Genomic DNA, 57,671 nt, shown 5'->3' on the forward strand with positions numbered 1-57,671 from the left:
TGAGCATTTCGACGCCCTTGGGCGTGCCATTGTCGAGCTTGTCGTAGTCGCCGCACAGCATGGCGTACAGGCCACGAATGGTCTGGTGGCTGTGCAACACGTAGTCAGGTGTGTTCATTCCGCGCTCGGCCCAGGCGCTGAGGCGCGGCATGAGGTTTTCCTGATAACTGCTTTTCAAGGCCTGGCGATTGGTTTCCAGGTAGGCGCCGGGAATGCCTTCCAGGGCGATGATCAGGACGTTGCGCGCGCGGCCCGGCGCGGCGAGCAGCTTTTTCCCTTCGAGATCCAGTCGGGTCAGCCCTTCCATGGGGGGAAGCGGTTCCTCGGTATCCCCGGCGACCCACTCTTGAATGTGCACCTGGCCGGCGGCGAGGCCTGCCGTCATGAGCTGGTGGGGCAGGTTGAACAGGTTCCACTGGTCCGCTTCGCTGGGCCGCCAGGTTTGCACCGTGCCGTGAACCAGCAAAAGCGCCGCCGGTAGCGCCCAGGCATGGCGCGGCAAGCCGGGCGCCCGGCGGCTCCGATTGATCCAGTGGACCGCCAGCCAGAGCGCCAAGGCGACCAGCTGGAAGGCGGCGAGCCAGGGATGAGCGAAGCCGCCGCTGGTGGAGTTCTCGACGAATTGCGGGTCGGTCAGATACTGGATGTCCGACGGCGTTGGCATCCGTCCGACCGCACTGACCAGTTCGCTGCTGGCCAACATCAGCGTGGTCCAGGCCAGCAATACCGGTAACGCCAGCCACCCGGGGCGTCGATGCAGCAACACGATCAATAAGCTGCCGATGGCGAAGTCGGACAGATAGCCCAGCAGGTCGGACCAGCCAAGAACCAGGCGCAGCCCCATCGGGACGAAGAGCACGCATCCGGCCAGCGCGAGAAGGCTCGCGAGTGGATGAGTCAGCGCTCGATAAAAAACATTCACGGAAACGGGCCTTTTGTTCAAACCAATCCAGCAAACACACAACCCTGTAGGATTCTGCATTTGGTCATTAAACAGTCACAAGACTGTGCAGGATGGTACCAAGCGCAGCAGCCATTTTTGGTCCACAACCTCGCGGCTGGCTGCGGTTCGCGGGTCAATCCCTCTACAATGGCGACACGGCGTGGCTTTCAGACGTGTTTAATCTTGTTTCAAGATTTCTCATCGGAGGATGGATGGACAGGTTCCAGGAGATGCAGGTGTTTGTCGCCGTGGCCCAGGATTCTGGATTTTCGGCCGCCGCGCGACGCTTGGGCCTGTCGGCCGCCAGCGTGACGCGGGCAGTGGCGGCGCTGGAACAACGCATCGGTACGCCGCTGCTGGTGCGGACCACGCGCAACGTCTACCTGAGCGAAGCCGGCCAACGCTTTCTCGATGACTGTCGGCGGATCCTCGGCGATCTGCAGGAAGCCGAGGACTCGGCGGCCGGCAGTCACGCCCAGCCTCGGGGACAACTGACCATCACCGCGCCGGTGCTGTTCGGGCAATTGTTCGTCACGCCAGTACTGGTGGATTACCTGGGGCGTTTTTCCGAGGTTTGCGTCAACGCCTTGCTGCTGGATCGCACCGTCAGCATGGTGGAAGAGGGCATCGACGTTGCCGTGCGCATCGGTGAGTTGCCCGATAGCAGCCTGCACGCCGTCCGTGTCGGCGAGGTGCGGCGGGTGGTGTGTGGCTCCCCCGGGTTCTTCGCCCGCCATGGCCGGCCTGAACACCCGCAGGACCTGGAGCGGATGCCCGTGGTGTCGTCCTCGGCCATTGGCCAGGTCAGGAACTGGACCTTTGTCGAGGCGGGCCAGCCGCTCTCGGTCCGGCCTGCGCCTCGGCTGGTGGTGACGGCCAACCAGGCTGCCATCGGCGCGGCGTGCCAGGGGTTGGGGATGACGCGGGTCCTGTCCTATCAGGTGGCGAGCTGCATTGCCGCCGGCGAGTTGGAAATCGTCCTGGCCGACTTCGAGCTGCCGCCCCTGCCGATCCATGTGGTGTACCAGGGCGGGCGCAATGCGCCGGCGCGGGTTCGCAGTTTTGTGGACTTCATGGTGAATGCGCTGCGGGAACACCCGGCCCTGTAGCGCTGAGGCATTGTTTCGCTGATAGAAATAAAGGATTGCGTTTGCAGGTGATTCTATAGCTCCAGGCATGAGCAGAAGATGACCCCATCGACGCCGCATAACGAGGGCGTCATTTCCCAGCGGAGTCGACCATGAACCCAATCAAGCTCTATCACTTCCCACTGTCCGGCCACGCACACCGTGTCCAATTGATGCTTTCGTTGCTCGAACTGCCGGTCGAGATTATTTTCGTCGACTTGGCCAAGGGGGCGCACAAACAGCCGGAATTCCTCGCGATCAACTCGTTCGGCCAGGTGCCGGTCCTGGACGATAACGGCGTGGTGCTGGCGGATTCCAACGCCATCCTGGTGTACCTGGCAAGCAAATACGGCCACGGTCACTGGCTGCCGACGGACCCGGTCGGCGCCGCTCGCGTCCAGCGCTGGTTGTCGGTCGCCGCCGGTCCTTTGCATGCCGGTCCGGCCACGGCGCGCTTGATCACGGTATTCGGTGCGTCGCACAACGCCGAGGATGTGATTGCCCGGTCCCATACTCTGCTCAAAGTCATCGACCAGGAATTGAGCAACAGCACCTATCTGGCGGGTGACGCGCCGACCATTGCCGACATCTCGGGCTACACCTATATCGCCCATGCGCCCGAGGGCAATGTTTCGCTGCAGGACTACGCCAACGTACGTGCATGGCTGGCGCGAATCGAGGCCTTGCCAGGGTTCGTGGGCATGCCACGTACCGCGGTGGGCTTGCAGAAAGACGCTTGAGCATCGGCCCGGTTGCGGCGAGGGTGCAATCGTCCTCGCCGCTGGTTTCTGTAAGACCACGGAAGCGTTAATCTGCCAGCCTTTCCCGGGGTGGCTACGATTCATGACTTTTATCCACAGGCTCTCGCTGGCGCTGGCCGCGTTGTTTTTGAGCGGCTGTGACCAGCCCGCGCCAACCGTCCTCGATCAACAACTCTATGTCTGGCAACGCCAATGGACACCGGCCCATGAAGACGCGTTGCGGCAGAGCCGTGGCGATTTTTCCAGCTTGCGGGTGCTGGCGTTGCAGGCGTTTCCCGGCGCCGGCTGGAGTCGCGCGCGTATCGATGCGGCGCTGCTCAAGGCTGACGGTCGACCGCTCATTGCGGTGATTCGCCTGGACGGCCAGCTCAAATCCCTCGGCCAGGACGATGTGATCGCGCAGATCCAGCAATTGTTGGGCGATTGGCAAGCCCAGGGCCTGGCGCCGGTGGGGATTGAAATCGACCACGACGCCGGCAACGCACGGCTGCCAGCCTATCGGACCTTCCTCGCCCGACTCCGGCAAACCTTGCCGGCAACCTTGCAATTGAGCATCACGGCGTTGCCGGCCTGGCTCAGCAGCCCCGAACTGCCCGAACTGCTGAAAACCGTGGACAGCAGCGTCCTGCAGGTGCATGCGGTCAGCGACCCGCGCCAAGGCTTGTTCGACGCTGAACAGGCCAGGCGCTGGGCTGAGCGCTGGGGCGAGGTCACTGCGCGGCCGTTCTACCTGGCGCTGCCAGCCTACGGTGTGGCGCTGCTGACCCAGGAAAGCGGTGCGCCGATGGTGGAGAGTGAAGTGCCCATCGACCGGGGCGGCGAGCGTCGGGAGTTGCTGGCCGATCCGCAGCAAGTGGCCGGGCTTGTGATGAAGCTTCGCGCCGAACCGCCCAGGCATTTGAGCGGGTTGATCTGGTTTCGCCTGCCGCTGGTGGGGGACCGGCGCGTCTGGAGCCTGAAGACCCTTGGTGCGGTGGCCCGTGGCGAAAGCCTGGAAAGCCGCCTGGTTGTGCAAATGGAAGAGCGGGACGGCCTCAACGATATCCGCCTGGTCAACCAGGGCAACCTCGACCTGCCTTGGCCCCAGCGCCTGACGCTGGCGGTGAGCGCGTGTGACGGGGTCGATGCCCTGGCCGGTTATACGTTGCAACAAACCCCCGGACTGCTTACCTTCACCCGCATTCAGGAAGGCCGCTTGGCTGCCGGTGCCCAGCGGGCGATCGGCTGGGCGCGCTGTACGAAAATTGACCAAGGAGGATTCAATGTCTACCCGTAAGTGGCCTCGTCGCCTGCTGTGCCTGAGCCTCAGTTTGCCGCTGGCTCACGCGTGGGCCTGCGGACCGGATTTCCCATTGCGCCTGCTGGATAACCGCGCCCAATCCCTGGCGGAGTTGCCCGAAGGCAGCTTTCGTTTCGAGATCAGCCGTCTCGGCCAGGCCATTGCCGGGTTGAAGCCGACGACGGAGGCGACGCGCAATCCTGATTACAGCTACGACGACGTTTCCTCCTATGTGGAACAGCGCACCAAGGCTGAACAGCTTGGCCTGACGCCGCCGCAACAAGCCGTGGTGGAGCGTTTGCGAGCGCTGGGCGATGTCGAACAGGTCGCCACCGAAGCGGCGAACCTGCCCGCCGAGCTGCGCTTGTACGCGGTTGGCGCGGCGGCCTTCAACGTCGGCGACCATCAGCGTGCGGTCGAGGCGTTCCAGCAATTGCTGGCATTACCGGCCGACGAGCGTCGCCTGCGCAGCACCTGGGCGGCGTATTCCTTGGGCCGTGCGTTGTTTGCCATGAGTGCCGAGGCCGGCAGCGGTGAACCCGCCGTGTTGCTGGATCAGTCGCGGCAAGCGTTTCGCCAGGTCCGCGAGCTGAGCATTGCCGGCTTCAGCGATCCGCTGGAATTGGGCGTCGCCAGCCTCGGCGAGGAAGCCAGGGTGGCCTATACCGCCGATGACTGGGACAGCGCCATCGGGCTGTACGCGACACAAAATCTGCAAGGCTCGCCGGTGGGCTACAGCTCATTGCTGCAGTTGGCGGGTGGCTTGAGCGTCGAGCCGGAAGAACGCCTGCGCACGTTGCTCAAGGCCAAGGCGGTCCAGCGCCTGGTGACGGCTTATCTGCTCAGTCGCGTTGGCTGGTGGGACGGTGAAGAGCCGTCCGGGGAGAAAACCCTCGTCAAGCTGTTGCAAGCCAGTGCCCAAGGCAACCTGGAGGATGCCGACCGCTTGGCCGCCGTGAGTTATCAACACGGTGACTACACCAGCGCCAAAGCCTTCGTGGACAAGGCCGCCGACACCGGGCTGGCCTGGTGGGTACGGGCCAAGCTGGCGCTGCGCGACGGTGACAAGGCCGGCGCGGCGGCGGCTTATGCCAACGCCGCCCAGGCATTCCCCAAAGACGAATCGTGGGGCGGCCGACGCACGCCGGACTGGGACTACGAGACAGTACAACCCAAGTGCCGGGTCGATGGCGAAAGCGCGATCCTGGCGCTGCAACGGGGCGACTACCTGCAAGCTTTCGATCAGCTCTATCGCGGCCAGTACAATTACTGGTATGACGCGGCGACCGTCGCCGAGCGTGTGCTGACCGTCGATGAGCTCAAGCAATATGTCGATGCCCAGGTCCCCGCACCACCGCCGTTGAGCCAGCAAGATCGAGACAACTATGTACCGTTGTCGGTGGCGGCGAATCTGCGCAACCTCTTGGGTCGTCGTTTGCTGCGCGAAGGTCGCTACGATGAAGCCCCGGACTATTTCGACAATCCCGAGCTGCAGGCCAAGGCCCGCGCCTACGGACAACTGCGTGAGGATGCCGAGTCCAAATGGTTGCCGACCAGCCGAGCCGAGGCGTATTTCAATGCGTCCGTCATCGCGCGCCGGTCCGGCATGCAGCTGCTGGGCTACGAAATGGCGCCGGATTACGCCAGCCTGGAAGGCAACTACAGTTTTGAACCGGTGGAGCTCAAGGTCGGTCCGCTGGTGGCGGAAGGCGAAGTGCAACGGCAACAGGCCAGCGCCGCCCAACCGGACGTGCGCTACCACTACCGTTTCGTCGCCACGGCGCTGGCGAGCCAGGCCGCCGATCACTTGCCGCATACCAGCCAGGCGTTCGCGGCGGTGTTGTGCAGGGCGGTGGGCTATAACTCCAGCCTCGAAGAACAAAGCGCGTTGTACCAGCGTTATGTGAAGGAGGGGCCTTACGTGGAGTGGGCGTGGGATTTCGGCCACCAATGCCCGGAACCGGCGTTCGACCAGGCCAACAAGCGCTACGTGACCCAGGCCCTGGCGCCTGTTCGCTCGGCGTTGCGGCCATTCAAGACCTGGTTGGAAGTGGGCGGCGCGGTGCTGGTGGTCGCCGTTGCGCTGGCACTGATCAGCCGGCGCAAGCGCAAGGCTCGGATGGCGGGGTAACGCCGCTCATTGAAGTAAAAACGCAGGACATGTGGCGAGGGAGCAAGCTGCCTCGCCACGGGATTGTTGCCTGCTAAATCTGCGTCGCCATCCCCTCTACGTTCATCGCCGCCTGGCGCAACGCCTCCGAGCGAGTGGGGTGGGGATGGCAGATCAGCGCGATGTCTTCGGCCGAGGCGCCGAATTCCATGGCCACGCAGTACTCGCCGATCATTTCGCTGACACTCGGGCCGACCAGGTGCACACCGAGAATTTCGTCGGTGTGTTCATCGGCCAGGACCTTGGCGAACCCCTCGGTCTCATGGTTGATCTTCGCCCGGCTGTTGGCCGTGAACGGGAATTTCCCGACCTTGTAGGCTCGGCCTTCGGCCTTGAGCTGCTCTTCGGTCCTGCCGACGCTGGCCAGTTCCGGACGGGTGTAGATGACGCTAGGGATCAGGTCGTAATTGACCTCATCGGCCTTGCCGACGATCTGTTCGAGGCAGGCCATGGCCTCATCCTCGGCCTTGTGGGCCAGCATCGGCCCGGAAGTCACGTCCCCGATGACCCAAACGCCAGGGGCTTCGGTGCGGTGGCGCTGGTTGGCGAGCATGCCGCGTTTATCCGTCGCCAGGCCGACGCTTTCCAGGCCCAGCCCTTGGGTGTAAGGCCGACGACCGATGGCGACCAGCACGTAGTCGGCATCCAGGGTCTGTGCCTCGCCGCCTGACGCCGGTTCGACCTGCAATTGCACGTCCTTTTCGGAAGACTCCGCGCGGGTGACCTTGGTGCTCAACTTGAACGCGATTCCCTGTTTGGCCAAGGCCCGTTGTAGGGTCTTGGCGGTCTCGCCATCCGCCCCCGGGCAGATGCGATCAAGGTACTCCACCACGGTCACTTGGGCCCCCAGGCGTCGCCAGACCGAACCCAGCTCAAGGCCGATGACGCCTGCGCCAATCACCACCAGATGCCGGGGCACCTCGCCCAAGGACAGCGCGCCGGTGGAATCCAGGATGCGCCGGTTATCGATGTCCACGCCGGGCAGGGGCGTCGGTTCCGAGCCGGTGGCGATGATGATGTCCTTGGCGCTCAGTCCAACCTGGGTGCCGTCTTCGCCGGTGACGGTCACTTTGCCGGGCCCATCGATATGGCCCCAGCCCTTTATCCAGTCGACCTTGTTCTTGCGAAACAGAAACTCGATGCCCTTGGTCAGGCCCGCGACGCTTTCGTTCTTCTGCTTCATCATCTGCGCGAGGTCGAGGGTAGGGCTGACGTTGATGCCCAGGTGGGCGAATTCCGAGCCTTTGGCCGCTTCGTAGAGTTCAGACGCGTGAAGCAGCGCCTTGGAGGGCATGCAGCCGACGTTCAGGCAGGTGCCGCCCAGGGTGGCGCGGCCTTCGACGCAGGCGGCTTTCAACCCAAGTTGTCCGGCTCGAATGGCTGCGTTATAGCCGCCGGGTCCACCGCCCAGAATGATCACGTCGTAATTGCTCATCACCGATCTCCCGCATGGCTGAAAAAATTATGCTCATAATATGAGCGCGTCGAACGATCACGGTCAAGGCTCAAGGCCTATCGTGAAGAATTCAAAACAGAAATTTCACAGCAATAGTTATAAGGTAACGACACGTAACGGAACGGCAGTGGCGTAGACCACAAGTCCGGATTTTGATCGCCACGAGCTGGGGTGGTATGCAAGTCGATCTTGAGGTTGAAGACGCACAGGTGGCCGAATGGCCGCGCTTCCAGCAGGCCGCCTTCCAAGGGCGCCGCTTGAAGCGGATGGCGGTTGCGTTGGGCGGTCTGGCGGGTTTCGGACTGGTGCTGGCGTTTTTCATCGGCGTGTTCTCACCACAATCGGTGTGGCCGGCCTTGTTGGTCGGTCAAACCGCCGGCCTATGGGTACTGGTGGCGGGTCTGCAATCGGCGTGGTGGGTGACGCAGTGGCGCCGCACGACGTTGCAGCCGGCTGTGGATATCTCGCCTATATCCCGCGAGCCTGTAGATAACCTGGGCGCTTACGAGCGACTGCTTGAGCGAATCAGCACGCGGTGGAACGGTTTGTTGAAGCAAATCGGGGCGCCTGTCTTATGGCTTGCCGGATGGGCGCTACTGATCTTGCTGAGTCTGGAGCAAGTCTGGAACCTGGCTTTACCGGCGGCTTCCCTCGGTATGGCGGCCAGTATTGGCGCGGTGGTGTCGTTGTCACTGGCGTTTGGCTTGTTGGTGTTTGAACGGCACTTGGCGCAACAACCCGCGATCGAGTGGCCAGAAGCACGGTCGCTGGCGCAACTGACGCGCGTGGCGATCATCGTCCTCGTGCTTGGCGCCTTCTGCCTGCTCTTTGCCGGAGACACGTCGGTCTGGTCGGCGCGCCTTGCGGTGTTGATCGGCGTATTGCCGGGGCTGGTGGCGGTGGAGTTGTTGCTTCGTGCAGTGCTGGCGTTGTTCAGCCCGCGGCGCGAGACGTTGGAGCCAACACTGTTGGGGCGAAGTGTGCTCGCCGACCTGCTGCGCTGGCCACCGCAGCCGCTGTTGGCCCTGCAACATGAGTTACACAATCGCTTTGGCATCGACCTGCGCCAGATCTGGGCGTTCAGCTACATGCGCCGGGCGTTCTGGCCGGTAGTGGCGGTGGTGTCGCTGGTGGGTTGGTTGCTGACGGGCGTGCACGAAGTACCGCTGCAAGCGCGCGGCATTTATGAGCGCTTCGGCGAACCGGCGCAGGTTTTCGGCCCGGGTCTGCACGTCGGATTGCCTTGGCCGTGGGGCAGGGTGCTGAGCGTCGAAAACGGCGTCGTGCATGAGCTGGCAACCAGTGTCGGCGACGCTCGCGTCCCTGCCGAGGCCGAACCGGCGGAAGGACCGGCTCCCGCCATGGCCAATCGGTTATGGGACGCCAGTCACGTCAATGACAAGTCCCAGGTCATTGCCAGCCAGCGCGCCGATCAACAGAGCTTCCAGATCGTCAACATGGACGTGCGTTTCGTCTACCGCATAGGCCTGACGGATGCAGCGGCGTTGGCGGCGACTTACAACAGCACGGATGTGCCTTCGCTGATCCGCAGCACCGCCAGCCGCATCCTGGTCCACGAATTTGCGTCGCGCACATTGGACGGATTGTTGGGTGCCGATCGGGTCAGCCTGGCCGAGGAAATCGGCAAGGCCGTGCAGGCTGACTTGCAGTCACTCGACAGTGGTGTGGAAATCCTGGCAACCGTGGTCGAGGCGATTCATCCCCCGGCCGGCGCGGCCAATGCCTACCACGGGGTACAAGCTGCGCAGATCGGTGCCCAGGCACTGATCGCCCGGGAGCGTGGCGCCGCTGCGGAGCAAACCAACCAGGCGCAACTGCAGGCCAGCAATGCGCACGACCAGGCCGAGGCTTCGGCCCGGGAAATCAACGCCACCGCGCAGGCCGCGAACTTGCGCTTTGAAGCCGAACGCAAAGCCTATGCGACAGCCGGCCACGCCTTTGTGCTGGAACAATACCTCGGGCAACTGAGCCAAGGGCTGGGCAAGGCCAACCTGCTGATCCTCGACCACCGCCTCGGCGATAGCGGCAGCCTACCTACCATTGATCTGCGAACTTTCATCTTGCCGACAGACCCCGTATCGCCACGTAACTCTGTCCAGCCAGGAGCTGCCCATTGAGCCAGTCTTCTTCACACGGCCATCACGACCATACCGATCATGCCCATGCCGGCCATCATCACGGCCACCACCACGGGCATCATCACCCTCATCATGGCGATCCGCAGCCCGCCGGGCCATTTCCTTGGCGGCGGATGGGTTGGGCGGGGCTGCTGGTGGCGTTTGCCATCGCGGCGGCGAGCCTGGTGCAAGTGCGCTCGGGCGAGGCCACGGTCATTACGCGTTTCGGCAACCCGGCGCGGGTGTTGCTGCAACCGGGCCTGGGCTGGCGCTGGCCGGCACCGTTCGAGGCAGCGATCCCGGTGGATTTGCGGCTGCGTACCACCTCCAGCGGCTTGCAGGATGTCGGCACGCGGGACGGTCTTCGGATCATCATCCAGGCCTATGTGACGTGGCAGGTACAGGGCGACCCTGACAATGTGCAGCGTTTCATGCGTGCGGTGCAGAATCAGCCGGATGAAGCCGCGCGGCAGATACGTACGTTTGTCGGCTCGGCCCTGGAAACCACGGCTGCCAGTTTTGATTTGGCGAACCTGGTCAATACCGATGCGGCCAACGTCCGCATAGCCGATTTCGAAACCCAATTGCGCCAGCAGATCGAGCAGCAACTCCTCAAGACCTACGGCGTGCGGGTGTTGCAGGTAGGCATCGAACGCCTGACCTTGCCCTCGGTGACGCTCAACGCGACGGTGGACCGTATGCGCGCCGAGCGTGAGACCATCGCTACGGAGCGCACGGCCATCGGCAAGCGCGAAGCGGCGCAGATTCGCTCGGCGGCTGAACGTGACGCGCGGGTCCTGCAGGCCGATGCCACGGTCAAGGCCGCAGCCATCGAAGCGCAATCGCGAGTGGAAGCTGCCGAAATCTACGGCAAGGCCTACGCGGGTTCTCCGCAGCTATACAACCTGCTGCGCTCATTGGACACCTTGGGCACGATCGTCAGCCCGAGTAGCAAGTTGATCCTGCGCACCGACGCGGCGCCATTCCGCGTCCTGGTGGACGGTCCTCCCACCGAGGAACGTAAAGACGGTAAGCGCCCATGAGTTTGGTTCCACGTGGAACAAATGAATTGTCGAGTCCATGGATTCAGGCGGGGCGCCTGGCTTATCTGGCGCTTTATGCCGTCACGGTGCTGGCCGCGTTGGCCTGGGTCTTTTCGAATGTTCGGCAAATCGACCCGCAGGATCGTGCGGTGGTCCTGCATTTCGGTGCGCTCGATCGAATCCAGAATGCGGGGCTCTTACTGGCCTGGCCGCGTCCCGTGGAACAGGTGATCTTGCTCCCCGCGGCGGATCGAGTCCTGGAACGCAGGGTGGAGAATTTGCTGCGTTCGGATGCGGCGCTGCAAGCGGATCGTGTGGCCAATTTTGCCTCTCCGGTCAGCGATGCCCTGGCAGGTTCCGGTTATTTGTTGACCGGCGACTCGGGCGTGGTGCAACTGGATGTACGGGTGTTCTACAAGGTTGCCGACCCTTACGCCTTCGTTCTGCAAGGCGAGCATGTCTTGCCGACACTCGACCGCCTGGCAACTCGCAGTGCCGTGGCGCTTGCCGCTGCTCGGGACCTGGACACGATCTTGGTGGCTCGCCCCGAGCTGATGGGCAGCGACAGCCAGGCCGCCGAACGTCGTGAACGCTTGCGTGGTGATTTGGTACAAGGCATCAACCGACGGTTGGCTGAACTCGCCGCGACAGGGCAGGGCCTGGGCATCGAAGTGGTACGGGTCGATGTGCAATCGAGCCTGCCGGGGCCGGCGGTCAATGCCTTCAACGCCGTGCTCACCGCCAGTCAGCAGGCCGACAAGGTGGTCGCCAATGCCCGCACCGAAGCCGAGAAGCAAAGCCAGGCAGCCCGCCAAGAGGCCGATCGTGCGGTGCAAGTCGCCCACGCCCAGGCCAGCGAACGGCTCGCCAAGGCGTCGGCCGATACAGCCTCGGTGTCCGGATTGGCGAAGGCCAAAGGCAGCGATCCGCAAATGCTCCTGCGCCTGTACCGTGAACGCATGCCGGGCATTCTTCGTCAGGCCGGTTCAGTAACCACGGTCGATCCAAAGGACGATTCCCGTCTGATCATCCAGGGAGCCGGACAATGACCGCTCAAGCTGCTGCTTCACCCATGTTGTCTTCCGCCGAGCAGCGTTCAGCCGCTCGGCAACTGACCCTGGCGATGCTCGCCCTTGGTTTGCTTGCATTGGGCCTGGCATGGCGTGGCTGGTCGCCGCAGCAGAGCGGCGTCAGTCAGTTGCTGTTGGGAGCCGCCTCGCTGTTGGTGGCAGTGCCGGTGATGCGGTCCGCCTGGTACAGCCTGCGTTATCCGAGCCTGCATGGCATCACCGATCAGTTGATCGCCCTGGCGATGCTCGGTGCCTGGGCCACCGGCGATCTGCTGACGGCTGCGTTGTTGCCGATCATCATGATCTTCGGCCATGTGTTGGAGGAGCGCAGCGTCATCGGCTCCCAGGAAGCGATTCACGCCCTCGGCCAACTGACCCGCAGCCAAGGCCGCAAAGTGCAGGCGGACGGCTCGATCATCGAAGTCGATAACGGCACGTTGCGGCCCGGCGATGTGGTGGAAGTGCGCGCCGGTGATCGAGTGCCTGCGGACGGTCGAGTCTTGTCCGGCCAGGCGAGCCTCGACACTGCGCCCATCACCGGCGAGTCGGTGCCCCTGGAGGCGGGTGTCGGGGTCGAGGTCTTTGGTGGCGCGATCAATCTCGACGGTGTGTTGCGCCTGGAGGTTACTCGCATCGGTGATGAGTCGACGCTGGGCAAGGTCATCGCGCTGATGCAAAACGCGGAACGCTCGAAGCCGCCGATCACTCGCCTGCTGGAGCGCTACGCCGGCAGTTATCTGGTGCTGGTGTTGTTATTGGCGGCGGTGACGTGGTTTGTCACCAACGATGCCCAGGCGATGCTCGCGGTTCTGGTGGCGGCGTGCCCCTGCGCCTTGGTGCTGTCGGCGCCGGCCACGGCGATCGCCGGCATCGCGGTTGCAGCGCGTCATGGAATTCTGATCCGCAGCTCGGCGTTCCTTGAAGAGTTGGCGGACCTGACATCGCTGGTGATTGATAAGACCGGCACGCTGACTTATGGCGCGTTGCGCCTCCAATCGATCGAAGGCACCCAAGATGACCGGGAGGCATGGTTGCCCTTGGCCGCCAGCCTGGGATCGGCCAGCAGCCATCCGGTCAGCCGCGCGCTGGCCGGCCTGGTGGAGCAACATCAATATTTGCCGCTCACCGATATTCATGAACGCCAGGGTCTGGGCGTGGTCGCCATGACCGGGGAGGGCGAAGCTGCGCTCGGCCGTCCTGAGTTGTTCGCCCGACTGGGCATCCAGACCACGGCCGTACCCAACCATGACGGCCCGATTGCTGGCTTGGCCCTCGATGGACAATTCCTCGCTTGGCTGTTGCTGGCCGATAGCGTCAAGCCGGAAGCGCGGCTGGCGATGACTGAATTGCGCACGCTTGGCCTCGGACGCCAATTGCTGTTGACGGGGGATCGCCAGAGCGTGGCCAACGCCTTGGCCCAGGAGGTCGGTATTCATGAGTTGCAGGCGCAGGCCTTGCCGGAAGATAAACTCCAACGGGTCATGGCCGAGATCGACCACGGCTTCCGGCCCATGGTGGTGGGGGACGGCATCAACGACTCACTGGCCCTCAAGGCTGGCGTGGTCGGCGTGGCGATGGGCGCGGGTGGCGCGGATATCGCGCTGGCGTCGGCGGACATCGTGTTGATCGGCAGCGACCTCCGGCGCCTCGGGACTTGCATACGACTGAGCCGGCAGTGCCGGCGCACGCTGCAAGTCAACGTGATCATCGGTCTGGGCTGGACGCTGGCCATCGTCGCGTTCGCCGCATTCGGCTGGCTTGGCGCGGCGGGGGCGATGATCGCGGCATTGCTGCATAACTTGAGTACGCTGTTGGTACTGGGCAATGCCGGAAGACTGCTACGCTTCCAGGAGCCGCTGCCAAAGATCTAGGCCGTCCGTGAACGAACTGTTGAAGGCGCGCGTAGTCAGTTACGAGAGGTAGCACCACTTCAGGCAGTTACTGCTCAAAACAGTAGATTTAGAAGAACGATAGAAAAAGGCTATAAATTCGATAGCCAGCTATTTTTCTACGATGGGCTACCCTCATTTCAGACGTCTGAAACAAGGGGGATTTTTCATGCTCGCTCAACTTCCACCGGCCTTGCAGAATCTGCACCTACCGCTTCGTCTGCGGCTCTGGGATGGCCATGAATTCGCGCTGGGTGACGATCCCAGCGTGACGATTGTGGTCAAGGACCCACAAATGGTTGCGCAATTTACCCATCCCAGCCTGGATGCATTGGGTGCGGCGTTCGTTGAAGGCAAACTCGAACTCGAAGGCTCGATCCATGAAGTCATTCGAGTCTGTGACGAGCTGAGCCAGGCCCTGGTGGACGAAGACGACGATAACCTGCCGGTGCGCACGGTCCACGACAAGGAAACCGACGCCAAGGCGATCTCCTACCATTACGACTTATCCAACGCGTTCTACCAGCTCTGGCTCGACAGCGACATGGCGTACTCATGCGCTTATTTCGAGACCGGCAGCGAAACCCTTGAACAGGCGCAGCAGGCCAAGTTTCGCCATCTCTGTCGCAAGCTGCGCCTGCAACCCGGCGACTACCTGCTGGACGTTGGTTGCGGGTGGGGTGGGTTGGCGCGTTACGCGGCGCGAGAGTTCGGTGCGAAAGTGTTCGGCATTACCCTGAGCCAGGCTCAGCTGGACCTGGCTCGCGAGCGAGTCAAGGCTGAAGGCCTGGAAAACCAGGTTGAGCTTCAGCTGTTGGATTACCGGGATTTGCCCCAGGACGGTCGATTCGACAAAGTCGTCAGCGTCGGGATGTTCGAACACGTGGGGCACGCCAACCTGACGCAGTACTGCAAGACGCTGTTCGGGGCCGTGCGCGAAGGTGGCTTGGTGATGAACCACGGGATTACCGCCAAGCACACCGATGGCCGCCCGGTAGGCCGCGGCGCTGGCGACTTCATCGAGAAATATGTCTTCCCCAACGGCGAGCTGCCGCACCTGTCGATGATCTCTGCCGAGATCAGTGAAGCAGGGCTGGAGATCGTTGATGTGGAAAGTCTGCGCATGCATTACGCACGGACCCTCGATCATTGGAGCGAGCGCCTGGAAGACAACCTCGAAGCCGCTTCCAAGGAAGTACCGGAACAGGCCCTGCGGATCTGGCGGCTTTATCTGGCCGGTTGTGCGTACGCCTTTGCCAAGGGCTGGATAAACCTGCACCAGATCCTCGCGGTCAAGGCCCATGCCGACGGTAGCCATGATTTGCCTTGGACCCGTGACGATATCTACACGCCTTAAAGAATCGGCGAAATAAGCCGGGCGATCCGCATGCCTATCTTCTGCAGGCGGTGGGTCTCCCGGCTTTCTTGCTTGGCGACTTCGTGGGCCTGGGCGAAATCCTGCTCGAGCATCTGCTGCACTTCGCTGGCAAAGCCGATGTCGACGGTCAGTAACATCACTTCGAAATTCAATCGGAACGAGCGGTTATCCAGGTTCGCGCTTCCGATGGCGCTGATCTCCTGGTCGATCAGCACGACTTTCTGGTGCAGGAATCCCGGCTCATAACGAAACACCCGCACGCCGGCCCGAACGGCTTCGAACGCATAAAGGCTCGACGCTGCGTAGACAATCTTGTGATCGGGTCGTGACGGCAACAGGATGCGCACATCCACTCCGCGCAGCACGGCCAGGCGCAGCGCTGCGAATACCGCCTCATCGGGAATGAAGTACGGTGAGGTGATCCAGATTCGTTCGTTGGCCGCGTGGATGGCCTCGACGAAAAACAGCGAGCAGGTTTCGTAGGCGTCGGCGGGGCCGCTGGCAAGCAGCTGGCAGAGCACGCCACCGTCCGGGTAGGTGTCGGGCAGGATCAGGGGTGGCAGTGAACGGGCGGCCCAGAACCAGTCTTCGGCGAACGATTCCTGCATGCTTGCCACTACCGGACCGCGTACTTCGACATGGGTATCGCGCCAAGGAGCCAAGGGCGGTTGTTCACCCAGATATTCATCGCCCACGTTGTGGCCGCCAACGAATCCCAGCACGCCGTCCACGGCGACGATCTTGCGATGGTTGCGAAAGTTGACTTGGAAGCGGTTGAGCCAGCCGCTGCGGGTGGCGAAAGCCTTGACGTGGACGCCGCCGTCGCGCAGTGCCTGGACATAACGGTGGGGCAGGGTATGACTGCCGATACGGTCATAGAGCAGATACACCGCCACGCCTTCGGCGGCCTTCTTCAGGAGCAACGCTTGCAAGCGCTGCCCGAGTCGGTCGTCGTGAACGATAAAGAACTGCACCAGGACCGCTTCACGAGCGTTATCGATGGCCTGGAAAATCGCCTCGAACGTGGCTTGCCCATTCACCAGCAGGCGCACCTGATTGTTCGCCAGGCACGGTGCTCGCCCCAGTTTTGGCATGGCCCTGAGTGACGCGTAGGCCTGGGAGGCGCGCGCGGTGAGCGCCTCTTCAACCCATGGCCGCCAGTTCATTTCGGAGATTGCCTTGCGCATTTCTTCGTTGGCCTGCCGACGTGCCTTGATGTAGCCGTCGAAGGTGCTGCGGCCAAATACCAGGTACGGAATCAGTGTCAGGTAGGGAATGAACACCAGCGAAAGGGCCCAGGCGATCGAGCCTTGGGCGGTTCGCACCGTCAGCACCGCGTGAACGGCGGCGATGGAACCCAGGGTGTGAAGCAGCGCGATCAGGTAACCGAAAACATGCGGGCCGAAATAATCCATGGGGCTGCCGTGCTCCTGAAGTTTCAATGCTTAACAGACCATGTTCCACGACGAATGTCGCTATTTAATTCGCTCGCCCCAGGCCTGAACCGAAGCCTGCGGGCGGCGTCTAACGGCCACTTGTCCTCTGGAGTGTTTGCAATGAATGTTCGTCTGCTGGGTTTGGCCTTGGCGGTTGGCTTGTCGGTTCCTCTGGCGGCTCAGGCGCAGATGCTTCAACCGGGACTCTGGGAACTGACCACCAGCAATATGAAAGTCGATAACCAGAACCTGCCGGATCTGCAATTGATCCTCGGGCAGCTACAAACCCAGATGACCCCGGAGCAACGGGCGATGCTCGAGAAGCAGGGCATTACCATGGGCGGAAAAGGCATTCGGGTCTGCCTGACACCTGCGCAAGTGCAGACTAATGATATTCCGCTGCAGGATCCGCAATCAGGATGCAAGCAACAGATCACCGAGCGCACCGGCAATCAATGGAAGTTTCGCTTCAGCTGTCCGAAGGCCCAGGGCAATGGTATTGCCACCTTCCAGAGCGATCGGGAATTCACCACCAAGGTCAACGGCACGTTCAACGCTACGGGCATCCAGCAGAACGGTAGCCTGGACACCCGCGCCGTTTGGCTGGGGCAGGATTGCGGGACGGTCAAGCCGAGGGCCTGACCTGGGCTGGACGTGATGGATTCGTGACGAGAGAGCTTGCTTCCCCCGCTGGGCCAGCATCAGAAGTTGCGAGCTATCACGGCCGGCTCAACGCCTCGTAGAGCGTGTTGAGGTTGTACTCGAACAGCCCGGTAAATGTGCTGGCGGGGCCGCTCGCGGCCAGGGCGTCCGAGTACAACGTGCCGCCGATGTGCGCGCCGCTTTCATCGGCGATCTGTTTGAGCAGGCGCGCATCCTTGATGTTCTCCATGAATACTGCTTTGACTTTCGCTTGGCGGATCTGGGTAATCAGCGCGGCGACTTCTGCCGCCGAGGGCTCACGCTCGGTGGACAGACCCTGCGGCGCCATGAACTCGATGCCATAGGCCTGGCCCAGGTAACCGAACGCATCGTGGGACGTAACGATCTTGCGATTACCTGGCGGCAGCGCGCCGAACTTGGCCTTGGCTTCGGCAAGCAGCGCGTAGATCGTTTTCAGGTACGCCTGGCTGTTACGTTCGTAGTCGGCCTTGTTGTCCGGATCCGCCGCTTCGAGCGCCTTGGTGATATTGCTGACGTACAGTTGCGCGTTGGCGAGGTTATGCCAGGCGTGCGGATCGGGGACCGTCTCGCCATCTTCATTCAGCGATCGCGGAATCACGCCTCGACTGGCGCTGATCACCGCTGCCTGGGTTTCCGTGCTGGTCACCAGGCGATCTAGCCACGGCTCGAAGCCCAGCCCGTTCTTGATAATCAACCTGGCCCCGAGCAGCGCCTTGGCGTCGTCCGGCGTGGGTTCGTAGGTGTGCGCGTCGGCGTCCGGTCCAACCATGTTAATGATCTGGACGTGTTCTCCGCCGACTTGTTGGGTCATGTCGGCAAGGATGCTGAAGCTGGTCACTACCTTGAGCTTTTCGGCGGCGGACAGGGACACGGACAGCATCAAGCTGAAGATCAGGAGCAGGGCGCGCATCAAGAAATACCTCATGGGGATGTGAGCAAGGGCGGGCGGCGCAGGAGACCGTGCACCGGACCGAATACCACGGACAACAGATAGGACGCGCCCGCCACCAGGACGATGGCCGGCCCGCTGGGAAGCGAGAAATTGAACGACAACAGCAACCCCAGCCACACCGAGATGCAACCGAGCAGTGCCGCGATCATCATCAGAATGGGCAGGCGTCGACTCCAGAACCGTGAAGCGGCCGCCGGTAGCATCATCAGGCCGACCACCATCAGCGCGCCGATGGCCTGGAAACCGATCACCAGGTTCAACACCACCAAGGTCAGAAACACACCATGGGCCAACGGACCCAGGCGACTGACTGTTTGCAGGAACAGGGGATCCAGGGTGTCGAGCAGCAGCGGTCGATAAATCAAGGCCATCGCTACAAGACTGATTCCACAGACCCACAGCATGCCGCTCAGGGTCGGGCCGTCCACCGCCAATGCAGAACCGAACAACAAGTGCAGCAGGTCCAGGCGTTTACCGGCCAAGCCAAGAATCAACACGCCGGCGGCCAGGGAAATCGGATAAATCGCTGCAAGGCTGGCGTCCTCCCGCAGACCCGTACGGCGAGTAATCCAAGCGGCGAGCCCTGCCATGCTCAAACCCGCGCCCAAGCCCCCTAACGTCAAGGCCGGCAGGCTGAGCCCTGCTATCCAGAAACCCAGCGCGGCGCCGGGCAAAATGCCGTGGGCCACCGCGTCACCGATCAGACTCATGCGCCGCAGAATCAGGAATACGCCCAGCGGCGCTGTACTGCATGCCAACACCAGGCCGCCAAGCAGGGCCCGGCGCATGAAGACAAATTCCTGGAACGGTTGCCAAAAATGGGTCGCCGCAAGCATCAGGCCACCCAGGCGCGGGGCTGCTGCGCAATCAGGTCGATACTTCGGCCCAGGATGCAGCCCGAATGACTCACCAGCAGGGTATGCGGAATATGTTCGCGCACGGCGCCCAGGTCATGACACACCACCACGACGGTTTTGCCCTCGGCATGCCAACGGTGAAGGTGTTTCCACAGCAGCACTTGGCCCTGTTCGTCGAGGGCGGCGTGAGGTTCATCCAGCAACAGCAGCGGTGCGTCAGCCAGACTCAATCGGGCGAGCAGGGCGCGCTGCAATTCGCCTCCAGACAATGCCATCAAGGGGCGTTGCTCGAGTCCGCTCAGGGCCCAGTCCTCCAGCACCGTCTTCAACCGAAGACGCCGCATCGCCGGTGTGTATGAACTCCTCCAAGCACCAGCGGCAACCAACTCCTGCAGGCTGATGGGGAATTGACGATCCAGGTGTTGCTGTTGCGGCAGGAATGAAATGCCGCCGCGCTTGGGTACGTTGACGGTGGCTTTGCCGGCCAGAGGTTTTTGCAGGCCTGCGAATACCTTCAAGAGACTGGTTTTGCCTGAACCGTTTGCCCCGATGATGGCTGTGAGACTTCCTGCTGGCCGCTCCATCGTGAGTGGCGGTGTCAGCGGTTGTCCGGGAGCGCCCCAGCGCAGGGCGTGGCAGTTGATCATGATGCGCCTCGCGTCCAGCTGCTTTCGGCCACCGCGTCATGGGCGTGCAGGCTTTCGGCGTGAACGACCCTGACACTCAGCGCGTTGATGAGAGAGGGTTTTGCCAAGGCTGTGGTCAGCCGCCTTGCAGCGTCTTCGCAGAACATCAGGTTTTGGCCGTTGGCCAGCGCAAATGCCTGTTCGTCCGCGCGCTTGACGGCGGTTTGCACCGCGGTACCGAGGGCTTCTTCAGCAGCATCGATGAATGATTGGAACGGTAAGTCCTCAATCTCTTTGTTCAACCGCAGGGTCAGCATTGCCGTGCTGCGCTGGCTATGGGGGGTGGCGACGATGCCATTTGGCGAGCCCAGCCAGGCGAGGATCTCGGCGTGCTCCAGCGTCTTGTTCGCAAAGTCGTTGACGAATTGTTGCTGGATCAATTGTCGAGCGAGTGCTGCGGAGCAAGGGCAGGTGGAGGAATAGGGAATCTGAATTCGAAGTTCCACGTGGAACATCGCGTTTTTCAGGCTGGCTTCGATGCTTACCGGATAGCGCTTCCAACCGGCCAAGGGGCTGATGAGTGCCGGGCGCTTTAGCAGCAGATCGGTATGGACAGTCAATGAAGCCGCATGAGACGAGCCTTCATGACTATCAAGAAACTGCCGCAAAATACGATGCAATGATGTTGGTGAGAGCTCCGTCGTTTCAAGCGTTTCCAACGCCAGATACAAGCGTGACATATGGATCCCACGGGCCTCATGGTCATCCAGGCTGACGCCTGCATCGGCCATCGCCTGGAGACGATGGCCGCCGATCAGCACGGGTAAGGCGATTCCACACATGCCGACCCAGTCGAGGGGAAGCGCTTGGCGTGAAATTTGCGCAGCGACGTCGGGCAGCGTTAACGCATTCATGAGAGGTCCGCAAAGAATCCAAAATTAGACGTTATAGTATAACGTCATGCTTGTGAATAGCGCTCCCATGAAAGGAGTTTTACTTATCCGTCGGGCTGTTCCACGTGAAACGTCAGCGGGGCGAGTCCTGACAGCCATTGAGGCGACTACATATGAACCCACCCCTGCTCCCGCCAGAGCTTGAAAAACGATTGATCGTTGTCCAGCCAACTCGTCGGTTATACCCAACCCAACTTTCTCCATCCGATGCCAGGCCCGTAAAAAATGTGAGCAGGCCATAACGGCTGGTCGTTTGCGCCCAATAGCGGTGGCTCACAGCCTCGAACCCGCGGGTATAGATGACATTTCCACTCGTCTGAACGCTGTAGGCATTGCCGTATCCATCGACACACGCCAGCAAATTCGCACTGCGGGTGCAATTCGCCAAGAGCGGGTTTTGAGCTGACGCGTAGACCGTCCAAAGCAATAGCGCCCCCGCCGTCATTAATTTCACAGAGCTGCGCATGGATCGTTCTCGGCAATAAGGTTTGCAGATGGTGACGAAATTATTGTTATAGTATAACGTAAATTAGCCTGCCTATACATATCGAGCCGGAACGGCCACCGATGAGGATATACCTGATGCCCGATCGCCTTCCCGTAACCGTCCTTTCCGGCTTCCTCGGTGCCGGTAAGAGCACGTTGCTCAACCACATCCTGCGCAATCGAGAAAACCTGCGTGTCGCGGTGATCGTCAACGATATGAGTGAGATCAACATCGATGGCACCGAAGTCCAGCGAGATGTCTCCCTGAATCGTGCCGAAGAGAAACTGGTGGAAATGAGCAACGGCTGCATCTGTTGCACGTTGCGCGAGGACTTGCTTGAAGAAGTCGGGCAACTTGCCAGGGAAGGGCGTTTTGATTATTTGTTGATCGAATCCACAGGCATATCCGAGCCGCTGCCCGTGGCGGAAACCTTCACGTTTCGCGATGAGGAAGGCCGGAGTCTTGCCGATGTCGCGCGCCTCGACACGATGGTGACAGTGGTCGACGGCGTAAATTTTCTGTTGGATTATCACGCGGCCGAGAGCCTTGCGTCCCGGGGCGAAACCTTGGGTGAGGAAGACGAGCGCTCAATCACTGAGCTGCTGATTGAGCAGATCGAATTTGCCGACGTCATACTGATCAGCAAGATCGACTTGATCAGCCAACGGGAGCGAGAGGAGCTCATCGCGATCCTGGAGCGTCTCAACACCCACGCGCGGATTGTTCCCATGGTCATGGGCCAGGTGCCGCTGGCCAGCATTCTCGACACCGGCCTTTTCGATTTTCAACGCGCCGCCCAAGCACCTGGTTGGCTGCAAGCTTTGCGAGGCGAGCCTGTACCGGAGACCGAGGAGTATGGCATCGCCTCGACGGCCTACCGGGCACGTCGGCCGTTTCATCCCGAGCGCTTTTTTACGTTCATCGACCGTCCTTGGCCCAATGGCAGGCTCCTGCGTTCGAAGGGTTTTTTCTGGTTGGCTAGCAAGCCTGAAGAAGCAGGAAGCTGGTCCCAGGCCGGCGGATTGATGCGTTATGGGTTCGCCGGACGTTGGTGGCGGTTCGTGCCGAAACACCAATGGCCGCAGGATGAGGACAGTAGCGCCACGATCATGAAAAACTGGCTGGCGGAGACAGGCGATTGCCGTCAGGAGCTGGTGTTCATCGGCCAGAACATGGATTTCGATCAACTCACCGAAGAACTGAACGCCTGCCTGTTGACCGACGCGGAGATGGCCCTGGGCATGGAAGCCTGGCGGCTGTTACCGGACCCGTTCGGCCCGTGGCATGACGAGGTCGCGGCTTGATTCGTCGCTTCCCTGGGCGCGCTCCCAGGGGAACATCAAGTGTCGTCAGATTGGATCGCTTGGCTCAAGGCTTGAGCCAGGTGCCCTGGCTTTTCCCTTCGCAAAACGGCTTGAGATAAGCCGCGTCGGTCGCCACGCCGTAATAGTGAATATCCTGGTGATAAGGCATATTGGCGACTTGGGCGTTGCTGCAGATGCCAAACGCGCCGCCAGGGCACTGATCCACGTATTGCACGTCGACTTTTTGCCCGGGCAGGCTCGGCTGGCAGAAACCGTCGGCAAACAGCTTTTGCGGAATGTTGCGGTTCTGCTGGCAGACCTTGACGTCGAGTCGTTCCGCCTGGCTGTGTACGATACAGGCCTGGGCCATGGCCTGGCTCGAAGTCAAAGCCAGTAACAGCCAACCGATCATTCGCATCTTCACCTCCACTCAAAGCCATTGATCTATGTTGCAGGACATCCCCACCCATGTCATCGCCGGTCCATTGGGTGCCGGCAAGACCAGCCTGATCAGGCACCTGATGGCCCAGCGCCCTGCGGACGAACGCTGGGCGGTGCTGATCAATGAGTTCGGTCAGGTCGGCCTGGATGCCGCGCTGCTGACCCAGGCCGCCGATGGTATCGCATTGGGCGAAGTGGCCGGTGGCTGCCTATGTTGCGTCAACGGCGCGCCGTTTCAGATAGGTCTGGGTCGCTTGTTGCGAAAGGCTCGGCCCCACAGGCTGTTCATCGAACCTTCCGGGCTGGGCCATCCGGCGCAACTGCTGCGTCAATTGAGCGCGGCGCCTTGGCTCGGCGTGCTGGCGGTCCAGCCTTGCGTGATGGTGTTGGATGCCCGAGCGATGGCGGACGGCAAGCCATTGCCCGATACACAACGACAGGCGTTGGTTGATGCCGGATTGCTGGTGCTGAACAAATCCGAAGGCCTCACCGACAATGATCGGGCGCGCGTAATTGCCCAATTGCCTGCGCTGGGCGTGTATTGGACGCAACAGGCTGAGTTGCCGATGAGTCGATTGCCGGGCATTTCGGCTCGGGGCGATGGCGCTGTGGATAACCTGAGCCTACCTGTAGGGCTGGGGCAAATCCCGGCTATCTGGACCGATCCAATGGCGCCGATGTGCCTGTACCAGCAGCAGGGGGAAGGCTGGAGCATTGGTTGGCGGTGGCATCCGTCCCAGCGTTTTGATGCGGCCGCGGTGACGCGTTGGCTCGACGGTGCGCATTGGAAACGGGCGAAGATGGTTATCCACAGCGCTGACGGTTGGGTCTCGGCCAATGCGTTGGAGAGTGCGTCGTTGCAGTGGCAGGCCAGCGAGTGGCGACAGGATTCACGGATCGAACTGATCTTCGCCGAACCGCAGGACGTGGTTGCGCTGCAAACGAGCCTGGCAAATTGTCGATGTCCATGAATCAGTCGCGCTTCACGGCTTCCACTTGTTGTGCTCCTGGCGCCATTGGCTGAGCTCGATGACCTCAGCCCTGGGCCGGGTCTGGACCGATTCAATCGGCGCAGGCGGGGTTTCTTCGAACGGCATCGGGTAAGGCGCCAGTTCGATGTGGGCGCTGTGGGCACCAAACTGAGTGATCGTACCCGAATGACGGGTCTCGCCCGTCACCGTGAATTCGAAGTTATACACACGCGCCAGGCGCCGTCGTCCGCTGGCGTCCTTTACGAATCCGATCTTGCGCAGCGCGACATTGCCGTCCAGCAACTCGATCTTGAGGTTGGCGCAATGTTGCATGACCCTCGCCAAGGCGCGCTCGCGCAAGCCATGGTTGTGCCACAGCCAGGCGCCACCGGTAGCCAGCAGCATCAGCACGAAAATATTTCCAAGGGTCAGCATGAACGGAAAGCTCCAACAAGTTGCCGTCAGCTTAACTGTGTCTCCGGCCTGTCGTACAGGCTGCGTTTAGTCGCATACTGCGCGGCTTGAATTTCATTCGTTTTACGGAAACTTCCCGCATGAAACGTACGCCTCATCTGCTTGCCATCCAGTCCCATGTGATATTTGGCCATGCCGGCAACAGCGCTGCCGTGTTTCCAATGCAGCGGGTCGGCGTAAACGTATGGCCGCTCAATACCGTGCAGTTTTCCAATCATACCCAGTACGGACAATGGGCCGGTGAAGTGCTCGCGCCCGCCCAGATACCGCTGTTGGTGGAAGGCATCGCCGCCATCGGCGAGCTGGGCAATTGCGACGCGGTGCTCTCCGGTTATCTGGGTAGCGCGGCCCAGGGGCAAGCCATTCTGGCGGGTGTGGCGCGGATCAAGGCTTGCAACCCAAAGGCGCTGTACCTGTGTGACCCGGTCATGGGGCACCCGGAGAAGGGTTGTATCGTGGCGCCCGAGGTCAGCGAATTCCTGCTGGAGGAAGCCGCTGCCGTGGCCGATATCATGTGCCCGAACCAACTGGAGCTGGACAGTTTTTCGGGGCGCAAGGCGCAATCATTGTTTGACTGTCTGGCCATGGCCCGTGCGCTGCTGGCCCGCGGTCCGAAGGTCGTGCTGGTCAAACACCTGGCTTACCCCGGCAAGCCCGAAGACAGTTTCGAGATGCTGCTGGTCACGGCTGATGGCAGTTGGCATTTGCGCCGTCCGCTGCTGGCGTTTCCGCGTCAACCAGTGGGGGTGGGCGACCTCACGTCGGGGTTGTTCCTGGCGCGGATATTGTTGGGGGATAGCCTGGTGGCGGCATTTGAATTCACCGCTGCGGCCGTGCATGAGGTGCTGTTGGAAACCCAAGCGTGCGCAAGTTACGAGCTGCAGTTGATCCGCTCCCAAGACCGTATCGCCCATCCGCGCGTGCGGTTCGAGGCAGTGCCGATCAGCCTCTGATCGATGCTAGCCATTGTGGGAGCGAGCTTGCTCGCGATGAGGGCCTCACGTCCAACATAGAGTTGGCTGTGACATCGTCATCGCGAGCAAGCTCGCTCCCACATTATTGATTTCTGCGGCTGGTTAAGGCCCGTCCGCCTTGATTTCCTGATAGCGTCTCTCCAGCTCCTGGCGAATCTGCCGGCGTTGCTGGGCTTGTTCATAGCGCCGTTTTTCTTCGCTGTTCTGCGGTTGCAACGGCGGGACGGGGGCCGGCTTGCGCAAGTCATCCACCGCTACCATGGTGAAGAAGCAGCTATTGGTGTGGCGCACCGAGCGTTCGCGGATGTTCTCGGTCACGACTTTGATGCCCACTTCCATCGACGTGTTGCCGGTGTAGTTCACCGAAGCCAGGAAAGTCACCAACTCACCGACATGAATCGGCTCGCGGAAAATCACCTGGTCGACCGACAGCGTCACCACGTAGCGGCCGGCGTAACGGCTGGCACAAGCGTAGGCCACTTCATCAAGGTATTTGAGCAAGGTGCCGCCATGGACATTGCCAGAGAAGTTGGCCATGTCGGGGGTCATCAACACCGTCATCGACAGCTGGGCGTTTCCGGGTTCCATAACGTTCTCACGGTTCAAGGCAGCATTTCAGGATGGGCGCCTCTGCGGGCGTTGGGTTGTGGTTATACCTACAAACCACTCATATCGGGACGCTGCGGCAATGCATGCCGTCACGCCTCGGTGGATCTGTTTCCGCATATTGCACCGTCTTTTTGCCAGAAGTTCCGGTGTTAACCTGCAAAAGCCCTTCATCTGGGTATTTCCTACAAGAGAAACGGACCTATCCGACTCCGCAGCATCGAGTCATGTTCAGCAAGGAGCCCCCACTATGCATGCCATCAGTTTCATACAAGACCTGGCGATCATCATGCTGGCGGCGGGGTTGGTTACTGTACTGTTTCATCGCTTCAAGCAACCGGTGGTGCTTGGCTACATTGTCGCCGGCTTCGTCATCGGCCCGCATACACCGCCGTTCGGCTTTATCCATGACGAAGAAACCATCAAGACCCTGGCCGAGCTCGGGGTGATCTTTCTCATGTTCTGCCTGGGCCTGGAATTCAGCCTGCGCAAATTGTTCAAGGTGGGGGCCACAGCGTTCATCGCGGCGTTCCTGGAAATCGTCTTGATGATCTGGATCGGCTATGAGATCGGGCGCTGGTTCGGCTGGAATGCCATGGACTCGCTGTTTCTCGGCGCCATCCTCGCCATCTCGTCGACCACTATTATCGTCAAGGCCCTGAATGACCTGAAGATGAAGAACGAGCGCTTTGCGCAGTTGATTTTCGGGGTGTTGATTGTCGAGGACATCCTTGGCATCGGCATCATCGCCTTGCTTTCGAGCATCGCGGTCAGCGGTGCGGTGAGTTCCGGCGAAGTGCTATCGACCGTCGGCAAGCTGTCGTTGTTCATGATCGTAGCGCTGGTGATTGGCATCCTGCTGGTGCCCAGATTGCTGGCCTATGTGGCGAAGTTCGACAGTAACGAGATGCTGTTGATTACAGTACTGGGGCTCTGCTTCGGCTTTTGCCTGTTGGTGGTGAAGCTGGAATACAGCATGGTGCTCGGGGCATTTCTGATCGGCGCGATCATGGCCGAGTCCCAACAGCTGTTGAAAATCGAGCGGCTGGTAGAACCGGTGCGCGATCTGTTCAGCGCAATCTTTTTCGTGGCCATCGGGCTGATGCTCGACCCGGCCATAGTGCTCCAGTACGCGTGGCCGATCGCCGTGATCACCTGTGCAGTGGTGCTGGGTAAAGTGCTTTCGTGTGGTCTCGGTGCCTTTATCGCAGGCAATGACGGACGCACCTCACTGCGCGTTGGAATGGGCCTTTCACAGATTGGCGAGTTTTCTTTCATCATCGCGTCGCTGGGGATGACCTTGCAGGTCACCAGTGATTTCCTTTATCCGGTGGCGGTGGCTGTCTCGGTGCTCACCACGCTGCTGACGCCCTATTTGATCCGGGCCGCTGATCCGTTGTCCGTCAGGCTGGCATCGGCGATACCGCGACGATTGGCGCGCGTGCTGGGCATGTATGGCGAGTGGTTGCGCAGTATCCAGCCCCAGGGTGAAGGAGCCATGCTGGCCTCCATGATCAGGCGAATTCTGCTGCAAGTCGGCGTCAACCTGGCGTTGGTCATTGCCATTTTTGTTTCCGGAGGGTATTTCGCCGAGCGGATGGCTGCTTATCTAGAGGTGTGGATCAGCGATCCGAGCTGGCAAAAGGCACTGATCTGGGGCGCAGCGTTGCTGCTGTCGCTGCCGTTCCTGATCGCGGCGTACCGCAAGCTCAAGGCATTGTCGATGCTGCTGGCGGAGATGGGCGTAAAGCCGGAGATGGCCGGCCGCCATACCCAGCGCGTGCGTCGGGTGATCGCCGAAGTGATCCCGATCCTGTCGCTGCTGGTGATCTTCCTGCTGTTGGCAGCCTTGTCGGCCAGTATCTTGCCGACCAACAAGTTGCTGTTGCTGATTGCCGTGGTGGCGACTGTCGTGGCGGCGCTGCTCTGGCGCTGGTTTGTCCGCCTGCACACGCGGATGCAGGTGGCTTTGCTCGATACGCTGGACAACCACAAGGAATCGTCCGGGCATTGACCAGCGCCGGGCCCTGGCGGATCAGCTTTCCAACCAGACGTCCCGTGCCCAATGCCAGACCGACTCCCAGGTTTCCTCGGCGATCAGTTCTTCGTCTGCTTGCCACAGCACCACGGTGCCGTCTTCTTCGACGCAATAATAATCGTCGCCGTCCTGGCAAATCGGAATCAGGCTCCGGTCGACGCCAGCGTCCCAGGCGTTGGCTGCCACATCGGGCAGGTAGGTATGAGATTGTGGATCGGTAACCGTTACCGGTTCCAGGCTGCCATAGACGACGTCACTGACGGTCAGCAAAAATTCCCTGAATACGAAGGGGATATCGATGAACAACTGTTCTTCGATTTCTACCAGCAGATCTTCATCAGGTAACTCCAGCGGAACCGGCACGGGTTCGTTGGCTTCGCGTAATTGTTCGATGATTTCTTCCACGTCCGGGATCCTCTTTCTCGATGGCGCGGTTTTATATGGGCGGTTTATACAGTAGCCCGCCATAGATGCAACTGCGAAATAGAAAACCCCGGCAAGTGCCGGGGTTCTTTTATTTCAACATGCGAAACGCGAAAAGGTTCAACCGTTCTGGCGGATACCAGCCACCAGCCAAGGCTGGTTCTCGCCTTGGGCGCGTTCCATGTTCCAACTTTCGCTGAACGCTTCACCCTGGTCGAAGCGGGAGTCTTTCGACACGCCGATAAAGGTCAGGGTGGCGATGGTCTTGTCGGCGCGATCGTCGACGCCGTCCAGTTGCACCTGCAGGTTATCGATGTAGGTGGACTGGTAGCCGTCACCCAGCTCGGCCCGCTCGCGCTTGAGGAACTCAAGCAGTTGTGGGGTTACGAACTCGGCGATCTTGTCCATTTCGTTCGCGTCCCAGTGCTGCTGCAAGGACATGAAGTGGCTGCGCGCCGCTTCGATGAAGCGCTGTTCGTTGAACCAGGCGGGCGCATTGATCACTGGACGCGCCACTGGAGCGGCCGCGCCACCAAAGATCGAACCGCCGGCAGGCTGCTGGTTGAACACTTCACGCTGCATCGGCGCATGGCCGGCCGGAGCGAGCTGCTCCTGCTGCTTGCGACGACGGGCTGCGATGAAACGGAAGACCAGGAAGGCGATGACCGCCATGATCAGGATGTCGAAGATCTGCATGCCCTGGAAACCGTCGCCCATGAACATGGAAGCGAGTAGGCCGCCAGCCGCGATGCCGGCCAGGGGGCCGAGCCAGCGGGAAGCGCCGCTGGCCTTGGTAGCGGCGCCAGCAGCACCGGCCGCGCCTGCGGTGGCGGCAGTGGACCCGGCGGCAGAGGACGGCGCCATCTGGCTGGTCTGGTGAGTCGGGGCTGCGCCCGAACTTTTACCACCGCCAAAACGCTTGGCGGCATTGGCGTCGATGGCCATCGTCAGGCCGATGCACAACGCCATGGCGATGCTAAGAAAACGTTTCATATAAAGGCATTCCCATTTGTGGATAGCACGCGCGCCATGTTGCACAGCTGAACTGTTGCTGGCTAGCGACAGAGTGTTTCGGGCTTTTGCGTGACAGCTTAGGTTCAGCTTTGGCTATGCAAGCAGGCCTGTTCGCTTTGGGCTGTAGGAAAGGTAAACAAGTTCTATCGGAAATTTTGACGTCTCCGAAACGACTGTGGGAGCGGGCTTGCTCGCGATAGCGGTGTGTCAGTCAGCATGAATATTGACTGATCGGCCGCTATCGCGAGCAAGCTCGCTCCCACAAGGGGACTGCAGAAATTTTTTAGATCGCCTCGAGCTTGGCATACCCCAGCATCAGCCATTTGCTGCCTTCGCTGAAGTTGACCTGGACCCGAGCCTGGGCACCGGCGCCTTCGAAGTTGAGGATCACACCGTCGCCGAACACCGAATGCCGTACCGCCTGGCCAAGGCTGAAGCCGGTTTCCGGGATATCGCTGCCACCGAACAGGCTGCTGCTTTGTTGCTGGCTGCCGCCGAACGGACGGCTGACGCTGTTGGAAAGACGGACTTCCTGAATGAGACCTTTCGGTACTTCGCGTACGAAGCGCGACACCTTGTTGTAGGTTTCGCTGCCATATAAGCGTCGAGTTTCCGCGTAGGTCATCACCAGGTTCTGCATGGCGCGGGTGATGCCAACGTAGGCAAGGCGGCGTTCCTCTTCCAGGCGTCCGGGTTCTTCCAGGCTCATCTTGTGGGGAAACAGCCCTTCCTCCATGCCCACCAGGAACACATACGGGAATTCCAGGCCCTTGGCGCTGTGCAGGGTCATCAGCTGGATGCTGTCTTCATGCTCGTCGGCCTGGGTGTCGCCGGCCTCCAGGGAAGCATGGCCGAGGAAGGCCGACAATGGCGAAAGGTCTTCGTCTTCTTCCGTCGTTTCGAAGTTGCGTGCGGCGCTGACCAGTTCCTCGAGGTTTTCCACCCGGGCCTGGCCTTTCTCGCCTTTTTCCGCTTCGTGATAGGCGATCAGGCCGGATTGCTCGATGACGGTCTGGGTCATCAGGTGCAGTGGCATTTCCCCACACTTGGCAGCCAGGTCTTCTATCAAATCCATGAACGCCTTCAGGGCACCAGCGGCACGGCCGGTCACGCCTTTGTTGTCGACCAGCTGGCGCATGGCTTCCCACATCGACACATGGCTGTGGCGGGCATGCTCGCGAATCGCCTCGACGGTTTTCTCGCCGATGCCCCGCGTCGGCACATTGATCACCCGCTCCAGGGCCGCGTCGTTGCCACGGCCTTCGATCAGGCGCAGATAGGCCATGGCGTTCTTGATTTCGGCGCGCTCGAAGAAGCGCTGGCCGCCATAGATCCGGTAAGGAATCCGTTCGCGCAGCAGGGCTTCTTCCAGCACCCGTGATTGGGCGTTGGAGCGATACAAGATCGCGATGTCGCTGCGGGCCAGGCCGGTCTTCAACGCGCTCTCGATGGTTTCCACAACATAGCGGGCCTCATCGTGTTCGTTGAAGGCGGCGTAGAGATTGATCGCCTCGCCTTCGCTGCCGTCGGTCCACAGTTCCTTGCCCAGGCGCCCGGTATTGTTGGCAATCAGGGCGTTGGCGGCCTTGAGGATGCCGGCGGTGGAGCGGTAGTTCTGTTCCAGGCGAATAACCTCGGCGTCGGGGAAGTCTGCCGAGAACTGGTGGATGTTCTCGATCTTCGCGCCCCGCCAGCCATAGATCGACTGGTCGTCGTCACCCACCACCATCAGGCTGTCGCCGCCCTTGGCAAGCAGGCGCAACCACGCATATTGAACGGCGTTGGTGTCCTGGAATTCGTCCACCAGGACATGCCGGAAGCGTTTCTGGTAATGGGCCAGCAGGCCCGGGTGGTCGCGCCAGAGATCCAGGGCCCGTAGCAGCAGCTCGGAGAAGTCGATGACGCCGGCACGCTGGCACGCCGCCTCGTAGGCTTCATAGATGCTGCGCATGGTCGCCAGGAAAAGGTCGCCGCTGGCCTGGATATGTTGCGGGCGCAGGCCTTCGTCCTTCTGGCCGTTGATGAACCATTGGGCCTGACGGGCCGGCCAGCGTTGTTCATCCAGGCCCAGTTCGCGGATGACCCGCTTGACCAGGCGCTGCTGGTCATCGCTGTCCAGGATCTGGAACGTCTGGCTCAAGCCGGCTTCCTGCCAATGGGCTCGCAGCAGGCGATGGGCCAGGCCGTGGAAGGTGCCGACCCACATGCCGGCCGGGTTGATGCCCATCAGCTGCTCGATGCGATGGCGCATCTCGGCGGCAGCCTTGTTGGTAAAGGTGACCGACAGGATCGAATGGGGCGAGGCGTTCTCGACCTGGATCAACCAGGCGATACGGTGCACCAGCACTCGGGTCTTGCCGGAGCCGGCACCGGCCAGGACCAATTGACGGCCCACGGAGGCAGCAACAGCCTGGCGTTGGGCATCGTTTAGGGAGTTCAGCAGAAGGGAGAGATCATCGCGCATCGGCGCATTCTAGGGTGCGGCGCCACCTCGGGCAAACCGAGCTTTGCATCAACCGACAAAACACCGCTGGGTGACGACCGGTTGGTCAGCCTCTACAGGCATGGGCGGCGCTTGCCTGGCGTCACCAGTGCCCGGTGGAATGGCCATTTTTTTCAGCATTTTTATGAGCGAGAGCAGTGTGGGATGGCCTTTGGCTTGTGTATGCTCGGTTCTCGTTTCGGGTGCACCATGCGCCCCTGAATAAGAACAAGAACATCGACTATGACCTTCAATTCCGATCTGGCGGGCCCTTGTGTTGAGCCGCGGGTCATTTACAAGCAGTACGCCACGGAAATGGCGGTCGAACGCACAAGGCTGTTGTATCAGGGCTCACTGCTGCCCACGCTGTTCATGCTGATCAACGGTCTGGTCTGTGCCGCACTGTTGTGGCAGCCATCGCGCTATTTCCTGGTCAGCGTATGGCTGGTCTGGTTGTTGTCGCTGGTAGCGCTGCGGGTGATCCAGGTGGCAGCGTTCGATTCGGCGATGCCAAGCCGCCAGGCGCACCCGATCTGGTTGCGCATGTTTTTGCTGGGCTCGGCCATGACCGGCCTGACGCTGGCCGGCGCTGGCATTGCGCTGGTTCCGGCGGACAGCTTCCAACAACAGGCCTGGGCGTTTGGCCTGATCGGCGCGGCTACGTTGTCGGCCAGCGTTGCCTACGCCGTCAGCCTTTCGGCATACCTGTCCTTCACCCTGCCGTGCCTGTTGCCGGCAATCGGTTATCTTTTCTGGGGCGGTGATGAGCAGCAGCTCGGTTGGGGCTGGCTTGGGCTGGTCCTGCTGGTTTTCCTGAGTGTAGTGGCCTGGCAGGTCAACCGGCTGATACACAACGGCATGCTGCGACGGTTCCAGAACCAGGCCCTGATCGAGCATTTGCAGCAGGCGCAAGCCCGTGGCGCGCAGCTTAACGAGGCCTTGGCCCGGGAGGTCGAGCAGCGTCGTTCTGCCGAGGCCCGGCTGCGTGCGGCCCAGGTGGGGCTGGAGGAGCGCGTGGCGCAGCGCAGCCTGGAGCTGGATATCGCCAACCAAGCCCTGAGTAAAAGCGAGGCGCGCCTGGCCCTGGCCTTGAAAGCCAGCGAGCTGGGACTCTGGGACTGGAACCTTCAGACCGACGAAGTCCATCACACCCAACTCAAGGAACTGTTCGGCCTGGAGCCCGAATACGTCACGGCCATGCTCAGCCATTTGACCCCGCGGCTGCATCCGCAAGACCTTCCTGCGCTCAAGCGCGCGCTTGTCGAGCACCTGAAGGGCCGTAGCGAGGATTACCAGATCGAATACCGTGTCCGTCACGGCGACGGCCATTGGGTCTGGATCGAAGACCGTGGTCGAGCCGTGGAACGCAGCCCTGGCGGTCGGGTTTTACGCATGGTCGGCACCCGGCGAAACATCAGCGCAAGCAAAGAGCTTGAACAGCAACGGCAACTGGCGGCCACGGTATTCGAGGCCGCCAGCGAAGGCATCGTGATCTTCGACCCAAACTACGCGTTGCTGGCGGCCAACCAGGCGTTCACGCGGGTGACCGGGTTCAATATCGCCGACATGTTGGGGCGCAACGTGGTCGACCTGCCATGCAGCCGCGATGCGCGCCGACACTATCCAATCATTCGCCAGGCCCTCAGGCAGCACGGCACCTGGCAAGGCGAACTGGTGGAGGCTCGCGCCAACGGCGAGCTTTATCCGCAGTGGCTGCAGCTGAACGTGGTCCGCGATCTGCGGGGCAACGTCAGCCATATCGTCGGCTTTTTCGCGGATCTTTCGGCCCGGCGCGAGTCCGAGGAGCGGATGCGCTATCTCACGCATTACGACGAATTGACCGGTCTGGCGAACCGTTCACTGTTTCGCGAGCGCCTGCAAGAAGCCCATCAGCGGGTGCGCCAGGGTGGGCGACGGAGCCTGGCGCTGCTGCATATCAATCTGGATCGTTTCAAGCTGCTCAACGACAGTCTCGGTCATGACATCGCCGACCAACTGCTGCAAAAAATGGCTCGGCGCCTGATCAATGCGCTGCCGGAGGCGGATACCATCGCCCGGCTATCGGGCGATGAGTTTGCGGTGTTGTTCGATGCCTATGGCAACCTTTCGAGCCTGGCGCGGGTGGCGACTCGGCTGGCCGCCAAACTGCGTGTACCACTGACCATAGAAGGCCATGAACTGGTGCTCAGTGCCTCGATCGGCATCAGCTTGTTGCCTGATAACACGCGGGAAGTTGCCATGCTGGTCAGCCAGGCGAACATGGCCATGCAACATGCCAAGCATTTGGGGGGCAACAATTTCCAGTTCTACACCGACAGCCTCCAGGCCAGCACGCTGGAGCGCCTGCAACTGGAGAATCAGCTGCGCAAGGCTTTGGAAGAGCAACAACTGAAGGTCTTTTACCAGCCAAAACTGTGCCTGGCGACCGGTCGCCTGAACGCCGCCGAGGCGTTGGTGCGTTGGGATCATCCGGCCATGGGCCGGGTGCCGCCGGGGGATTTCATCGGCCTGGCCGAAGAGACCGGGTTGATCGGGCCGATTGGCGAATTCGTATTGCGCCAAGCTTGTTGGCAGGCATGCGAATGGCAACGCCAGGGGCTCGCGCCGATCAGGGTGTCCGTCAATTTGTCGGTGCATCAATTGCGCCAGGGCAAGCTGGTCAGCCTGGTGCGGCAGGTACTGGAAGAAACCGGTCTGGCCCCTCAATACCTGGAACTGGAGCTGACCGAGAGCCAGTTGCTCGATAGCGTTGAGCATATTATCGCGACGTTTCAGCAGCTACGGGATTTGGGGGTCAAGCTCGCCATCGATGACTTTGGCACCGGCTATTCTTCCCTGAGCTACCTCAAGCGTATTCCGGTGGACTACGTGAAAATCGACCAGGCCTTCATTCGCGGCCTGGAGGAGGGTGGCGAGGACGCGGCCATTACCCGCGCGATCATTGCGATGGCCCATGGGCTTTCGCTCAAGGTAGTGGCCGAGGGCGTGGAGCGGCAAGGGCAGCTCGACTTCCTGAAAAATGAACAATGCGACGAGGTCCAGGGGTATCTCATCAGTCGGCCGGTCGACGCTGAAGGCTTGGCCCGCTTGTTGGCGACGCAAAAATAGGACCGCCCGCCGGGTTGGATCGAGGAATCGTTTCGAACTTTTTTCTGCTTCCCTCACTGCGACGGCTACATGAAGCGTTCCCCGCCAAAACAAGGGTTGGCGGGGCTAAATCAGTTACGTATTGGGCAGGCATAAAGACAATTCTTGTAGTATAACTACAAGATTGCTACATCCCGGCACCTGCCCATAACAAGAGTCCAGCCCTTTGAACCTGTTGCAACACATCGCCCAGTCACGCCACCTGCTGCGCAAGTCGGAGCTGAAAGTCGCCGATCATGTACTGCTTGATCCTGCGGCCGTGATGCACAGTTCCATGGCCGATCTTGCCCACAGCGTCGGCATCAGCGAACCGACCATCGTGCGTTTTTGCCGGGCCATTGGTTGCTCGGGTTTCCAGGACCTGAAACTCAAGTTGGCGCAAAGCCTGGCGGCCGGTGCGAGCTTCGGCCAGTTTGCGATCCATGAAGACGATTCGGTCGCCGACTACAGCCTGAAAATCTTCGATACGACTTTGCACACGCTGATGGAGGTTCGCGAGAAGCTCGACCCGGTGGCGTTGCAGAAGGCCGTCACGGCCATGTCCCAGGCCCAGCGCGTCGAGTTCTATGGCTTCGGTGCCTCGGGCGCGGTGGCGGCCGATGCCCAGCACAAATTCTTCCGGTTGCTGCTCACGGCGGCGGCCTATTCCGACCCGCACATGCAAGCCATGTCGGCCGTCACGCTGAAGCCAACCGACGTGGCGATCTGCATTTCCCAGTCGGGGCGTTCCAAGGACCTGCTGATCACCGCCAACCTGGTGCGTGAAAGCGGTGCCTCGCTGATTACCTTGTGCCCGAGCCAGACGCCGTTGGCGGAGCTTTCCACGGTAAACCTGGCCATTGACGTACATGAAGACACCGAGATCTACACGCCGCTGACCTCGCGCATCGCCCATCTGGTGGTGATCGACGTCCTGGCGATGGGCGTCGCCATGGCGCGTGGCCCGAGCCTGGTCAACCACCTCAAGAGCGTGAAGCGCAGCCTTCGCAGCCTGCGGTTGTCGCCCAAGTCGGTGAAGGCGCTGGACGACTGAGCGCTGATTCTGAAAGTTAGGGGCTCTTGTGGCGAGGGAGCAAGCTCCCTCGCCACGGTTCATTCGCCCGAATTCATCGTTCTGTAATGCACGCGCAGCCAAACCGTCATCCCCCGCCGTCATCGTAAAGCTCCCGTATACGTCTTGGGAGTCTCGACATGACCCAGTCCTACGAAGAACGCAGCGCCGCCAAAACCCGTCGTCAGCAGGAAGACCAGCGCCGCATGGCGTTCCGTCGTGCGATCGAAGACCGTTTCGAGCAACGCCAGCTCCTGGCGGAAATCAGCGAATTTCCTGACGCGGTTGAATTCAATTACTGGCAGGCAACACCGGCGGCTTCCCGTCGAAGCGCTCAACCAGGCCGATAATCTGCGCGCGCTCACCGCGAACGAAGGCCAGGAAGGCATGAGCCACCGGTGACAGGCGCTTGGCCCTGGCCTGCACCAGGCACCAGCTGCGGTACAGCGGCAGTTCTTCCACCGGCAACTCGATGAGCGCGCCGGATGATAGTTCCCGGCTCACGGCGTGGCGTGTCAAAAGCGCCACGCCCAGCCCGGCCACCACGCATTCACGCTGGGCTTCAGCCGAAGCCACTTCCAACGTCTGGGTGAAGTGCACCCGCTTTTCCTTGAAATATTCTTCGCAGGCCAGCCGTGTACCGGAGCCCGGTTCGCGCAGCAGCAGCGTGTAAGGCTCCAGGTCTTGCAAACGCAGTGGGCCCAGGTGACACAGCGGATGATCGGGTGGCGCCACGGCGACGATCGGATTGTTGAGAAACGGAAGGAATTCCAGGCCCATGTCCTGGGGCACCATGGACATGATCACCACGTCGTCGCGGTTGTCCGAGAGCCGTCGGATGACCTGGCCGCGATTGACCACCGTGAGGTTCAGGTTGACCTCCGGATGCTGGCGCTTGAACGCGGCGAACAGATGCGGGACGAAGTATTTGGCGCTGGATTCCACCGCGAGCTTCAATTGGCCTTGCAGCGAACCCTGCATGTCCGACAGCTGCATGTCGAGGTTCTCCAGGCGTCCAAAGATGTCCCGGCTGGCGCGTTGCAACGCTTCGGCGGCTTCGGTCATGTAGAGTTTCTTGCCAACGTACTCAAACAAAGGCTGGCCAATAAGCTCTTCGAGGGAGCGAATCTGTAGGCTGACGGCCGGTTGCGTAAGCGACATTTCATCGGCAGCGCGACTGTAGGACCGCAGGTCGCACACCTCATTGAAGATTTGCAGTTGACGCAATGTCATACGCATCAATGACTTACGCATTTTTCAAACACTCTGGGTCGAGACAATTACCTCAACTATAAGTCTTTGCTTATGCACGACCCAATAATTATTCATTTTTGTTAATCCCCAGCCGGGACTAGTGTGGACCTGCGACCAATTGTTACATCTGGTCACGCATCGGCCTGAACCCAGGCCGTGGGTATCACCGGCTCAAGGGAACCTCCAATTGATAACAAAGATCCTGATCGCCAACCGTGGTGAGATTGCCGTCCGCATCGTGCGCGCTTGCGCCGAGATGGGCATTCGCTCGGTCGCGGTCTACTCCGACGCGGACCGCCATGCGTTGCATGTCAAGCGTGCGGACGAGGCCCACAGCATCGGCGCCGATCCGCTGGCCGGCTACCTCAACCCGCGCAAACTGGTGAACCTGGCGGTGGAAACCGGCTGCGATGCATTACACCCCGGCTACGGTTTTCTCTCGGAAAACGCCGAACTGGCGGACATCTGCGCTGAGCGCGGCATCAAATTCATTGGCCCGTCGGCGGAAGTCATTCGCCGCATGGGCGACAAGACCGAAGCGCGCCGCAGCATGATCAAGGCCGGCGTACCGGTCACGCCGGGCACCGAAGGCAACGTCTCGGGCATCGAAGAAGCGCTGGCCGAAGGTGACCGGATCGGTTATCCGGTGATGCTCAAGGCCACGTCCGGCGGCGGCGGTCGGGGTATCCGTCGTTGCAACAGCCGCGAGGAGCTCGAACAGGCCTTCCCGCGCGTGATCTCCGAAGCCACCAAGGCGTTTGGGTCGGCGGAAGTGTTCCTGGAAAAATGCATCGTCAATCCCAAGCACATCGAAGCGCAGATCCTGGGCGACAGTTTTGGCAACGTGGTGCACCTGTTCGAGCGGGACTGCTCGATCCAGCGCCGCAACCAGAAGCTGATCGAAATTGCCCCGAGCCCGCAACTGACCCCCGAACAGCGCGCCTACATCGGCGACCTGTCGGTGCGCGCGGCCAAGGCCGTGGGCTACGAGAATGCCGGCACCGTGGAGTTCCTGCTCGCCGAAGGCGAGGTGTACTTCATGGAGATGAACACCCGGGTGCAGGTGGAACACACCATCACCGAAGAAATCACCGGTATCGACATTGTTCGCGAACAGATCCGCATCGCCTCCGGGCTGCCATTGTCGGTCAAGCAGGAAGACATCCAGCACCGTGGCTTTGCGTTGCAGTTCCGCATCAACGCCGAAGACCCGAAAAACAACTTCCTGCCCAGTTTCGGCAAGATCACCCGTTACTACGCTCCGGGCGGCCCGGGTGTTCGCACCGACACGGCGATCTACACCGGCTACACCATTCCGCCGTTCTACGATTCGATGTGCCTGAAACTGGTGGTCTGGGCGCTGACCTGGGAAGAAGCGATGGACCGTGGCCTGCGGGCCCTGGATGACATGCGCCTGCAAGGGGTCAAGACCACCGCCGCCTATTACCAGGAAATCCTGCGCAATCCGGAATTCCGCAGCGGCCAGTTCAATACCAGCTTCGTTGAAAGCCACCCTGAACTGACCAACTACTCGATCAAGCGCAAACCCGAAGAGCTGGCCCTGGCCATCGCCGCCGCCATTGCCGCCCACGCAGGCCTGTAAGGAATCATGACAATGTCCAAGAAGATCCACGTTACCGACACAATCCTGCGCGACGCCCACCAATCGCTGCTCGCCACCCGGATGCGCACCGAAGACATGCTGCCGATTTGCGACAAGCTCGACAAAGTCGGCTATTGGTCGCTGGAAGTCTGGGGCGGCGCCACCTTCGACGCCTGCGTGCGCTTTCTGAAGGAAGATCCGTGGGAGCGCCTGCGCCAACTGCGTGCCGCGTTGCCCAACACTCGTCTGCAAATGCTCCTGCGCGGCCAGAACCTGCTGGGCTATCGCCATTACAGCGATGACGTGGTCAAGGCGTTCGTCGCCAAGGCGGCGGTCAACGGCATCGATGTGTTCCGGATCTTCGATGCGATGAACGACGTGCGTAACCTGCGGGTCGCCATCGAAGCGGTGAAGGCCGCCGGCAAGCACGCCCAAGGCACCATCGCCTACACCACCAGCCCGGTGCACACCATCGACGCATTCGTAGCCCAGGCCAAGCAGATGGAAGCCATGGGTTGCGACTCGGTGGCGATCAAGGACATGGCCGGCCTGCTGACCCCGTACGCCACTGGTGAACTGGTGAAAGCGCTGAAGGCCGAGCAATCGTTGCCGGTGTTCATCCACTCCCACGACACTGCCGGCCTGGCCGCGATGTGCCAACTCAAGGCCGTCGAAAACGGCGCCGATCACATCGATACCGCAATTTCCAGCTTCGCCTGGGGCACCAGCCATCCGGGCACCGAATCGATGGTCGCCGCCCTCAAGGGCAGCGAGTTCGACACCGGCCTGGACCTGGAACTGCTGCAGGAAATCGGCCTGTATTTCTATGCCGTGCGCAAGAAGTACCACCAGTTCGAAAGCGAGTTCACCGCCGTGGACACCCGCGTCCAGGTCAACCAGGTACCGGGCGGGATGATTTCCAACCTTGCCAACCAGTTGAAAGAGCAGGGCGCGCTGAACCGGATGAACGAAGTGCTGGCGGAAATCCCGCGGGTGCGCGAAGACCTCGGCTTCCCACCGCTAGTGACCCCGACCTCGCAGATCGTCGGCACCCAGGCGTTCTTCAACGTGTTGGCTGGTGAGCGCTACAAGACCATCACCAACGAAGTGAAGCTCTACCTTCAGGGCGGCTACGGCAAGGCACCGGGTTTGGTGAACGAGAAGTTGCGTCGCCAGGCTATCGGCAGCGAAGAGGTGATCGACGTGCGTCCGGCCGATTTGCTCAAGCCGGAAATGACCAAGCTGCGTGGCGAAATCGGTGCCCTGGCCAAGTCAGAAGAGGACGTGCTGACCTACGCCATGTTCCCTGACATCGGTCGCAAGTTCCTCGAAGAACGTGAAGCCGGCACCTTGACCCCTGAAGTGCTGCTGCCAATTCCAGAGGCCGGCAGCGTCAGCTCCGCCGGCGGCGAAGGCGTGCCGACCGAGTTCGTCATTGACGTTCACGGCGAAACCTACCGTGTCGACATCACTGGCGTGGGCGTCAAGGCCGAAGGCAAGCGTCACTTCTACCTGTCTATCGATGGCATGCCGGAAGAGGTCGTCTTCGAGCCGCTCAATGAATTCGTCGGCGGCGGCAGCAGCAAGCGCAAGCAAGCCACTGCGCCGGGCCATGTCAGCACCACCATGCCGGGCAACATCGTCGATGTCCTGGTCAAGGAGGGCGACGTGGTCAAGGCCGGCCAGGCGGTATTGATCACCGAAGCCATGAAGATGGAAACCGAAGTGCAGGCGGCCATCGCCGGCAAGGTCACCGCCATTCATGTGGCCAAGGGCGACCGGGTCAACCCGGGCGAGATCCTCGTCGAAATCGAAGGCTGATTCAAACAGCCTCGATGCAACGTTTTACCTCGGGGGAGCAGGTGCTCCCCTTTTTTTTCGCCTTTCAGAACATCATCTTCCACTGGCCCATCAGCGCACCGTTGCGATTGTCCTGGCCAGTCTCGCCGCTGTAGTTCAGTCCCAGGGTATGACGTGGCGATACGGCCAGGTCCAATCCTGCTTGCAAGAGCAGGCTGTCACGGTCCAGCTCGACTCCCTGGATGACGTACGTATTGCCTCCGCTGGCCAGATGTTGATGGGAGTTGCCCCTGATGTCGCCGTACAGGTGCTTCCAGCCGACATCGACGCGCGGCGTCAATCGCATGCCTTGGTCGAATACAAAAGGGCGGGCGAGGCGCAGGCCGAGGTCGCTGCTGAAGTGTTCCTGGGTCTGGTCGTGGTATTGCAGCGCGGCATCGCCACCTTTTTCCGCGTAGGCGTCGCGTTGGTAGCGTTGGTAACCCACCTGGACGTAGGGCTCTATATCGAACTGTCCGACGTCCAGGTGGTAGCCGACCTGTCCGAAGACCTGTTGCGTCGTGGCGTCGTAACGGCCCTTGAGATGATCCTTGAAACCATTGAACGCGACATGGCGCTTGGTGCTGCCGTCATGGCTGCCATAGACGGCACCCAGGCGCAGCGCCACCGGCCCTTCCTGGCGCAAGGCGTAGGCGCCTACGAGCCAACTGTCGAGTGCTCCGTCGAATTGATAGCTGTCCAGTCGTGTTTGGGTCTTGCTGCCAATGACGCCCAATCGCCAATTGGAGCTGACAGCCCAATCGGTTCCCAGCATCAGGCCCTTGGTCGAATGCTTGAGGGCGTAGCTGCCCAATTGCTTGGCGAGGCTGCCGCTGTTGCCAACGGCCTGGACCCAGACCTGGCCGTTACCATGTTCGCCCGACGGGTTATGCCTGCCCATCACGGACAGCATTCCCGTGCTGATCGGTGCGACGCTGCTCAGGGTGGCGTTGCCCAGGTCTGCCGTGTCGTAGCCGCCGAGTTGGTCGATGGCATCGGCGGCTGTGGCCATGTTGGTGCCGAGCAGGGCGTTGATGGCAGTGTTGGGTTTAGCTACAGGCTTGATGGGCTTCGCCTGGACGACGGGCTTGGGTTTGGCTGCGGCGACTACTTTTGGTGGTTCGGTGGGCTTTGCTGCAGGGCTTGTGGTTTTCGGTTTGCTCGCAGGAGATGGTTCAGGCTCTAAAATACCGTTGGTTTCTTGCCGCAGGTCCGGGATAGCGCCTGCAACTGCCAGCCCGTTGGGAGTCGACGCGGCTTTCGTGAGTGGAACGTTGTTGCGTGTGAGGACCAACCCCACTTGTTTACCTGCGACGTAGTCCGGCGTCGCGTTCATGTAAACGAGTTCGTTCAAGACCTTCCCGAATTTGCCATCGATCTTTTTCGCCTCGATCACAACGTGCTTGCCGGCTTCAGTGGATTCGCCGGATACAGCGATGACTTTCAAAGTCGCATCACCCAAGGTGGCTGTACCGCCAACCTGGATCGTGGCGCTGCCTCTTTCTGCGTCGATTCCATAAACCAACGTCGCGCTCTTGGAGAACTTGAGGTCGTTGGTAACCGAAGGCGCGCCAATGTCTGGACCGACCTTCATCAAGCCCGTCACATCCAGCGCATCGACCGTCCCGTTACCGCTGAACGTGGCGTTTTTCCCAACGAACACGGGCCCGGCCACGGTACCTTGATTATCGAATATGCCGAGTGCGTGCACCGCACCCGCAATCTGACCGGTGTTGGTCAACCTGGCCTTCGAGTCGACCAGACTTCCCCCGTTGAAAGCGCCGCCGTTGGACCATTCGCCTTGCTTGAGATGCAGATCCTTAACGTTACTTATTTGATTGATGACGCCTCCCTTGGCGATATCCAATTGCAGGACATTAGTCCCGCCGCCGCCGTCGGTAAGCCCGAAAAGTTCGCCTTGCTTGCTGACAATCACCAGGTCGTTGCTGTCGCCCATCGATAGGGGAGCTTCCTGGGCCTTGATAACCTTTTCGACCTTCGTATCTGGCGCCGCCGCGAATGCCTTGAGGCGGGCCTGCGCCTGGGCAGTTGTTTCAACGGGTTGGGCTTCTTCGGCAACCGACTGGGCCATCGAAAGCTCGGCACAACCAAGCGCCAGCGCTATTGCCAGCGCGAGATGTTGGGGCAGGAATACGTGTTGGGTAGGCATTGAGTGCGACCTGTGATGGAGAAGGTCGCACTGTAAAAATTCAGCCGGGGCGGCGATGCCAGCCATCTTCCCGCCGTGGGCACGATTCAGTGGATGAAGTTTGTAGGCTGGTCGTGTTGCGTTCCCGCTATCGTCGCGATGGCTGGCGGGAACTGTGGCTTTTCCCTACAGCATGTTCATACACAGCCGTCAGCTGCGCTTGAGATAAGCCTTCCCATAATGCCGCTCCATCCGCGCCTGAATCAGCTCCAGTGCAATGGACATCAGCCAATAAATAATCGCCGCTGTCGTCAGCATCTCGATATACCGATAGCTGGAACGACCATAAGACTGCGCCAAGAACATCACTTCCCAGACCCCCATCACCGAGATCAGCGAGGAATCCTTGAGCATGGAAATGAATTGGTTGGTGGTCGGCGGGATGATGGTGCGCATGGCCTGGGGCAGGGTGACGCGCCAGAAGATCACGGTTTCGCTCAGGCCCAGGGCAAGGGACGCTTCGCGTTGGCCATGGGGGACGCCGAGGATGCCGGCGCGGAAGATCTCGCTCAGGTAGGCGCCATAATTCAGCGATAGGGCGATGATTCCGGCGGCGATGGCGCCGGGGACTACGCCCAGTTGCGGCAGGCCCAAGTAGATCAGCAGGATCTGGATCAACAGCGGCGTGCCGCGAAAGAACGACGCGTAGAAACTGGCGATGCCGAACGCCACCGCACTGCTGGAAAGCCGCGCCAGGGCTGTGATGAAGCCCAGCAAGGACGAAGCGACGATCGAACACAGGCACAGGAACAACGTCAGCATCGCACCCTGCAAAAAGCCATTGGGCGCCAGGTGTACGCCCAGCAGGTTCGGCAATTTGTCGAGGATGATCGAGAACTTCAGGTCGAAGCTCAGGAAGAAACTGGCGAACAGCACCAGCATCGCCGCCCAGGTCAGGTACAGTCGGGTACGAAAACCGAAGATTTTTTGCAGGCGTGATTCAGCCACCGAAGGCGGTGGCTGGGGGGGTGGAAAAGAAGTCATTGGGTAATGTCGGCGCCGATCCATTTCTGCGAGAGTCTGCTCAAGGTGCCGTCCTGTTTCAACTGGGCAAAGACTTCACGCACCTTGCTGTCCCACTGCGCATCACCTTTCTCGATGGCCACCGAGTTCGGTTCGGAGTAGAGCGCCGCGCCGGCCAGCTTGAAGCGCTTGTCTTCGGTCAGCCGCGGTTGGGCGGTCACCAGGTTGGTCAGCACCGCGTCCAGGCGTACCCCGGCGCCAAGGCCCAGGTCTTGGAACGCCACGTTGTCGGTGTCGTACGGGGCGATCTGCACGTCTTCGAACGGGTAGCTCAGTTGGGTATCCTCGGCGCCTTCGATCACCAGGTTCTTGTTCAGGTAGCTCTCGTAGCTGGAGGCGCTGGTCAAGCCGACTTTCTTGCCGCTCAAGTCCTTGGCGCCGTGGATACGGTCGTCCTTGGCATTGACCACGATGACCGCGGGCGACGCGTAGTACTGCACCGGGAAATCAAACACTTCGGCGCGGGCCTTGCTCGGCGTCATGGAACAGATGCAGATGTCGTAGCGCCCGCTCCAGTGGCCGGCCGCGATCACGTCCCAGGACGGCGTCTCCAGGCGCAACTTCACGCCCAGTTTCTGCGCCACGGCCTTGGCGACGTCCACGTCAAAACCGTCGAGCTGGTTCTGATCGTTGAGGAACGAGAAGGGCGGATAGCTTTCCATCAGCACGCCGACCAGTTCTTTTTTCTGTTCGACGCGATCCAGCGTGGCGCCGGCGAACACTTGCGAAGAGGCAGCCAGCAGCGTCAGGCCCAGGGCCAGCAATGGTTGTAATTTCATATGAAGGCCCTGTTAGAAAAATAAGTTGTAGTTCTCTGAATGGTGCGTATTAAATAGTTATAAGAACAACTCCGGTAGTGAGTATTTTTCATAAGCTTATGAGTGAATCGCATATGGGCGCAGCAACAGTCATTCTCGATGGCGGCATGGGCCGTGAACTGCAACGCCGTGGCGCGCCGTTCCGACAGCCCGAGTGGTCGGCGCTGGCCTTGAGCGAAGCGCCCCAGGCCGTGGAGGCCGTGCACGCCGCTTATATCGCCAGCGGTGCCGACGTCATCACCAGCAACAGTTACGCCGTGGTGCCGTTCCATATCGGAGAGGCGCGTTTCGCCGCCGAAGGCCAGGCCTTGGCGGCGCTGGCCGGCGAGTTGGCGAAGCGGGCAGTTGAGGCTTCAGGCAAAGCGGTGCGGGTAGCGGGGTCGCTGCCGCCGTTGTTCGGTTCCTATCGGCCGGATCTGTTCGACGCCTCCCGCGCCGCCGAATTACTTGCGCCATTGATCGCCGGCCTGGCGCCTCACGTCGACTTGTGGCTGGCCGAGACCCAGAGCTCCACGGTCGAAGCACGGGCGATTCACGCCGGGTTGCCGAAGGACGGCAAGCCGTTCTGGCTGTCATTTACCCTGAAAGACGAAGACACCGATGAAGTGCCGCGCCTACGTTCTGGCGAGCCGGTGAAGGATGCTGCCGCGGTAGCGGTCGAGCTGGGTGTCGAGACGTTGCTGTTCAACTGCAGCCAGCCGGAAGTGATCGGTGCGGCGATCGACGCGGCGCGAGAAACCTTCGAGCGGTTGGGCGTGAACATCCACATCGGCGCCTATGCCAATGCTTTCCCCCCGCAGCCCAAGGAAGCGACGGCCAATGATGGGCTGGACCCATTGCGCGAAGACCTCGACCCGCCGGGCTATCTGCAGTGGGCGGCTGACTGGCGCAAGCGCGGAGCCAGCCATCTGGGTGGTTGCTGTGGTATCGGGCCGGAACATATTGCGGTGCTGGCGCAGCAGTTGGACTGAGTGAACCGGTCGCCTCGAGTGGAGGACATCTGAGCTTACGGTTTTCGCCAACGCTGCGGCGACGCCTATACATATGTATGTCATTTGCCCGTCAGCGACGGGATAGGGTCCAGGTTCCTCAATTAAACCGGACCCTTGAATGCCTACTTCCTCCGAAGGCCAACCGGGCGTGCCGCCGGATGTTTCCGTCGTCCCCTTCAGACCCATCAGCTTGTTACCTGGCGATGTTGAATTTCAACCGCACAAGTTTGCCGATCAATGGCTACTTGAGAGAGGCTTGGCGGGTGACACTTTCGTCCAGGTTTCTTACTACGAGGTCGAGACAGTCGACTCGACCGCGGAGCCGAAGAACACTTCGGTTCCTTTGCGAGATGCAGTTACCCAGGGCTTTCTGATCGCCCATCAAAGCAAAGTGACCGTCAGCGTTTTGGTGGGCTCACCGCGTGAAGGCTGGGTTTATCCGCATCGAAGTCATCTGTCCTTAAACTTCTCGTCGCTTAGAGTCGACGGGCAGGCGCTCTCACCCAATCTTTTGCGAGAACTGCAGGCGGGCGTTCCGCGCAACTATCAAAGAGCCCAACAAACCCCTGTTATCAACGGGGGCACGTCAGACGATTCGCTCAGTCCCCAAGGAAAAGAACAGGTCAGGCTATTGGGTCTGCTGGACGCCAACCAGGCCAAGCTGGCCCGTTTGTTCGCCGGTGTTCCGACCTTCGATACCGTGCTGAAGCAGCTGCTGGCCGAAACGCTGAAGGCGAAGCTTCCCGAACGCACGTTGCGCGCATCCTGCCTCGAGCCGATCGACCCGGATTATTGTTATGTGAGTCACTTTACTTCAGACGTGAAGGGCGGACGTTCGCTGACAACGTCGGAGAGTTTCACCGATGTCATGTGGAATTGCTTGCTGACGGACAGGCCCGTGACCTACACCGAAGGTGACGTGGGATTTTTCACCCGCCCAGATTCGGTGAAGGAAAACCACAGCCTGTTTGCCGTTCCTGTGGACGCGCAGATCCTACAGGCCATGAAGTCGGTGCTTTATATTGCCGGTCCCACGACGAATGACGGTATCAGACGGCAGTTTCGTGAGGCGTTGACGGGCTTTCGCAATAGTCGATACCGCGAGGATGACCTCGAGGCGCCAACCACGGCTGCGGCCCTCGCGCGTTTGCTTTCCCGGCGATTCCTGCATCTTTGCGAATTGTACAAAGTTGATCGTGTCCCAGCCTCTCAGTTAAGCCGAAGTGAGCGAATCCAGCAGCATGACGAAGATCGTCTGCTGGACATCATCACGACTCATCCCTCCATGGCGGACCGAAGCGGCCTGCTGCTGGCACCCATTCCCCATGTCTACGCAGTGATGCTGGACATGGGCACCGCGGCACCACAGAAATGGCCCGCCGCAATGGTGATCAAGTTTACCGATCGCCTGACCTTGTTCCTTTATTCCCAAGAGGGCGGGATCCAGCGGTTCCGCTCCATCCAGGACCTGACCAGTAAGATACGCCCGACCCACGACGGGCAGGAACGCTCGATAGTGGACATTTCGTCTGAACTGACCGGGCATGTGTTCGACGTGGCGGCAGATGACCTGTTGCAGAGACAAGGCGCTGCCCTGGAATTGGCCCTCAATGCGCCAGGAAACGAAACCGTCCCGTTGCGCACCTTTGCGCAAAATGTGGAAAGTGCGTTGAGCTTGCCCATGCTGTCATTGGCCGCGCCCCTGGCTGTGCGTCAACAAACCCTGAGGGAAAACAACCGCCCCGAATTCTATAAAGCTGCGACGCGTTCCGAGCAAGCCCGCTATCGTCGTCTGGAAGAGCAGGTTTTCCTGGCCGCCTTCAAGCTGGGCAACCGTATCCAGACGCTGACCCAATTCACTCGCCAGAAGATCATTCAGTACCTTCAGCAAACCGTATCTCCAGCGATAGAGCCGGATCCGGACAAAACTATGGTCACGCTATTCCAGGGGAGAAGCTCCACTCCTCAGCATTCCCGTACCTGCAGCTTGACCCAGTTGATGCTCGACAATCTGCGTCCCCATCAATACCCGAATGCAATGCGAGAAGTGCTCATCGTGTACGTTGTCGATCGACATGGCCAACGGGTCAGGCACCGTGCAAACGGTTTTCTAGTCACTTTGAGTGGGAGCGAACTGGCCAGGATGGTGACCCGGATCGATGCCGGTGGCAGTTATGAAATCATGCTTCGCAGGGAAATGAACAAACCTGAGTATAAGGCAGCCTGGAAGGCGGCTTATCTGGCCAACTTGAAATTCAAGGGTTGTGAGGCGTCGCTCAGGGGCGATGAGGCGTTCAAGACTACTGTGCTCGATGGCGCCTTTGATCCACCAAAATCGGAAAAGCTGGTCACCCGCTGGCTGGCCGCTGTTTTGCAATCGCCGACAGCGGCCGGGCGTGCCTGGGTGGGTGGGCGCAAGGTGTGCGTCCATGGTCTCCTGCTGGGGGGCAGCGCAGGGCAGCAGGCCTCGTTGGGCAATGCGGTCAGCATCGACGGCGTGTTGATCTTCTGTGATCAGGACGGGCCGGATATCAACGGCGTCGTCGGCGTTTATTTTCCGGACAGTCCCGATGGTAATGATTTCCATGAATTTGCCGATCTGAGCGATGGCGTTGCCGGGCTTTTGCCTGAAGAGAAATGGCAGGTGTATTTCCGTTCGCGCATCTCGACCGTGGACTCTGGCCAGATAAAACGCTTATTGGGCCGGCAGGGTGGGCGACCACTGATACGTGGTGCGTTGTTCACCGGTGATCTTTTTGAAAGTATTCATCAAGCTTACGTCGAGTTCCAAAGCGCTTATGCGGATCATCACTCCAACAGCAACCGGGATGTCAGTCATCAAACCGCTGCGAAGTTGGCGATGATGTCGGTTGAAATCATCTTTGATTTAGCCGGCCTGCTCCTGGTGCCCGGCTTTCAAATGCTCACTCGTGCCATCAAAACTGGCTTGCTCGTGGTTCGCACGGGGGGGATCCCGATGAACTGGCCAACACTGGCGTTCGTTCACAGAGTAGCTAACTATGCGCCAAAGAAGGGGCTGACCGGCGGCGTGACCGTTCCAGTGCGAGGCCGATCCTCTTTCCTGGCGGTGACGGCTCGTCAAGGCCAGGCTGAAACGGTGGCAGGGCTACCTCTGGAGGAAGCGCTTTATCGCCGTTTTGCCGTGTCGGATGCCTCGCTGATACAAGGCGTGACACCGGATTCCCAAGGCTTCTACAGACCTGCCATTATTGATGGCGTCACGGGCAGGGGGACTCGTCCCGTGTTTGTCAGGCAACCCGACGGGACGGTATTTCGAGTCCACGATCATACGCAGCTGCGAGCCATCGAGGCCAACATTGTCCATCCCTCGACGGGACTGAATATCCGTTCCAGTGGCGTGATGAGGAGTACGGTAGCACGGATGCCCGGTGGAGAATGGCGTGCCGTAGGGTATGGCCTGGGTGGTGGAAAACGCTCCCGAGACGTGTCCCCCCAACCCGGTCCATCAGATCCCAAGAGGCGCGCCACGCGGCCTCGCACCGCTTCCGACCTGGTGCGCATACCAACCGAGTGGGACATAGAAATCATGGACCTTGTCCCGGCGATCATCACTCGTCTGCCCAATTGGCCACAAAACCGCAGCTTGTTGATTATCGAGCAAAGGCCCGAGCGTCAGGATTGGTCCGTACGCTTTACGCCGGGGCAGATAGAAAGGGGGTTTCCGGCCATTGACCATCCGCTTAGATCAGGCGCGGACATTGTTTTGCGGCGAATACGCGAGAACCATTACAACCTGGTGCTGAGTGAAGGCAACGAGATCGAGTTTGCTCCCGACGGTGATTGCTTCTTCAATGCCATCGCCCGAGGGTTGAATGGGGAGCAAGCGCCGCAAAGGTTTTCGATGCAGAGGCTGCGTAATGAAGTTGCCAACTACATCGACCAACACCCCGAGGTGAGTGACTATCTGGTGACGCAACCTTCTGGGGTGCAGCAGCGACTTGCCGATAATTCACAGGCTCTGCAAGAGGTGTTGAGTGAAAGCGCGGTGCGTGACCTGACTCGAATTGTTTACGGCGCCCCTAATCCTCACCGGCTGTTTCAACCCACCGTAAATTATTTGAGCCTGCTGGCGAAGGACGAAGGGCGCAAAGTATTGGATCAAGCGCGACAGGCTGACTTGCCACCTGAGATTCTGCAAATGATCGGGCGTCATTTATCGCCCCGTGCCCCGGGCCGTTTAATGCTGAGTCGCATTCCTTACTACACGCAGAAAGACCAAGCCCTGCGGGTATTTTTCGAGGATGTCCTGTTGCGGCCCATTGAAAGTCAGGCGATCACCGAACTGCTCAACAACGAGCACCTCATGCTCTCTCAGGATGTCGTGCATATCATGTTGGAGTACGGTGTCCGAGCCCGTGATCTGACGGACCACCATCCCCGCAATGAATTGGCTTATGTCAGATATGAAGACGCTGTGCATGGTCATCTTGATAAGGACCAGCTCGAACAGCTACTGGAGGGTGCGCTTCTGGTGGACCGAGACGACTTGAATCGGGTGAAACAGAGGTATGAGCGAGAAACGGGCGACATCATCGATGACGATTCGGAGCTGATGGACCGATTCATCTATTACGACAGGGTCGAAGACCTGACGGAGCTGCTCACCGTGTCCCTCCAGCGGTTCCCCGCCTTGTCCAGACGGGTCAATCTTCTACTGCAATCCCCGGTTATTTCTTCAAACCTGGGCGGCCTGTTTCCAGTGAGCGCGTTGGCAGCCTGGATACGCAATCCGGCGCTGTCTGATGAGCGGCTTCATACGATTGCCGGGTATACCGGCGGCCGTTATCAAGAGCTGGCGAGAAGGGGTAGCATTGATATCGACTGGATGCAGCCTTTCGATGACAGCAATCTGCGCAATCTTGTTTACCACCAGGACGCATTGGTCAGCTTTTGGGACTTTCTTCAGGGCTTGCGGCATATCGACCGCAGCAATATGACGAGTGCCACGGGTTTGTTTAACGTATCAGGGCAGACAATCCCCAATAGCAGGGTTGCGATCTTGTTCGAGACCCCGAACCTGTGGCGATCGATCCAAGACATGCCGGGTATCTCACCGCGCAGTGCGCGGCGAATTTGGGATGACCTGGTGGGGCCTCAGTTCAGCGATGAGAGCATCCGACGGACATTGCTCCAGCGTGATTCGCTGAATTCCGAGTCGGCGTTTACCAGCGCTCTGATCGACAGCCTTACCCTGGAAGAGACTCGGGCGCATCAGCTTATCCTCGGCGCTTATGGCGTCACCCCAAGGCAGGTCATGGGTTTTCTGCACCGTTTTGATTTTCCAGGGACTTTGGCAGAGCATAGCCGCCTGACGCTTGCGCTTTACCTGAGCGACCACGGGTCGATACCGCAATGGGCCTGGCAGTACGCCCGACCGGGTGTAACGCCTCAATCGCTCCGTTCATTTCTGGCAACACGCAAGACGTCGGAACCGGAGTGATTGCTTCACGGCGACGGGTTTAGGGCTGCAGCGAAGCGTTCGTTTCGCTGGGGCCCTCGCCACAGGGCAGGGCGCTGGTCTACAACCGGCATTCCATCAAGCTGCGCACTTGCCCATCCTCGCGCTGGTTCTCTTCGCTCAGCCAGCGCTCGAATCCCGCGCCGATGGCTGGCCATTCCGAATCCAGCATCGAATACCAGGCCGTGTCGCGGTTCTGCCCCTTGACCACCATGTGCTGGCGGAACACGCCCTCGAACGTGAACCCCAGCCGCTCGGCGGCGTATCTGGAACGGGCGTTGGCGTTGTTGCACTTCCATTCCAGGCGACGATAACCCAGAGCGAAAGATTCCTTGGCCAGCAGATAAACCGCCTCGGTGCTTTTCGGCGAGCGCTGCATCGGCGCGCCGAAGGTCACATGGCCGATCTCGATGCGCCCTTGGGCGGGCACGATGGACATCAGGCTGAGAATGCCCTGCACCTCGCCGCTGGCACGGTCAATCACACTGAAGAAATACGGGTCGACGTTGGCCGCATGGTTGTTCAGCCAGGCATCGAACGCGCCGCGATCCTGGAACGGGCCATAGGGTAAATAATCCCAGAGTTTCGGGTCGGCTCCGGGGCCTTCCAAGGCTTGCCACAGGCCATCGGCATGGCGCGCCGGATCGAGTTTTTCCAGGCGGATGAAACGCCCTTCGAGCAACTGCGCGGACGGCGACGGGACACCTTTCCAATCAGCGAGTGAAGACATCGGGCGCTCCTTAAAGGGCTTTGCGAAATTGAATGTAGCCAGGGCGTTCGGCGATGCGTTCGTACAGCTGGATCGCCGTGGCGTTGGTTTCGTGGGTCAACCAGTGCACCTTGCAGCAGCCGTCGGCCTTGGCGGTGCTGTAGACGAACTCGATGAGCTGGCGACCCACACCGGTGCCACGGGTTTGTTCCGCTACCAGCAGGTCTTGCAGGTAGCAGGAATTCTCGATGCTCCAGTTCGAACGATGGTAGATGAAGTGCACCAGGCCCACCGCCGTGTCGCCATTCCAGGCCAGGGCAGCATGGGTCGGTTCGCTGTCATCGAGCAAGCGTTGCCAGGTGCTTTGGGTCACCCTGTCCGGCAATTGTGTGTTGTAGAAGCGCAGGTAGGCTTGCCACAACGGCAGCCAGGCAGCGTGATCGTCGGCGCTGACGCGGCGGATGTCGAGTTGGCTCATGGTCACTCCTTGGACAATTGTTCAGGTATCAGGTGGGCGAGGGCCCGGTCCTGGGGATCAGGGCTGGCAGCGAGCCCGTTGCGTACCCCGGCGACATCTACCGGGCTGCGGTTCTGACTGAGCTTGCGCTTGCCCTCCAGACGCTGGATCGGCAGGGCAAAACCGACGATTGCCTTGAGCATGCTGTCGATGTATTCGGCCGGAGCATCGTCGATTTTCCAGGGCTGGGCCCGGCCGATCTCGTGGCGGTCGGTGAGCGCGCCCACCAGGTTGCGCAGGCGATCAGCGTCGCTGAACACCTCGGCGGTGCCGTAGGCGTGCACGGCCAGGTAGTTCCAGGTCGGCACGACCTTGCCGTGTTCGATTTTGCTGGGGTAGAAACTCGGGCTGACGTAGGCATCGGCGCCGGGGAAAATCACCAGGGCGTTGGCGCCCGCTTCCAGGTCGCGCCATTGCGGATTGGCCCGAGCCATGTGCCCATAAAGGCTCCCGTTCGGGCCGTGTCGTGGGTCCAACAGTAGCGGTAGATGACTGGCCTGCAAGCCCTGCTCGCCCTGAGTGATCATTATCGCCAGGCGGCAATCACCCATCATCTGGTGCAGTTGAGGCAGATCTTCGACAGCAAAGCCCTTGGGGTTGTACATGATAAGTTTTCCTTGGCGAATGCGAGCATCCTAGGCAGGCTATTGGTCTGTGTTAAGAGCCACTTACAGCCAATTTCATAGGTCCATTCGTCACGGGATATGAAAAGCGGATGGGGTCCCCGCTTATCTTCCTCGCTGTCTGCTGTGGGAATATTTACATAGGCCGATCCACTTACAATTTCTAAAACTCAATCCGCCTGAATATATATATGTATGCGCTGACGGGTTTAACGACACCGTAGGGTTCTGGTTCGTCAATCAACGCCGGACCTTTTTATGCCTACGTTCCCCAAAGATGGATCAACCGCGTCGCCGCAACCCGAACTTCCTCCCCTCAGCCCCCTCAATGGGCTGCCCGATGGCAATCCATTCAAGCCCCATGACTTTGTGGACCCGTGGTTACTTGCGTTGGGATTGCAGGGTGATGCGCAGGTTCGAGTGTTTTATCAAGAGATCAAAGCGGCCGGCAGAGCTGTTGAAGACAGCGCCGCGTGGGTTCCCTTGCGCGCCGCTGTCACACAAGGTTTTCTTGAGGCCTATCAAAGCAAGCCGATTCCCAGCCCCACCACCTTTGCCCGATGCGAGAGTTGGGTGATTTATCCCTACAGAAACCGCATGAGCCTGGACTTTTCTCTGCTTCGAGTGGATGGGCTAAGGCTTTCGCACAGCGTGCTAACGAAACTGCAAACAGGCGTTCCCCCGCAATACAGCGGGCAAAATCAGGTCGTCGATACTGAGGTGGGGAGCCAAGAGAGCCCGGGCAGTCTCCGTGAGGAAGTTCAACGCAAACAATTGAAGCGCCTCTATGCCCATAAGGCCGATCTGGCGCGTCTTTTCGCCGGCCTGCCCACGTTCGACTCGGTGCTCAGCCATGTGGTGGTGGGGTTGATGCTGGAGACAATTGATCCCGGCAAGTTCCGAGGGCCAGTGCTGCAGGACGTCGATCCCGGTCATTGGTATGTAAATCGTTTCTCCACGGACTCACGGGGACACCGCTCGCTTGTGTCGTCCAGCACCTTCAGCGAAGTGCTCTGGGAGAGTTTGTTAGATCACGAGCCTCCCGACTTTGCCGTGGAGAACGTCGGCTTTTTTACCAGGCCCGATACGGTGCAAGAAATCGATAGCGTGTTCGTCGACCCGATAGATGAAAGCATCGTGCAAGCCATGGCATCAGCATTTGATATCGCCAATCCTACGACCCACGATCGTGTCGCGCGCCAGTTCCTCGATGATTTCGTCGGCTTTCGTTTTAAAGAAATTCAAGGAGCGCTTGATCGTCCAGACGTTTTTACAACAGAAGAAGAACTCGCCCTCAGGCTTTCCCAACGATTCTCATATCTGTTCGATTTATACAAAGCTGACCGCGACCCCTCTGTCCGACTCAGTGATGCTGCTCGGATTTTGCAGCATGCCGAAGATCGTCTGCTTGAAATCATCATCACCCACCCCTCCAAAGCGGGTCGGGAACGGTTGATGAACAAGCAGGGCGTGCCGCGGGTGTACAAGGTCATGCTGGATATCAAGGACCAGGCAGCCCAAAAGTGGCCTGCTGCGATGGTGATTAAGCGGACCGATACAGAGGCTATGTTTCTTTATTCCATGGAGGGTGGAATACAGAAATTCGACGATTTTCAAGAACTGGTGGACACGGTCAATCCTTTCCACGAAGGGCAAGAGCGGAAAATAGCTCATATCGACTTCGAGCTCATCGCGCCGGTTTTCGAAGATGCGGCAAAAGAGTTGCTACGGCTTCAATACACCGCGTTGGAATCGGTTCTGAAGGCTCCGGAAAAAGCGCGTTTTGATTTGAAAGTGTTCGCTGCAGCTACCGAAGCCGCGCTGCAATTGCCGATGTTGGAACTCGATGGTCCCTTGCTGGCCCGTATCAACACCTTGTTCAGGAATAGTCGACCCGAGGCCTACACCGTCGCATCGGTTGCGCAGAAAAGAACCTATCGGCATCTGGAGAGTGAAGCGTCGGAGGCTGATGAGAAAGCTGCCGGCAAGCGCATCCAGTCGCTCATGGAATTCACCCGCGAAAAAATAAATGCTTACCTTCGAACGCTCTTGCATGTGGACATCGATCCCGACCCAGATCGAACATTGATCACGCTGTTCCAAGGGGCAGCCTGTAATGTGAAGGATTCCCGTGTCGCCAGTTTGACGCAACTGATGCTGGACAACATTCGCCCCAGCGCCTACCCGAATGCGATGAGGGAAATATGTCCTGTTCAACTTGCCGATGAAGAAGGGCGACCTGTCTTTCACCCCGTGACCGGTCGTCTCATCGTCTTGAGCGGACCTGAGCTTGCCCAAATGGCCACGAGCCTGGATATCGGCGAAAACTATGACGCGTACCTCAGGGGAAAGTTGAGGGCACCTGACTATCAGGAAGCCTGGTGGTCTGCTTACAAAGCCAACATGAGTTTCAAGGGGTATGAAGCTACGCTCAACGGTGACCAAGTATTCAAGTCCATGGTTATCGTTCAGGGCACCAAGTCCGCAAAACTCGAGAAGGTAATTCCGCTTTGGTTGAACGCCGTCCTGTCATCATCGACTGCACAGGAGCGTGGGCAGGTCCAAGGACGAAAAGTCCATGTCCACGGTCTGTTGCTCGGTGGTACCACTGCCATGGGAAATCATCCTGGCAGGATGAGCAATTCAACCAGCATTGACGGAGTGTTGATCTTCTCAGACCAGGAGGGTGCGGATATTCAAGGACCTGTTGGCGTTTATTTTCCGGACAGTCCTGGAGAGCATGATTTTTACGAATTCCCCGACCTTGGCGACGGCATCGCACAACTCCTGAAACTTGAAATTTGGCAGGACTATTTTTCTTCTCGCATCGCGACAAACAATCCTGATGAGCTGAGGCGAACGTTGGGGCTGCAAGGGGGCCGACCCTTGATCCGCGGTTCGTTAATCGACGGAAATCTTCCCGAAGCGCTTTATGCCGCTCATATCAGATTCCTGAATGCCTATGCGAACCATCGCTCCAACAGCAACCGGGAAATACGCTATCAAACCATCGTCACGCTTACGATGGCGGCGTTGGAAGCAGTCATCGACATCGCGTCGACCTTTGCTTTTTTCCTCGGTTTTTTAAGATTGTTCCTGGTGGTGAGCAAGACCGGTCGTATTCCTCTGCATTGGGGTATTGTCAGATACCTGACTGCGGTCGGTGTTGCACGGCGCCCTGTCGGCGGCATGGTGGGGCTGTCACGAAATCGATCATTTCTCAAGGACGTGCTTTCCCGCCTGAGGTCGCCTGGAAAAACAGGCGGGCTGCTTTTGGAGCGAGCCATATATAGCCGTTTCTTCGCGAATGACGGATCGGTAATAAGAGGAGTCGTGCCGGATGCCGGAGGGTTTTATCGCCCAACCGTACAAAATGTAAGCACGGGTATCGTGACTGCTCGCCCCGTGTATGTGCGGCAGCCGGACGGGACGGTGCTACGGGTCCACGACAATACGAAGTTGAATGCAACCGAGGCCACCCTAGTCGACCCCGAAACCGGCTTGAGCATACGTTCCAGTGGCGTAATGCGAAGCACCATTGCGCGAATGCCTGATGGCGAATGGCGCGCCGTGGGATTTGGCTTGGGGGGAGGCGGCGGGAAACGCTTGAGGAGCCCATCTCCCCAACCGGGCTCCTCACAAGCCGGGTCTTCCTCACTGTCGTTTTTGGACCCGGATGCGCTTCCTCGATCCGTTGAGGATATGGTTGCTTTGGTAGAGCGATCTGGCGAATGGAATAACGTGATGATGGATATGGTTCCGGAGCTCATGCCCAATCTGCCAAGTTGGCCTCGGAACCGGGGCTTGGTAATTATTGATGAACGGCCGGGCGGGCAGACCGCTACGATGCGGTTCGCATCGGGAACGGCTCCGATTTACCAGGTAGCCAGCGCTCCGGACTTGGCTTCGGATGTGGTCTTGAGGCGCAGGGGCGGCAACCATTACGAACTGCTCCAGGCCAACCGCGCGGAACCCATCCAAGTGCCCAGGGATGGCGATTGTTTTTTCAATGTCGTGGCCCAAGGGTTGAATGCACTTGAGGGCGGAAATGATTTCTCGGTGCGGGGGCTGCGTGTCGCATCAGCCAGGTATCTTCGCCAGAACAGGCAGTTATTGAGCTTCCTGGAAGCTCCGCAGCCATTGGTTCAACTGGAATCAGCGCTTGAGGGAATGCTGGGCGACGGGAGGCCAGTTGTTCAGAACACAGCCCCGATGCCTGTTGAGTCTTTACTCAGGGGGCTACTGGGCTGGGAGTCGCTGGACTTCCTGAGAGGTATCATGTCCGAGGTGCCTTGGCCGGAGGAGCTGTTTCACCCGCTTCGATTGTATTTGGGGCAGTCAGGGCTTTCGTTACCTCCTACCGCCACGCAGTACGTTCTATTGAAGGACATTGCGGCAATGATTCCCAGT

Annotated in this window: 43 protein-coding genes (2 of these 43 cut by a window edge); 22 read left to right on the top strand and 21 right to left on the bottom strand. The window is 60.1% G+C overall.

Annotation, left to right across the window (positions count from 1 at the left end):
- Nucleotides 1-922 carry the beginning of an LTA synthase family protein gene (locus tag Q7C33_RS03885; protein ID WP_407682872.1) on the bottom strand. The gene continues 1,292 nt to the left of window position 1, outside the view, so only the first 922 of its 2,214 coding nucleotides appear in the window; its start codon is at nucleotides 920-922; its stop codon lies beyond the left edge, outside the window.
- 233 nt (nucleotides 923-1,155) lie between these two features.
- Here Q7C33_RS03885 and Q7C33_RS03890 point away from each other — a divergent pair, with 233 nt between their 5' ends.
- The 4 genes from Q7C33_RS03890 (at nucleotide 1,156) to Q7C33_RS03905 (ending at nucleotide 6,241) form a co-directional block, all read left to right on the top strand.
- On the top strand, nucleotides 1,156-2,052 hold the full coding sequence (locus tag Q7C33_RS03890) for a LysR family transcriptional regulator (RefSeq protein WP_217860701.1): 897 nt from the start codon (nucleotides 1,156-1,158) through the stop codon (nucleotides 2,050-2,052).
- A 131-nt stretch (nucleotides 2,053-2,183) separates the two neighbouring features.
- Nucleotides 2,184-2,810: a glutathione S-transferase family protein gene (locus Q7C33_RS03895; RefSeq protein WP_217860699.1), complete on the top strand. Its 627-nt coding sequence runs from the start codon at nucleotides 2,184-2,186 to the stop codon at nucleotides 2,808-2,810.
- A 103-nt stretch (nucleotides 2,811-2,913) separates the two neighbouring features.
- The gene (locus tag Q7C33_RS03900) at nucleotides 2,914-4,107 is read left to right on the top strand and encodes a DUF3142 domain-containing protein (protein ID WP_407682873.1); all 1,194 of its coding nucleotides are present in this window, start codon (nucleotides 2,914-2,916) and stop codon (nucleotides 4,105-4,107) included.
- A complete protein-coding gene (locus Q7C33_RS03905; RefSeq protein WP_407682874.1) occupies nucleotides 4,094-6,241 on the top strand; it encodes a hypothetical protein in 2,148 nt (715 codons plus the stop codon). Before Q7C33_RS03900 ends, Q7C33_RS03905 begins: the two co-directional genes overlap by 14 nt.
- A 73-nt stretch (nucleotides 6,242-6,314) precedes the next feature.
- Here the strand turns inward: Q7C33_RS03905 and lpdA are convergent, their stop codons facing one another.
- Complete coding sequence (lpdA, locus tag Q7C33_RS03910) at nucleotides 6,315-7,715, bottom strand: dihydrolipoyl dehydrogenase (protein ID WP_407682875.1); 1,401 nt, start codon at nucleotides 7,713-7,715, stop codon at nucleotides 6,315-6,317.
- Between the two features lie 197 nt (nucleotides 7,716-7,912).
- Here lpdA and Q7C33_RS03915 point away from each other — a divergent pair, with 197 nt between their 5' ends.
- The 5 genes from Q7C33_RS03915 (at nucleotide 7,913) to cfaB (ending at nucleotide 15,233) form a co-directional block, all read left to right on the top strand.
- On the top strand, nucleotides 7,913-9,874 hold the full coding sequence (locus Q7C33_RS03915) for a protease modulator HflK (RefSeq protein ID WP_407682876.1): 1,962 nt from the start codon (nucleotides 7,913-7,915) through the stop codon (nucleotides 9,872-9,874).
- Complete coding sequence (gene hflC, locus Q7C33_RS03920; protein WP_407682877.1) at nucleotides 9,871-10,917, top strand: protease modulator HflC; 1,047 nt, start codon at nucleotides 9,871-9,873, stop codon at nucleotides 10,915-10,917. Before Q7C33_RS03915 ends, hflC begins: the two co-directional genes overlap by 4 nt.
- On the top strand, nucleotides 10,914-11,966 hold the full coding sequence (hflK, locus tag Q7C33_RS03925; protein WP_407682878.1) for a protease modulator HflK: 1,053 nt from the start codon (nucleotides 10,914-10,916) through the stop codon (nucleotides 11,964-11,966). Before hflC ends, hflK begins: the two co-directional genes overlap by 4 nt.
- Nucleotides 11,963-13,858 carry a cation-translocating P-type ATPase gene (locus tag Q7C33_RS03930; protein ID WP_407682879.1) on the top strand — a complete coding sequence of 632 codons (1,896 nt, stop codon included), beginning with the start codon at nucleotides 11,963-11,965 and terminating at the stop codon, nucleotides 13,856-13,858. The genes hflK and Q7C33_RS03930 overlap by 4 nt, the downstream gene beginning before the upstream one ends.
- Before the next feature lie 187 nt (nucleotides 13,859-14,045).
- Entirely contained in the window at nucleotides 14,046-15,233 is a 1,188-nt protein-coding gene (cfaB, locus tag Q7C33_RS03935) for a C17 cyclopropane fatty acid synthase CfaB (protein ID WP_030139068.1), read from the top strand.
- Here cfaB and cls read toward each other — a convergent pair.
- Entirely contained in the window at nucleotides 15,230-16,669 is a 1,440-nt protein-coding gene (cls, locus tag Q7C33_RS03940; protein WP_334598549.1) for a cardiolipin synthase, read from the bottom strand. The genes cfaB and cls overlap by 4 nt on opposite strands.
- 141 nt (nucleotides 16,670-16,810) lie before the next feature.
- Here cls and Q7C33_RS03945 point away from each other — a divergent pair, with 141 nt between their 5' ends.
- Nucleotides 16,811-17,332, top strand: coding sequence for a DUF3617 domain-containing protein (locus tag Q7C33_RS03945; RefSeq protein ID WP_030139070.1), 522 nt, complete (start codon nucleotides 16,811-16,813; stop codon nucleotides 17,330-17,332).
- 76 nt (nucleotides 17,333-17,408) lie between these two features.
- Here the strand turns inward: Q7C33_RS03945 and Q7C33_RS03950 are convergent, their stop codons facing one another.
- The 5 genes from Q7C33_RS03950 to Q7C33_RS03970 form a co-directional block, all read right to left on the bottom strand.
- On the bottom strand, nucleotides 17,409-18,284 hold the full coding sequence (locus Q7C33_RS03950; protein WP_334598548.1) for a metal ABC transporter substrate-binding protein: 876 nt from the start codon (nucleotides 18,282-18,284) through the stop codon (nucleotides 17,409-17,411).
- A gap of 11 nt (nucleotides 18,285-18,295) precedes the next feature.
- Entirely contained in the window at nucleotides 18,296-19,162 is an 867-nt protein-coding gene (locus Q7C33_RS03955) for a metal ABC transporter permease (RefSeq protein ID WP_258648558.1), read from the bottom strand.
- Nucleotides 19,162-19,830 carry a metal ABC transporter ATP-binding protein gene (locus Q7C33_RS03960; protein WP_258648557.1) on the bottom strand — a complete coding sequence of 223 codons (669 nt, stop codon included), beginning with the start codon at nucleotides 19,828-19,830 and terminating at the stop codon, nucleotides 19,162-19,164. The genes Q7C33_RS03955 and Q7C33_RS03960 overlap by 1 nt, the downstream gene beginning before the upstream one ends.
- Nucleotides 19,827-20,723, bottom strand: a complete 897-nt coding sequence (folE2, locus tag Q7C33_RS03965; protein WP_030139074.1) for a GTP cyclohydrolase FolE2 — start codon at nucleotides 20,721-20,723, stop codon at nucleotides 19,827-19,829. Before folE2 ends, Q7C33_RS03960 begins: the two co-directional genes overlap by 4 nt.
- Before the next feature lie 112 nt (nucleotides 20,724-20,835).
- The gene (locus tag Q7C33_RS03970; RefSeq protein WP_407682880.1) at nucleotides 20,836-21,228 is read right to left on the bottom strand and encodes a glutamine synthetase; all 393 of its coding nucleotides are present in this window, start codon (nucleotides 21,226-21,228) and stop codon (nucleotides 20,836-20,838) included.
- Between the two features lie 116 nt (nucleotides 21,229-21,344).
- Here Q7C33_RS03970 and zigA point away from each other — a divergent pair, with 116 nt between their 5' ends.
- Nucleotides 21,345-22,553, top strand: coding sequence for a zinc metallochaperone GTPase ZigA (gene zigA, locus Q7C33_RS03975; protein ID WP_217860679.1), 1,209 nt, complete (start codon nucleotides 21,345-21,347; stop codon nucleotides 22,551-22,553).
- Between the two features lie 64 nt (nucleotides 22,554-22,617).
- Here zigA and Q7C33_RS03980 read toward each other — a convergent pair whose 3' ends face one another.
- Nucleotides 22,618-22,971, bottom strand: a complete 354-nt coding sequence (locus tag Q7C33_RS03980) for an NADH:ubiquinone oxidoreductase (protein ID WP_198796166.1) — start codon at nucleotides 22,969-22,971, stop codon at nucleotides 22,618-22,620.
- Between the two features lie 28 nt (nucleotides 22,972-22,999).
- On the opposite strand from Q7C33_RS03980, the gene Q7C33_RS03985 reads away from it, so the two are divergent.
- Nucleotides 23,000-23,965, top strand: a complete 966-nt coding sequence (locus tag Q7C33_RS03985) for a CobW family GTP-binding protein (protein ID WP_030139078.1) — start codon at nucleotides 23,000-23,002, stop codon at nucleotides 23,963-23,965.
- Nucleotides 23,966-23,977: 12 nt separating this feature from the next.
- Here the strand turns inward: Q7C33_RS03985 and Q7C33_RS03990 are convergent, their stop codons facing one another.
- Entirely contained in the window at nucleotides 23,978-24,400 is a 423-nt protein-coding gene (locus Q7C33_RS03990) for a DUF3301 domain-containing protein (protein WP_217860676.1), read from the bottom strand.
- 119 nt (nucleotides 24,401-24,519) lie between these two features.
- Here Q7C33_RS03990 and pdxY point away from each other — a divergent pair, with 119 nt between their 5' ends.
- The gene (gene pdxY, locus Q7C33_RS03995) at nucleotides 24,520-25,392 is read left to right on the top strand and encodes a pyridoxal kinase PdxY (RefSeq protein ID WP_407682881.1); all 873 of its coding nucleotides are present in this window, start codon (nucleotides 24,520-24,522) and stop codon (nucleotides 25,390-25,392) included.
- A gap of 123 nt (nucleotides 25,393-25,515) precedes the next feature.
- Here the strand turns inward: pdxY and Q7C33_RS04000 are convergent, their stop codons facing one another.
- Nucleotides 25,516-26,001 carry an acyl-CoA thioesterase gene (locus tag Q7C33_RS04000; protein ID WP_030139081.1) on the bottom strand — a complete coding sequence of 162 codons (486 nt, stop codon included), beginning with the start codon at nucleotides 25,999-26,001 and terminating at the stop codon, nucleotides 25,516-25,518.
- A gap of 268 nt (nucleotides 26,002-26,269) precedes the next feature.
- Here Q7C33_RS04000 and Q7C33_RS04005 point away from each other — a divergent pair, with 268 nt between their 5' ends.
- A complete protein-coding gene (locus Q7C33_RS04005; RefSeq protein WP_217860674.1) occupies nucleotides 26,270-28,033 on the top strand; it encodes a cation:proton antiporter in 1,764 nt (587 codons plus the stop codon).
- A 21-nt stretch (nucleotides 28,034-28,054) separates the two neighbouring features.
- On the opposite strand, the gene Q7C33_RS04010 is transcribed toward Q7C33_RS04005, so the two are convergent.
- From Q7C33_RS04010 to uvrD, 3 genes are all read right to left on the bottom strand, one after another.
- Nucleotides 28,055-28,462, bottom strand: coding sequence for an SMI1/KNR4 family protein (locus Q7C33_RS04010; RefSeq protein WP_030139083.1), 408 nt, complete (start codon nucleotides 28,460-28,462; stop codon nucleotides 28,055-28,057).
- Between the two features lie 138 nt (nucleotides 28,463-28,600).
- The gene (locus tag Q7C33_RS04015) at nucleotides 28,601-29,473 is read right to left on the bottom strand and encodes a Tim44 domain-containing protein (RefSeq protein WP_407682882.1); all 873 of its coding nucleotides are present in this window, start codon (nucleotides 29,471-29,473) and stop codon (nucleotides 28,601-28,603) included.
- 304 nt (nucleotides 29,474-29,777) lie between these two features.
- The gene (gene uvrD / locus Q7C33_RS04020; protein ID WP_407682883.1) at nucleotides 29,778-31,958 is read right to left on the bottom strand and encodes a DNA helicase II; all 2,181 of its coding nucleotides are present in this window, start codon (nucleotides 31,956-31,958) and stop codon (nucleotides 29,778-29,780) included.
- A 261-nt stretch (nucleotides 31,959-32,219) separates the two neighbouring features.
- Here uvrD and Q7C33_RS04025 point away from each other — a divergent pair, with 261 nt between their 5' ends.
- The 3 genes from Q7C33_RS04025 to Q7C33_RS04035 all read left to right on the top strand — a co-directional run bounded on the left by Q7C33_RS04025 (nucleotide 32,220) and on the right by Q7C33_RS04035 (nucleotide 36,524).
- The gene (locus tag Q7C33_RS04025) at nucleotides 32,220-35,084 is read left to right on the top strand and encodes a putative bifunctional diguanylate cyclase/phosphodiesterase (RefSeq protein WP_407682884.1); all 2,865 of its coding nucleotides are present in this window, start codon (nucleotides 32,220-32,222) and stop codon (nucleotides 35,082-35,084) included.
- Nucleotides 35,085-35,289: 205 nt separating this feature from the next.
- On the top strand, nucleotides 35,290-36,156 hold the full coding sequence (hexR, locus tag Q7C33_RS04030) for a transcriptional regulator HexR (protein ID WP_003187110.1): 867 nt from the start codon (nucleotides 35,290-35,292) through the stop codon (nucleotides 36,154-36,156).
- A gap of 158 nt (nucleotides 36,157-36,314) precedes the next feature.
- On the top strand, nucleotides 36,315-36,524 hold the full coding sequence (locus tag Q7C33_RS04035) for a PA3496 family putative envelope integrity protein (protein ID WP_080628535.1): 210 nt from the start codon (nucleotides 36,315-36,317) through the stop codon (nucleotides 36,522-36,524).
- Here the strand turns inward: Q7C33_RS04035 and Q7C33_RS04040 are convergent.
- Nucleotides 36,466-37,428 (bottom strand): LysR family transcriptional regulator, encoded by a 963-nt coding sequence (locus Q7C33_RS04040; protein ID WP_303651298.1) that lies wholly within the window; start codon nucleotides 37,426-37,428, stop codon nucleotides 36,466-36,468. The genes Q7C33_RS04035 and Q7C33_RS04040 overlap by 59 nt on opposite strands.
- 187 nt (nucleotides 37,429-37,615) lie before the next feature.
- On the opposite strand from Q7C33_RS04040, the gene Q7C33_RS04045 reads away from it, so the two are divergent.
- Together Q7C33_RS04045 and oadA are read left to right on the top strand one after the other, a co-directional pair.
- Nucleotides 37,616-39,031 carry an acetyl-CoA carboxylase biotin carboxylase subunit gene (locus Q7C33_RS04045; protein WP_030139089.1) on the top strand — a complete coding sequence of 472 codons (1,416 nt, stop codon included), beginning with the start codon at nucleotides 37,616-37,618 and terminating at the stop codon, nucleotides 39,029-39,031.
- A 12-nt stretch (nucleotides 39,032-39,043) separates the two neighbouring features.
- On the top strand, nucleotides 39,044-40,852 hold the full coding sequence (oadA, locus tag Q7C33_RS04050; RefSeq protein WP_407682885.1) for a sodium-extruding oxaloacetate decarboxylase subunit alpha: 1,809 nt from the start codon (nucleotides 39,044-39,046) through the stop codon (nucleotides 40,850-40,852).
- Nucleotides 40,853-40,916: 64 nt separating this feature from the next.
- On the opposite strand, the gene Q7C33_RS04055 is transcribed toward oadA, so the two are convergent.
- The 3 genes from Q7C33_RS04055 to Q7C33_RS04065 form a co-directional block, all read right to left on the bottom strand.
- Nucleotides 40,917-43,040, bottom strand: coding sequence for an autotransporter outer membrane beta-barrel domain-containing protein (locus Q7C33_RS04055; RefSeq protein WP_217860672.1), 2,124 nt, complete (start codon nucleotides 43,038-43,040; stop codon nucleotides 40,917-40,919).
- Between the two features lie 189 nt (nucleotides 43,041-43,229).
- Nucleotides 43,230-44,063, bottom strand: a complete 834-nt coding sequence (locus Q7C33_RS04060; protein WP_030139092.1) for an amino acid ABC transporter permease — start codon at nucleotides 44,061-44,063, stop codon at nucleotides 43,230-43,232.
- Nucleotides 44,060-44,881: an ABC transporter substrate-binding protein gene (locus tag Q7C33_RS04065; protein WP_407682886.1), complete on the bottom strand. Its 822-nt coding sequence runs from the start codon at nucleotides 44,879-44,881 to the stop codon at nucleotides 44,060-44,062. Before Q7C33_RS04065 ends, Q7C33_RS04060 begins: the two co-directional genes overlap by 4 nt.
- A gap of 113 nt (nucleotides 44,882-44,994) precedes the next feature.
- Between Q7C33_RS04065 and Q7C33_RS04070 the strand changes: the two genes are divergently transcribed.
- The gene (locus tag Q7C33_RS04070) at nucleotides 44,995-45,891 is read left to right on the top strand and encodes a homocysteine S-methyltransferase family protein (RefSeq protein WP_407682887.1); all 897 of its coding nucleotides are present in this window, start codon (nucleotides 44,995-44,997) and stop codon (nucleotides 45,889-45,891) included.
- A gap of 139 nt (nucleotides 45,892-46,030) precedes the next feature.
- Entirely contained in the window at nucleotides 46,031-51,394 is a 5,364-nt protein-coding gene (locus Q7C33_RS04075) for an OTU domain-containing protein (protein WP_407682888.1), read from the top strand.
- 79 nt (nucleotides 51,395-51,473) lie between these two features.
- Here Q7C33_RS04075 and Q7C33_RS04080 read toward each other — a convergent pair whose 3' ends face one another.
- From Q7C33_RS04080 to Q7C33_RS04090, 3 genes are read right to left on the bottom strand one after another with little or no spacing between them, the layout of a single operon-like run.
- The gene (locus tag Q7C33_RS04080; RefSeq protein WP_407682889.1) at nucleotides 51,474-52,142 is read right to left on the bottom strand and encodes a GNAT family N-acetyltransferase; all 669 of its coding nucleotides are present in this window, start codon (nucleotides 52,140-52,142) and stop codon (nucleotides 51,474-51,476) included.
- 10 nt (nucleotides 52,143-52,152) lie between these two features.
- Entirely contained in the window at nucleotides 52,153-52,599 is a 447-nt protein-coding gene (locus tag Q7C33_RS04085) for a GNAT family N-acetyltransferase (protein ID WP_030139096.1), read from the bottom strand.
- 2 nt (nucleotides 52,600-52,601) lie between these two features.
- Nucleotides 52,602-53,243, bottom strand: a complete 642-nt coding sequence (locus tag Q7C33_RS04090; RefSeq protein ID WP_407682890.1) for an FMN-binding negative transcriptional regulator — start codon at nucleotides 53,241-53,243, stop codon at nucleotides 52,602-52,604.
- Nucleotides 53,244-53,519: 276 nt separating this feature from the next.
- Between Q7C33_RS04090 and Q7C33_RS04095 the strand changes: the two genes are divergently transcribed.
- On the top strand, nucleotides 53,520-57,671 hold the 5' portion of the coding sequence (locus Q7C33_RS04095; protein ID WP_407682891.1) for a dermonecrotic toxin domain-containing protein. Its footprint extends 1,215 nt past the window's final position; the window shows 4,152 of its 5,367 coding nt (coding positions 1-4,152); its start codon is at nucleotides 53,520-53,522; its stop codon lies beyond the right edge, outside the window.

This window comes from Pseudomonas sp. BP11-1-1 (assembly GCF_052112105.1).
GTDB classification, from domain to species: domain Bacteria; phylum Pseudomonadota; class Gammaproteobacteria; order Pseudomonadales; family Pseudomonadaceae; genus Aquipseudomonas; species Aquipseudomonas alvandae.

Coding starts and splice junctions, on each gene's coding strand:
- Q7C33_RS03890 (WP_217860701.1), top strand. CDS start 1,156: ATGGACAGGTTCCAGGAGATGCAGGTGTTTGTCGCCGTGGCCCAGGAT.
- Q7C33_RS03895 (WP_217860699.1), top strand. CDS start 2,184: ATGAACCCAATCAAGCTCTATCACTTCCCACTGTCCGGCCACGCACAC.
- Q7C33_RS03900 (WP_407682873.1), top strand. CDS start 2,914: ATGACTTTTATCCACAGGCTCTCGCTGGCGCTGGCCGCGTTGTTTTTG.
- Q7C33_RS03905 (WP_407682874.1), top strand. CDS start 4,094: ATGTCTACCCGTAAGTGGCCTCGTCGCCTGCTGTGCCTGAGCCTCAGT.
- lpdA (WP_407682875.1), bottom strand. CDS start 7,715: ATGAGCAATTACGACGTGATCATTCTGGGCGGTGGACCCGGCGGCTAT.
- Q7C33_RS03915 (WP_407682876.1), top strand. CDS start 7,913: ATGCAAGTCGATCTTGAGGTTGAAGACGCACAGGTGGCCGAATGGCCG.
- hflK (WP_407682878.1), top strand. CDS start 10,914: ATGAGTTTGGTTCCACGTGGAACAAATGAATTGTCGAGTCCATGGATT.
- Q7C33_RS03930 (WP_407682879.1), top strand. CDS start 11,963: ATGACCGCTCAAGCTGCTGCTTCACCCATGTTGTCTTCCGCCGAGCAG.
- cfaB (WP_030139068.1), top strand. CDS start 14,046: ATGCTCGCTCAACTTCCACCGGCCTTGCAGAATCTGCACCTACCGCTT.
- cls (WP_334598549.1), bottom strand. CDS start 16,669: ATGGATTATTTCGGCCCGCATGTTTTCGGTTACCTGATCGCGCTGCTT.
- Q7C33_RS03945 (WP_030139070.1), top strand. CDS start 16,811: ATGAATGTTCGTCTGCTGGGTTTGGCCTTGGCGGTTGGCTTGTCGGTT.
- Q7C33_RS03950 (WP_334598548.1), bottom strand. CDS start 18,284: ATGCGCGCCCTGCTCCTGATCTTCAGCTTGATGCTGTCCGTGTCCCTG.
- Q7C33_RS03955 (WP_258648558.1), bottom strand. CDS start 19,162: ATGCTTGCGGCGACCCATTTTTGGCAACCGTTCCAGGAATTTGTCTTC.
- Q7C33_RS03960 (WP_258648557.1), bottom strand. CDS start 19,830: ATGATCAACTGCCACGCCCTGCGCTGGGGCGCTCCCGGACAACCGCTG.
- folE2 (WP_030139074.1), bottom strand. CDS start 20,723: ATGAATGCGTTAACGCTGCCCGACGTCGCTGCGCAAATTTCACGCCAA.
- Q7C33_RS03970 (WP_407682880.1), bottom strand. CDS start 21,228: ATGCGCAGCTCTGTGAAATTAATGACGGCGGGGGCGCTATTGCTTTGG.
- zigA (WP_217860679.1), top strand. CDS start 21,345: ATGCCCGATCGCCTTCCCGTAACCGTCCTTTCCGGCTTCCTCGGTGCC.
- Q7C33_RS03980 (WP_198796166.1), bottom strand. CDS start 22,971: ATGCGAATGATCGGTTGGCTGTTACTGGCTTTGACTTCGAGCCAGGCC.
- Q7C33_RS03985 (WP_030139078.1), top strand. CDS start 23,000: ATGTTGCAGGACATCCCCACCCATGTCATCGCCGGTCCATTGGGTGCC.
- Q7C33_RS03990 (WP_217860676.1), bottom strand. CDS start 24,400: ATGCTGACCCTTGGAAATATTTTCGTGCTGATGCTGCTGGCTACCGGT.
- pdxY (WP_407682881.1), top strand. CDS start 24,520: ATGAAACGTACGCCTCATCTGCTTGCCATCCAGTCCCATGTGATATTT.
- Q7C33_RS04000 (WP_030139081.1), bottom strand. CDS start 26,001: ATGGAACCCGGAAACGCCCAGCTGTCGATGACGGTGTTGATGACCCCC.
- Q7C33_RS04005 (WP_217860674.1), top strand. CDS start 26,270: ATGCATGCCATCAGTTTCATACAAGACCTGGCGATCATCATGCTGGCG.
- Q7C33_RS04015 (WP_407682882.1), bottom strand. CDS start 29,473: ATGAAACGTTTTCTTAGCATCGCCATGGCGTTGTGCATCGGCCTGACG.
- uvrD (WP_407682883.1), bottom strand. CDS start 31,958: ATGCGCGATGATCTCTCCCTTCTGCTGAACTCCCTAAACGATGCCCAA.
- Q7C33_RS04025 (WP_407682884.1), top strand. CDS start 32,220: ATGACCTTCAATTCCGATCTGGCGGGCCCTTGTGTTGAGCCGCGGGTC.
- Q7C33_RS04035 (WP_080628535.1), top strand. CDS start 36,315: ATGACCCAGTCCTACGAAGAACGCAGCGCCGCCAAAACCCGTCGTCAG.
- Q7C33_RS04040 (WP_303651298.1), bottom strand. CDS start 37,428: ATGCGTAAGTCATTGATGCGTATGACATTGCGTCAACTGCAAATCTTC.
- oadA (WP_407682885.1), top strand. CDS start 39,044: ATGTCCAAGAAGATCCACGTTACCGACACAATCCTGCGCGACGCCCAC.
- Q7C33_RS04055 (WP_217860672.1), bottom strand. CDS start 43,040: ATGCCTACCCAACACGTATTCCTGCCCCAACATCTCGCGCTGGCAATA.
- Q7C33_RS04060 (WP_030139092.1), bottom strand. CDS start 44,063: ATGACTTCTTTTCCACCCCCCCAGCCACCGCCTTCGGTGGCTGAATCA.
- Q7C33_RS04065 (WP_407682886.1), bottom strand. CDS start 44,881: ATGAAATTACAACCATTGCTGGCCCTGGGCCTGACGCTGCTGGCTGCC.
- Q7C33_RS04070 (WP_407682887.1), top strand. CDS start 44,995: ATGGGCGCAGCAACAGTCATTCTCGATGGCGGCATGGGCCGTGAACTG.
- Q7C33_RS04075 (WP_407682888.1), top strand. CDS start 46,031: ATGCCTACTTCCTCCGAAGGCCAACCGGGCGTGCCGCCGGATGTTTCC.
- Q7C33_RS04080 (WP_407682889.1), bottom strand. CDS start 52,142: ATGTCTTCACTCGCTGATTGGAAAGGTGTCCCGTCGCCGTCCGCGCAG.
- Q7C33_RS04085 (WP_030139096.1), bottom strand. CDS start 52,599: ATGAGCCAACTCGACATCCGCCGCGTCAGCGCCGACGATCACGCTGCC.
- Q7C33_RS04090 (WP_407682890.1), bottom strand. CDS start 53,243: ATGTACAACCCCAAGGGCTTTGCTGTCGAAGATCTGCCTCAACTGCAC.